Annotated in this window: 55 protein-coding genes, 2 tRNA genes and 1 other RNA gene (1 of these 58 only partly in view); 22 read left to right on the top strand and 36 right to left on the bottom strand. The window is 68.0% G+C overall.

Annotated elements, in window-relative coordinates; genetic code table 11:
* The 3 genes in view from AB8M46_RS35135 to AB8M46_RS35125 are tightly spaced (each overlapping or abutting the next) and all read left to right on the top strand, a layout consistent with a single transcriptional unit that may run on beyond the window.
* Positions 1-512, top strand: the 3' portion of a protein-coding gene (locus AB8M46_RS35135) for an ABC transporter ATP-binding protein (protein ID WP_125735755.1). 406 nt of this gene lie to the left of the window's left edge; 512 of the gene's 918 nt are visible here — the last part of the coding sequence; the start codon falls outside the window, past its left edge; it ends in the stop codon at positions 510-512.
* On the top strand, positions 509-1,549 hold the full coding sequence (locus tag AB8M46_RS35130) for an alpha/beta hydrolase family protein (RefSeq protein WP_394362981.1): 1,041 nt from the start codon (positions 509-511) through the stop codon (positions 1,547-1,549). The genes AB8M46_RS35135 and AB8M46_RS35130 overlap by 4 nt, the downstream gene beginning before the upstream one ends.
* Positions 1,546-2,292, top strand: a complete 747-nt coding sequence (locus AB8M46_RS35125) for an ABC transporter permease (protein ID WP_394362980.1) — start codon at positions 1,546-1,548, stop codon at positions 2,290-2,292. The genes AB8M46_RS35130 and AB8M46_RS35125 overlap by 4 nt, the downstream gene beginning before the upstream one ends.
* A 187-nt stretch (positions 2,293-2,479) precedes the next feature.
* Here the strand turns inward: AB8M46_RS35125 and AB8M46_RS35120 are convergent, their stop codons facing one another.
* A complete protein-coding gene (locus AB8M46_RS35120; RefSeq protein WP_360094021.1) occupies positions 2,480-3,025 on the bottom strand; it encodes a TetR/AcrR family transcriptional regulator in 546 nt (181 codons plus the stop codon).
* A gap of 43 nt (positions 3,026-3,068) precedes the next feature.
* Here AB8M46_RS35120 and AB8M46_RS35115 point away from each other — a divergent pair, with 43 nt between their 5' ends.
* On the top strand, positions 3,069-4,190 hold the full coding sequence (locus AB8M46_RS35115) for an FAD-dependent monooxygenase (protein ID WP_394362979.1): 1,122 nt from the start codon (positions 3,069-3,071) through the stop codon (positions 4,188-4,190).
* On the opposite strand, the gene AB8M46_RS35110 is transcribed toward AB8M46_RS35115, so the two are convergent.
* Both AB8M46_RS35110 and AB8M46_RS35105 read right to left on the bottom strand, forming a co-directional pair.
* Positions 4,135-4,809 (bottom strand): response regulator transcription factor, encoded by a 675-nt coding sequence (locus tag AB8M46_RS35110; RefSeq protein WP_073847963.1) that lies wholly within the window; start codon positions 4,807-4,809, stop codon positions 4,135-4,137. The genes AB8M46_RS35115 and AB8M46_RS35110 overlap by 56 nt on opposite strands.
* Positions 4,784-6,364 (bottom strand): histidine kinase, encoded by a 1,581-nt coding sequence (locus AB8M46_RS35105; protein ID WP_394363112.1) that lies wholly within the window; start codon positions 6,362-6,364, stop codon positions 4,784-4,786. The genes AB8M46_RS35110 and AB8M46_RS35105 overlap by 26 nt, the downstream gene beginning before the upstream one ends.
* Positions 6,365-6,503: 139 nt before the next feature.
* Here AB8M46_RS35105 and AB8M46_RS35100 point away from each other — a divergent pair, with 139 nt between their 5' ends.
* Entirely contained in the window at positions 6,504-6,713 is a 210-nt protein-coding gene (locus AB8M46_RS35100) for a hypothetical protein (protein WP_016331662.1), read from the top strand.
* Positions 6,710-7,468 carry a hypothetical protein gene (locus AB8M46_RS35095; RefSeq protein WP_394362978.1) on the top strand — a complete coding sequence of 253 codons (759 nt, stop codon included), beginning with the start codon at positions 6,710-6,712 and terminating at the stop codon, positions 7,466-7,468. The genes AB8M46_RS35100 and AB8M46_RS35095 overlap by 4 nt, the downstream gene beginning before the upstream one ends.
* A 25-nt stretch (positions 7,469-7,493) precedes the next feature.
* Here AB8M46_RS35095 and hutI read toward each other — a convergent pair whose 3' ends face one another.
* Genes hutI through hutH form a run of 5 tightly spaced genes read right to left on the bottom strand, consistent with a single transcriptional unit; the run spans position 7,494 to position 14,325 of the window.
* Positions 7,494-8,660: an imidazolonepropionase gene (hutI, locus tag AB8M46_RS35090; protein WP_394362977.1), complete on the bottom strand. Its 1,167-nt coding sequence runs from the start codon at positions 8,658-8,660 to the stop codon at positions 7,494-7,496.
* Entirely contained in the window at positions 8,648-9,952 is a 1,305-nt protein-coding gene (locus AB8M46_RS35085; protein WP_394362976.1) for a formimidoylglutamate deiminase, read from the bottom strand. Before AB8M46_RS35085 ends, hutI begins: the two co-directional genes overlap by 13 nt.
* Complete coding sequence (locus tag AB8M46_RS35080; RefSeq protein ID WP_394362975.1) at positions 9,949-11,145, bottom strand: allantoate amidohydrolase; 1,197 nt, start codon at positions 11,143-11,145, stop codon at positions 9,949-9,951. The genes AB8M46_RS35085 and AB8M46_RS35080 overlap by 4 nt, the downstream gene beginning before the upstream one ends.
* A complete protein-coding gene (hutU, locus tag AB8M46_RS35075; RefSeq protein WP_394362974.1) occupies positions 11,142-12,794 on the bottom strand; it encodes a urocanate hydratase in 1,653 nt (550 codons plus the stop codon). The genes AB8M46_RS35080 and hutU overlap by 4 nt, the downstream gene beginning before the upstream one ends.
* Positions 12,795-12,798: 4 nt before the next feature.
* Positions 12,799-14,325, bottom strand: a complete 1,527-nt coding sequence (hutH, locus tag AB8M46_RS35070; protein ID WP_394362973.1) for a histidine ammonia-lyase — start codon at positions 14,323-14,325, stop codon at positions 12,799-12,801.
* Between the two features lie 372 nt (positions 14,326-14,697).
* On the opposite strand from hutH, the gene AB8M46_RS35065 reads away from it, so the two are divergent.
* The gene (locus AB8M46_RS35065) at positions 14,698-15,483 is read left to right on the top strand and encodes an IclR family transcriptional regulator (protein WP_037345972.1); all 786 of its coding nucleotides are present in this window, start codon (positions 14,698-14,700) and stop codon (positions 15,481-15,483) included.
* On the opposite strand, the gene AB8M46_RS35060 is transcribed toward AB8M46_RS35065, so the two are convergent.
* The 4 genes from AB8M46_RS35060 to ssrA all read right to left on the bottom strand — a co-directional run bounded on the left by AB8M46_RS35060 (position 15,471) and on the right by ssrA (position 17,556).
* A complete protein-coding gene (locus tag AB8M46_RS35060) occupies positions 15,471-15,686 on the bottom strand; it encodes a hypothetical protein (RefSeq protein ID WP_037345970.1) in 216 nt (71 codons plus the stop codon). The genes AB8M46_RS35065 and AB8M46_RS35060 overlap by 13 nt on opposite strands.
* Positions 15,687-15,835: 149 nt before the next feature.
* A complete protein-coding gene (locus AB8M46_RS35055) occupies positions 15,836-16,402 on the bottom strand; it encodes an SRPBCC family protein (protein ID WP_378422982.1) in 567 nt (188 codons plus the stop codon).
* Positions 16,399-17,040, bottom strand: coding sequence for a TetR/AcrR family transcriptional regulator (locus AB8M46_RS35050; RefSeq protein WP_378422980.1), 642 nt, complete (start codon positions 17,038-17,040; stop codon positions 16,399-16,401). The genes AB8M46_RS35055 and AB8M46_RS35050 overlap by 4 nt, the downstream gene beginning before the upstream one ends.
* A 143-nt stretch (positions 17,041-17,183) precedes the next feature.
* Positions 17,184-17,556, bottom strand: a transfer-messenger RNA (tmRNA) gene (ssrA, locus tag AB8M46_RS35045).
* A 155-nt stretch (positions 17,557-17,711) separates the two neighbouring features.
* On the opposite strand from ssrA, the gene AB8M46_RS35040 reads away from it, so the two are divergent.
* The 5 genes from AB8M46_RS35040 to AB8M46_RS35020 all read left to right on the top strand — a co-directional run bounded on the left by AB8M46_RS35040 (position 17,712) and on the right by AB8M46_RS35020 (position 21,955).
* Positions 17,712-18,389, top strand: a complete 678-nt coding sequence (locus AB8M46_RS35040) for a sensor domain-containing protein (protein WP_037345966.1) — start codon at positions 17,712-17,714, stop codon at positions 18,387-18,389.
* The gene (locus AB8M46_RS35035) at positions 18,386-19,525 is read left to right on the top strand and encodes a sensor histidine kinase (protein ID WP_394362972.1); all 1,140 of its coding nucleotides are present in this window, start codon (positions 18,386-18,388) and stop codon (positions 19,523-19,525) included. Before AB8M46_RS35040 ends, AB8M46_RS35035 begins: the two co-directional genes overlap by 4 nt.
* Before the next feature lie 52 nt (positions 19,526-19,577).
* Positions 19,578-20,219: a response regulator transcription factor gene (locus tag AB8M46_RS35030; protein WP_038518748.1), complete on the top strand. Its 642-nt coding sequence runs from the start codon at positions 19,578-19,580 to the stop codon at positions 20,217-20,219.
* An 82-nt stretch (positions 20,220-20,301) separates the two neighbouring features.
* Complete coding sequence (locus AB8M46_RS35025) at positions 20,302-20,535, top strand: hypothetical protein (RefSeq protein ID WP_038518749.1); 234 nt, start codon at positions 20,302-20,304, stop codon at positions 20,533-20,535.
* A gap of 94 nt (positions 20,536-20,629) precedes the next feature.
* The gene (locus AB8M46_RS35020; RefSeq protein ID WP_037345957.1) at positions 20,630-21,955 is read left to right on the top strand and encodes an acyltransferase; all 1,326 of its coding nucleotides are present in this window, start codon (positions 20,630-20,632) and stop codon (positions 21,953-21,955) included.
* On the opposite strand, the gene AB8M46_RS35015 is transcribed toward AB8M46_RS35020, so the two are convergent.
* The 8 genes from AB8M46_RS35015 to AB8M46_RS34980 form a co-directional block, all read right to left on the bottom strand.
* Complete coding sequence (locus AB8M46_RS35015) at positions 21,945-22,841, bottom strand: amidohydrolase family protein (protein ID WP_394362971.1); 897 nt, start codon at positions 22,839-22,841, stop codon at positions 21,945-21,947. The two genes, AB8M46_RS35020 and AB8M46_RS35015, sit on opposite strands and share 11 nt — an antisense overlap.
* On the bottom strand, positions 22,838-23,320 hold the full coding sequence (smpB, locus tag AB8M46_RS35010) for an SsrA-binding protein SmpB (protein WP_037345953.1): 483 nt from the start codon (positions 23,318-23,320) through the stop codon (positions 22,838-22,840). Before smpB ends, AB8M46_RS35015 begins: the two co-directional genes overlap by 4 nt.
* Before the next feature lie 52 nt (positions 23,321-23,372).
* Positions 23,373-24,266 (bottom strand): permease-like cell division protein FtsX, encoded by an 894-nt coding sequence (ftsX, locus tag AB8M46_RS35005; protein ID WP_037345952.1) that lies wholly within the window; start codon positions 24,264-24,266, stop codon positions 23,373-23,375.
* Positions 24,267-24,317: 51 nt separating this feature from the next.
* The gene (ftsE, locus tag AB8M46_RS35000) at positions 24,318-25,007 is read right to left on the bottom strand and encodes a cell division ATP-binding protein FtsE (RefSeq protein ID WP_005168409.1); all 690 of its coding nucleotides are present in this window, start codon (positions 25,005-25,007) and stop codon (positions 24,318-24,320) included.
* Between the two features lie 135 nt (positions 25,008-25,142).
* A complete protein-coding gene (gene prfB, locus AB8M46_RS34995; RefSeq protein ID WP_037345950.1) occupies positions 25,143-26,246 on the bottom strand; it encodes a peptide chain release factor 2 in 1,104 nt (367 codons plus the stop codon).
* A 66-nt stretch (positions 26,247-26,312) separates the two neighbouring features.
* The gene (locus tag AB8M46_RS34990; RefSeq protein ID WP_016331641.1) at positions 26,313-26,813 is read right to left on the bottom strand and encodes a PadR family transcriptional regulator; all 501 of its coding nucleotides are present in this window, start codon (positions 26,811-26,813) and stop codon (positions 26,313-26,315) included.
* Between the two features lie 279 nt (positions 26,814-27,092).
* Positions 27,093-27,166 (bottom strand) — tRNA-Met (locus AB8M46_RS34985).
* 83 nt (positions 27,167-27,249) lie between these two features.
* Entirely contained in the window at positions 27,250-27,843 is a 594-nt protein-coding gene (locus tag AB8M46_RS34980; protein ID WP_350592231.1) for a TetR/AcrR family transcriptional regulator C-terminal domain-containing protein, read from the bottom strand.
* A 92-nt stretch (positions 27,844-27,935) separates the two neighbouring features.
* Here AB8M46_RS34980 and AB8M46_RS34975 point away from each other — a divergent pair, with 92 nt between their 5' ends.
* Entirely contained in the window at positions 27,936-29,387 is a 1,452-nt protein-coding gene (locus AB8M46_RS34975; protein ID WP_394362970.1) for an FAD-dependent monooxygenase, read from the top strand.
* A gap of 198 nt (positions 29,388-29,585) precedes the next feature.
* Here the strand turns inward: AB8M46_RS34975 and AB8M46_RS34970 are convergent.
* Together AB8M46_RS34970 and AB8M46_RS34965 are read right to left on the bottom strand one after the other, a co-directional pair.
* Positions 29,586-29,659 (bottom strand) — tRNA-Met (locus AB8M46_RS34970).
* 67 nt (positions 29,660-29,726) lie between these two features.
* On the bottom strand, positions 29,727-32,720 hold the full coding sequence (locus tag AB8M46_RS34965; protein WP_037345941.1) for a UPF0182 family protein: 2,994 nt from the start codon (positions 32,718-32,720) through the stop codon (positions 29,727-29,729).
* Positions 32,721-32,876: 156 nt separating this feature from the next.
* Between AB8M46_RS34965 and AB8M46_RS34960 the strand changes: the two genes are divergently transcribed.
* Positions 32,877-33,425 (top strand): PPA1309 family protein, encoded by a 549-nt coding sequence (locus AB8M46_RS34960; protein ID WP_037345940.1) that lies wholly within the window; start codon positions 32,877-32,879, stop codon positions 33,423-33,425.
* 88 nt (positions 33,426-33,513) lie between these two features.
* Here the strand turns inward: AB8M46_RS34960 and AB8M46_RS34955 are convergent, their stop codons facing one another.
* Positions 33,514-34,518, bottom strand: coding sequence for a PDZ domain-containing protein (locus AB8M46_RS34955; protein ID WP_199755109.1), 1,005 nt, complete (start codon positions 34,516-34,518; stop codon positions 33,514-33,516).
* A gap of 203 nt (positions 34,519-34,721) precedes the next feature.
* On the opposite strand from AB8M46_RS34955, the gene AB8M46_RS34950 reads away from it, so the two are divergent.
* Entirely contained in the window at positions 34,722-36,071 is a 1,350-nt protein-coding gene (locus AB8M46_RS34950) for a zinc-dependent metalloprotease (RefSeq protein ID WP_394362969.1), read from the top strand.
* Between the two features lie 6 nt (positions 36,072-36,077).
* Here AB8M46_RS34950 and AB8M46_RS34945 read toward each other — a convergent pair whose 3' ends face one another.
* On the bottom strand, positions 36,078-36,641 hold the full coding sequence (locus tag AB8M46_RS34945) for a M48 family metallopeptidase (RefSeq protein WP_016331633.1): 564 nt from the start codon (positions 36,639-36,641) through the stop codon (positions 36,078-36,080).
* 163 nt (positions 36,642-36,804) lie between these two features.
* Between AB8M46_RS34945 and AB8M46_RS34940 the strand changes: the two genes are divergently transcribed.
* The 3 genes from AB8M46_RS34940 (at position 36,805) to AB8M46_RS34930 (ending at position 40,311) form a co-directional block, all read left to right on the top strand.
* A complete protein-coding gene (locus tag AB8M46_RS34940; RefSeq protein WP_037345937.1) occupies positions 36,805-37,839 on the top strand; it encodes a hypothetical protein in 1,035 nt (344 codons plus the stop codon).
* A 77-nt stretch (positions 37,840-37,916) separates the two neighbouring features.
* Positions 37,917-39,257 (top strand): ABC1 kinase family protein, encoded by a 1,341-nt coding sequence (locus AB8M46_RS34935; RefSeq protein WP_394362968.1) that lies wholly within the window; start codon positions 37,917-37,919, stop codon positions 39,255-39,257.
* A gap of 142 nt (positions 39,258-39,399) precedes the next feature.
* Positions 39,400-40,311 (top strand): hypothetical protein, encoded by a 912-nt coding sequence (locus AB8M46_RS34930; protein WP_394362967.1) that lies wholly within the window; start codon positions 39,400-39,402, stop codon positions 40,309-40,311.
* Positions 40,312-40,316: 5 nt separating this feature from the next.
* Here AB8M46_RS34930 and AB8M46_RS34925 read toward each other — a convergent pair whose 3' ends face one another.
* The 6 genes from AB8M46_RS34925 to AB8M46_RS34900 form a co-directional block, all read right to left on the bottom strand.
* A complete protein-coding gene (locus tag AB8M46_RS34925; protein WP_394362966.1) occupies positions 40,317-40,496 on the bottom strand; it encodes a hypothetical protein in 180 nt (59 codons plus the stop codon).
* Positions 40,493-41,362 (bottom strand): class I SAM-dependent methyltransferase, encoded by an 870-nt coding sequence (locus tag AB8M46_RS34920; protein ID WP_394362965.1) that lies wholly within the window; start codon positions 41,360-41,362, stop codon positions 40,493-40,495. Before AB8M46_RS34920 ends, AB8M46_RS34925 begins: the two co-directional genes overlap by 4 nt.
* A gap of 106 nt (positions 41,363-41,468) precedes the next feature.
* On the bottom strand, positions 41,469-41,720 hold the full coding sequence (locus AB8M46_RS34915) for a hypothetical protein (RefSeq protein ID WP_125735776.1): 252 nt from the start codon (positions 41,718-41,720) through the stop codon (positions 41,469-41,471).
* Positions 41,717-42,100, bottom strand: a complete 384-nt coding sequence (locus tag AB8M46_RS34910) for a WhiB family transcriptional regulator (RefSeq protein ID WP_394362964.1) — start codon at positions 42,098-42,100, stop codon at positions 41,717-41,719. Before AB8M46_RS34910 ends, AB8M46_RS34915 begins: the two co-directional genes overlap by 4 nt.
* A gap of 167 nt (positions 42,101-42,267) precedes the next feature.
* Entirely contained in the window at positions 42,268-42,534 is a 267-nt protein-coding gene (locus AB8M46_RS34905; RefSeq protein WP_037345925.1) for a hypothetical protein, read from the bottom strand.
* 216 nt (positions 42,535-42,750) lie between these two features.
* Positions 42,751-44,838, bottom strand: coding sequence for an ATP-dependent DNA helicase UvrD2 (locus AB8M46_RS34900; protein WP_037345923.1), 2,088 nt, complete (start codon positions 44,836-44,838; stop codon positions 42,751-42,753).
* A 63-nt stretch (positions 44,839-44,901) separates the two neighbouring features.
* On the opposite strand from AB8M46_RS34900, the gene AB8M46_RS34895 reads away from it, so the two are divergent.
* Together AB8M46_RS34895 and AB8M46_RS34890 are read left to right on the top strand one after the other, a co-directional pair.
* Complete coding sequence (locus AB8M46_RS34895) at positions 44,902-45,630, top strand: DUF4191 domain-containing protein (RefSeq protein WP_016331624.1); 729 nt, start codon at positions 44,902-44,904, stop codon at positions 45,628-45,630.
* Positions 45,631-46,115: 485 nt separating this feature from the next.
* Positions 46,116-46,688, top strand: coding sequence for a hypothetical protein (locus AB8M46_RS34890; RefSeq protein WP_394362963.1), 573 nt, complete (start codon positions 46,116-46,118; stop codon positions 46,686-46,688).
* 62 nt (positions 46,689-46,750) lie between these two features.
* Here AB8M46_RS34890 and AB8M46_RS34885 read toward each other — a convergent pair whose 3' ends face one another.
* The gene (locus AB8M46_RS34885; RefSeq protein WP_394362961.1) at positions 46,751-47,236 is read right to left on the bottom strand and encodes an RDD family protein; all 486 of its coding nucleotides are present in this window, start codon (positions 47,234-47,236) and stop codon (positions 46,751-46,753) included.
* A 172-nt stretch (positions 47,237-47,408) separates the two neighbouring features.
* Here AB8M46_RS34885 and glnA point away from each other — a divergent pair, with 172 nt between their 5' ends.
* Positions 47,409-48,833: a type I glutamate--ammonia ligase gene (gene glnA / locus AB8M46_RS34880; RefSeq protein ID WP_007033879.1), complete on the top strand. Its 1,425-nt coding sequence runs from the start codon at positions 47,409-47,411 to the stop codon at positions 48,831-48,833.
* A 93-nt stretch (positions 48,834-48,926) separates the two neighbouring features.
* On the opposite strand, the gene AB8M46_RS34875 is transcribed toward glnA, so the two are convergent.
* The 5 genes from AB8M46_RS34875 to AB8M46_RS34855 all read right to left on the bottom strand — a co-directional run bounded on the left by AB8M46_RS34875 (position 48,927) and on the right by AB8M46_RS34855 (position 55,109).
* The gene (locus tag AB8M46_RS34875; RefSeq protein WP_043847922.1) at positions 48,927-49,361 is read right to left on the bottom strand and encodes a thioesterase family protein; all 435 of its coding nucleotides are present in this window, start codon (positions 49,359-49,361) and stop codon (positions 48,927-48,929) included.
* Between the two features lie 130 nt (positions 49,362-49,491).
* The gene (locus AB8M46_RS34870; protein WP_394362960.1) at positions 49,492-52,464 is read right to left on the bottom strand and encodes a bifunctional [glutamine synthetase] adenylyltransferase/[glutamine synthetase]-adenylyl-L-tyrosine phosphorylase; all 2,973 of its coding nucleotides are present in this window, start codon (positions 52,462-52,464) and stop codon (positions 49,492-49,494) included.
* A 111-nt stretch (positions 52,465-52,575) separates the two neighbouring features.
* Entirely contained in the window at positions 52,576-53,694 is a 1,119-nt protein-coding gene (locus AB8M46_RS34865) for an inorganic phosphate transporter (protein ID WP_081976004.1), read from the bottom strand.
* Positions 53,695-53,799: 105 nt separating this feature from the next.
* Entirely contained in the window at positions 53,800-54,555 is a 756-nt protein-coding gene (locus AB8M46_RS34860) for a type 1 glutamine amidotransferase (RefSeq protein WP_394362958.1), read from the bottom strand.
* Between the two features lie 89 nt (positions 54,556-54,644).
* Complete coding sequence (locus AB8M46_RS34855) at positions 54,645-55,109, bottom strand: rhodanese-like domain-containing protein (protein ID WP_394362957.1); 465 nt, start codon at positions 55,107-55,109, stop codon at positions 54,645-54,647.
* A 107-nt stretch (positions 55,110-55,216) separates the two neighbouring features.
* Between AB8M46_RS34855 and AB8M46_RS34850 the strand changes: the two genes are divergently transcribed.
* The gene (locus AB8M46_RS34850) at positions 55,217-55,657 is read left to right on the top strand and encodes an Lrp/AsnC family transcriptional regulator (protein WP_394362956.1); all 441 of its coding nucleotides are present in this window, start codon (positions 55,217-55,219) and stop codon (positions 55,655-55,657) included.
* Positions 55,658-55,782: the final 125 nt, after the last annotated feature.

Here is a 55,782-nt window from a genome sequence, read left to right as displayed (position 1 = left end):
TCGGGATCGCCGGCGCCCTGCTGGGTGACCCCGGCGTGCTGATGTTCGACGAGCCGGTGAACGGGCTCGACCCCGACGGCGTCCGCTGGGTGCGGCACCTGATGCGTTCGCTCGCGGAGGAGGGCCGCACGGTGTTCGTGTCGAGCCATCTGATGAGCGAGATGCAGCTGACCGCGGACCGGCTCGTCGTCATCGGCAAGGGGAAGCTCCTCGCCGACGCGCCGGTCGACGAATTCATCGCGGGCAATTCGCGGACCTCGGTCGTGGTGCGGGTGCCCGCCCCCGCCGATCTGCATGTCCTCGAACAGCGCCTGCACGCGCTCGGCGCGACCACGGAAGCCGATCAGGGCGAACTGGTCGTGCACGACCTGCCCATTCATCTCGTCGGTGACGCGGTGCACGAACTCGGGATCCGCGTACACGGGCTGACCGAACGGACCGCCTCGCTCGAACAGGCGTACATGGAACTGACCGCGTCGTCGGTCGAATACGGAACAGGAGTCGCGGCATGAAGTCACTCGTGGTCATGGTGGCGGTGATCGCCGGCCTGCTGGGGGTGCCGGCGGCCGCGTCGGCGGAACCGGCACCGGCGCTGTCGCTGCCCGCGCCGGACGGCCCGTTCCCGATCGGGCTGCGCACGCTGCATCTCACCGATCAGCGGAGAGCCGATCCCTGGGTGCCCGAAAAGCGCCGCGAACTGATGGTCAACGTCTGGTACCCGGCCGTCCCGATCGGCCGTGCGCCGCTGTACATGACCAAGGCCGAGTCGGCGGCCGCGGTCGCCGGGCGGAAGCTCGACCTGCCGCCGGACGCGCTGAGCAAGGTGCGGGTCCACTCACGGGAGAACGCGCCCTCCCTGCCGGGACGGCGTCCGCTGGTGGTGCTTTCGCCGGGTGCGGGCAACAACCGGATCACGTTGACCTCGGTGGCCGAACACCTTGCCGCACAAGGTTTCGTGGTCGCCGGGGTGGACCACGCCTACGAAGCCTGGGCGACGGAATTCCCCGACGGGCTGCGCCAGTGTGTCGCTTGTGGACTGTCGGGTGAACCGTGGCCCTCCGCGATCGCGAACCGTGCCGTGGACACGACGTTCGTCGTCGACACGCTGCTGAAGGACCGGCGCTGGTCGATCGACGCGACGAAGATCGGGATGGCCGGTCACTCCGCCGGTGGTTCGGCGACCGCCGCCGCGATGACCGCCGACCGGCGGATCAAGGCGGGCGTGAACGTCGACGGCCCGTTCTACGGCGACGTCTCGATCGACCGGCCGTTCCTGCTGCTGACCAGCCCGACCGGCGAGAAGTACTTCCGCGCGTCCTGGGACGAGACGTGGCCGCGGCTCACCGGCCCGAAGAGGCAGGACCTGGTCGAGAACAGCGGCCATTCGTCGGTGACCGACGCGGCGATCCTGATCGACCAGCTGGGACTGCGCCCGCAGCTGCCGCCGACCGAGATCGAAAACCAGTACGGCTCGATCGACTCGCGGAAGGCGCTGGAGTTCTTCCGTGCCGAGCTGACCGGCTTCTTCAAGCAGTGGAGCGCACGATGAACACGATCTCTTCGGAATGGACCAAGTTCTGGTCGGTCCGGTCGACCTGGTGGTGCCTGATCAGCGGGATCTTCCTGATGCTCGCCTACTCCGCGGGGATGGGTTTCTCGCTGAGCGACGGCAGCAGCCGTCCGATGGCGGCGCATTCCGTGGTGGCCGGCGCGGCGTTCTACCTGACGCAGTTCGCCGTCGTCGCGCTGGCGACGCTGTTCATCACGAGCGAATACGCCAGCGGCAGCATCCGCTCGACGCTGCAGTGGGTCCCGGTGCGGAACCGGGTCCTGATGGCGAAGTCGGCCGTCCTGCTGCCGGTGCTGTTCGGCTACGGCGTGCTGAACACGCTCGCCGGTGTGGCGGTTTCGGCGCCGCAGATCCCCTCGCCAGACTCCTCTGTGGGCGAAGTGCTCGGGACCGCGGCCGGGATGGGCGCCTACTTCGCGCTGCTGGGCCTGCTCTGCCTCGGGCTGGGGACGGCGCTGCGCTCGACGGCGGGGACGATCGTGACGGTGTTCGTGCTGCTGGTGATGATCCCGATGTTCGCCGGTTCGCTGGGCGCGGAAGACCTCGTGAACTACTTCCCCGGCTTCGCGGGCGTCAACGCGATGGTCACTCCTGGGCAGCGTAATCCGATCTTCGGCGGCATCGCGCCCTACGCGCCTTGGGTCGGCGTCGCGCTCTGTGCGGCTTGGGCTGCGGCCGGGCTTGCGACCGGTTCCACCGTGCTGCGGCGGCGCGACGCCTGACGGGGAGCAAGGGACCTTTGCTACCACCCGCGCCGGCCGCACGTCGCGAAAGCCACTTTCAGGACGTCAGATGTCCCGAAAGTGGCTTTCGCGACTTCTCGCTCCAGGACCGGCGCCCCAGGTGGCAGCAAAGGTCCCTTGCTCTCTTTCCGCAGGTCAGCCCCCAAGTGGTAGCAAAGGTCCCTTGCTACCCCGCCACCCCGAGCCCCGCCAAAACCTCCCGCGCCCCCCGCGTCAGCTCCTCCAGCCCCGGCGGCCGCAGCGACCCCGTCCCAGCCAGCGCGTCGAAGACCGTCCCCTCCAGCCACGCTACGAGCACCCGCGCGTGCCGCTCGGGCTCCGCCGATCCGCACGCCGTGAGCACCTCCGCGCACCGTCGCCGGATCACCAGCCCACCCCGGTCGTAGGCCTCCCGCAGCTCCGGCCGCCGCGTCGCCTCCAGCGCGAACTCGTACCGCGCGAGCATCCGCGTCCGCCCCTTCGTGATCGCCGCGTGCGCGAACCCCGCCACGTACTCGGCCAGCTGCCCGGGCGGCGGGTCGAGGGTGACCTCGTCGAGTTCGACCATGCGCGAGATCGCCAGCTCCAGCAGCGCCGCCCGCGTCCGCGCGTAGTACGAGGTCGAACCCGGCGGCAGCCCGGCGAACCGGTCGACCGCGCGATGCGTCAGCCCCCGCATCCCCTCGGCCGCGATGACCTCGATGGCCGCGTCCCCGATCGTCGCCTTTCGCACTCTACAAGTGTAGTAGTACTCTACAACTGTAGAGGAGGTCGACATGCGCGAAGCGATCGTGATCGGCGGGGGAATCGGCGGACTGAGCGCCGCCATCGGGCTGCACGGCATCGGCTGGGAGGTCACCGTCCTCGAACAGGCACCGGCACTCACCGCCGCCGGCGCGGGCATCTCCCTGTGGCCGAACGCGCTGCGTTCACTCGAGACGCTGGGCGTGCACCTCGGCAAGCTGCGGGAACAAGCGTCCGGCGGTCTCCACGACCGCGACGGCCGCCGCATCACCCGTTGGGATGCCGAGGCGTTCCGCCGTCATCACGGCCGCCCGCTCGCCGCCATCCACCGCGCGGATCTCATCGGCGCGCTCCACGACGCCCTTCCCGAGGGTTGCGTCCGCACCGGCGTCGAGGTCACCCGCCTCGACGACCTCGACGCCGACGTCATCGTCGCCGCGGACGGGATCCACAGCATGGCCCGGCAGCAGCTGTGGCCACGACACCCCGAACCGGTCTACAGCGGCAGCACGGCCTTCCGCGCGGTGACCACCCTCCCTCATCCCACAGAACTCAGCACGAGCTGGGACGACGGCGCCGAGATCGGCGTCATCCCGTTGCACGACGACAGCGTCTACTGGTGGGCGAGTTACGTCGCCGAAGCGGGCGTCCGTCACGAGGATCCGAAGTCGTATCTGCGAGACCGTTTCGGCGGCTGGCACGACCCCATTCCCGAACTCATCGAAGCGACCGCGCCCGAGACGCTGCTCCACCACGATCTCTACCTGTTCGGCACTCCCCTGCCCTCATACGTGAAAGGCCGCGTCGCGCTGCTCGGCGACGCGGCCCACGCGATGCCGCCGTTCCTCGGCCAGGGCGGCTGCCAGGCGATCGAAGACGCCGTCGTCCTCGCCGCCGCGCTCAGCATTACCGAAGACGTCGACGCGGCATTGAAGAGTTACGACGAGCAGCGCCGCCCGCGCAGCCAAGGCGTTGTGAAAGCCTCGGTCCAGGCGGGAAAAGTCGGGCCGCAGCTGCGCAATCCGCTCGCCGTGGCCGTCCGTAACGGCGTGTTCCGGCTGCTCCCCGGCGCGCTCACCGCACGCATCGGCGCCGGCGTCAGCGGCTGGACTCCTCCCGTCCCCCGCCGACCAGCCCCGCCTCATACGCGGTGATCGCGGCCTGCACCCGGTTCCGCGCGCCGAGCCGGTTGAGGATGGTGCTCACGTAGGCCTTCACCGTGCCCTCGACGACGAACAGTTTCGCGGCGATGTCCGCATTGGACAGTCCGGAACCCAGCAGCGCCAATACTTCCTGCTCACGCGGGGTCAGTTTCTCGATCAGCGCCTTCGCCTCTTCGGCTCGGGACACCTGATTGCCGGAGAAGCGCGCGATGACCCGCTGTGCGACCTTCGGCGAAAGGAACGCCGCCCCACCAGCGACCGCGTGGATACCGCCGAGCAGCTCGCGGGGATCGCCGGATTTCAGCAGGAAACCGCTCGCGCCCAGGCCGAGCGCGCGTTCGATGTAGGCGTCCTCGCCGAACGTCGTCAGCATGATCACGCCGACCTCGGGCAGCAGCCGCCGGATCTCCTCGGCCGCCTTGAGCCCGTCCATGACCGGCATCCGGATGTCGAGGAGCACGACGTCCGGCCTGGTCGCGCGGGTCTGCTCGACGGCTGCGCGCCCGTCCTCGGCCTCCGCGACCACCTCGATCCCGGCGTCCGCGGCCAGGATCGCCGACACCCCGGCGCGGATCATCGCCTCGTCATCGGCCAGCACCACCCGGATCATCCGGGTCCCCCTTTTGCTCGTCTTCACTGATCAAGTCCTTCGCCACGAGTTTCCCCTCGGCGAAGCACAGCCTGTAGGCCTCGTAGTTCAAGTTGAACACGCTGCGCTCGGTGCCGTAGTACTCGCATGTCGCCCCCGGCGGCACGGGGGACTCCACCGTGCGCGGTCGCGCGATCCGCTGGCCGCTCGGCAAAAGAGAGGCGATTTCCGCGCGGGTCTGGCCGACGTGGATGCGGGCGTAGTCCCCACCGGGGAGTTCGGAGCCGTACCACTGCACCAGGAACACGGCCCCGCTGATCCCGACCACCACGCCGAAGAGCCCCATCGGCACGACGATCGCCTGGATCAGGCTGCGCCGGACGTCCCGGCGGGCGCGCTCCAGTTCCCTCGCCGACGTCGACTGCCCAACCTCCGCGTCCATCGCCGCCTGGCTCTCGGGCGATTCCTCCGACGGCGCCGCGTCGTGCGGCAAGGTCGCGCTGACCTCGAATCCGCCGTCACGGGGACCTGCCCGCAGAGTTCCGCCGACGAGACGCACCCGTTCGCGCAGGCCGATCAGCCCGCGTTTGCCCGATGCCCTGCCCGGCAGCGGTCCCGCGGGCGGCGCGGAGTTGGTGACCACGACGTCCGTCTGCCCTTCGGACCGCACGACCCGGACCGTGACCGCGGCACCCGGCGCGTGTTTCACCACGTTCGTGACCGATTCCTGGACCACGCGGTACGCGGCCCGGTCGACCATCTGCGGCTCGCCCTCGAGCGGTTCGTCCACTGAGGACTCGATCAGCACGCCCGAAGCCCTGGTCCGGTCGAGCAGTTCGTCGATGCTCTCGTGCACCGGCTCGGTCGGCGCGTCGTCCTCACGCAGGACGCCGATGATCTCGCGCAGCCGTTCGGTCGCCGTCGCGGCGCTCTGCCGCAGCTCGCCCGCGGCCCGCCGCTGTCGTTCGTCGAGTCCGCCCGCGACCTCCAGCGCCGCCGCGCGCACCGCGATCAGGCTCAGCTCGTGGCCCAGCGAATCGTGCATGTCACTGGCGATCCGGGTGCGCTCGCGCAACCGCGCGCGATCGGCGACGAGCCGCTGACGGCTCTCCATCTCCTCGGCGCGACGCCAGCCGTCACGTGCCATGTCCTCACGCTGCCGGACATACCTGCCCAGCAACCACGGCGTCACCCCCGCGAAGACGAGGACGCCGAGCAGCGCACCCCAGGACGCGAAGCCGTCCTTGCTCCACAGCAGCGCGACGGGGACCGCAAGCACCGAAACAGCGGCGAAGAGGCGCAGCATCGGCTTCGCGACCGGCTGCCGATAGCCGGCGAGGTAACCGACCGCGACGAGGACGAAGCCTTCCCAGATCGGCACCCGGCCGCCGAAGCTGCCCATCACCACGAAACTGGCCACCATCGCGATGGCGAGCGAGACGAGCGGATACCGGCGCGCGGTCGCGATCGCGGTGGTGGTCGCGGCCAGCCCGGCGAGCAGCTCCCAGTGCCTCGTGCTGGATCCGGCGTCGATGACCACCCAGCCGCAGAGCCCGAGCCACAAGGCGACGTCCATGACCAGCCGTCGCCCACGCCGTACGGGCTCCTCAGCGTCCTTCACACGACAGGACGCTACAAGCCGCGACGAGCGGTCCGCCATGGACGAAAGTAAAGGTCCCCTGCTTCCCCGGCCCGATGAGGCATGATGATCGACCATGGCCGAGCGCACACTCACCGGTCAGCTAGGCGGTCCTGTCCCGGCAGGCATCGAAGCGCTGGCCGACCACGAGAAACAGGACCTCTCCGACGCGTTGCGGGACGCGCGCCACCGCCAGGCCAAGGCCTTGGCCGAAGCGGGCGAAGAGGGGCTGAAGTACGTACCCGCGCTTCTGCGCGGCGCCGTTCGGAAGGTGGTGGGCCTGTGACCACCGAAAACTTCGCTTCGCAGGCGGAGATCCTCAAACTCGCCCGCGTCCTCGGCACCACCCCGGAACGGCTCTCGTACCTGGAGAACGTCGACGCCGCCGAGCTCCAGGCGTTCCGCGAGCAGGTCACGGACACGCTGTTCGACGCCAACCTCGCCGCCCTGGAGCGGATGGCGATGGCGAGCAAGCTCGTCCCGAGCCCGATTCTCGCGAAGATCGCCGAGAAGGTCTTCGGCCCGCTTCTGTGCGCGCGGATCGCCGGGCTGGTCGACGTCTCCCGGGGCGTCGATGTCGCGAAGCGGCTGAAGCCGCCGTTCCTGGCCGACGTCGCGGCCGAACTGGACCCGCGCCGGGCGAGCGCGATCATCGCGCGGATCCCGCTCGACACCGTGGTCGAGGTGGCCGGTGAGCTGGTGCGCCGCGAGGACTGGATCACCGTCGGCCGGTTCGTCGGTCACCTGCCCGATCCGACGGTGCGCCGGGCGCTGGCCGTCATCGGTGACGAGGCGCTGATCCGGATCGCGTTCGTCCTCGACGACAAGAGCCGGATAGATCACGTCCTCGGGCTGCTTCCCGAAGCCCGGTTCCGCGGTCTCCTGGGCGTCGCGGCCGCCGACGAGGACCTGTGGGCGCCGGTGCTCGATCTGCTCACACACCTGAGCGAGAAGCGGGTCGAGCAGTGGGCCCACCTGCTAGACGAGCTCCCGCCTGCCTTACGCGAACGCGTCCAGGAGACCCTCGGCCAAGCCTCCTGACCCGCGGGGGAGCAAGGGACCTTTGCTACCACTTTGAGGCGAAACCGCTGGTCAGACGCCTTCCGCGCCGCCACACCCCAGCCGTCAACGGCACCCCGGGCCGGTACGCGAGGTGCGTCGTCGAAGGTGCCTCCAGCACGTGAAGGTCGGCACGCGCCCCAGGCCGCACGAAGCCCACGTCGTCACGCCGCAGAGCGCGGGCACCGCCCGCCGTCGCCGACCACACCGCCTCGTCGATCGTCATCCGCATCTGCAGCACCGCGGTCGTCACGCAGAACGCCATCGACGTCGTGTACGAGCTGCCCGGATTCGCGTTGCTGGCCAGCGCCACCGTCGCCCCGGCGTCGAGAAGCCGCCGCGCCGGCGCCAGCGGCTGCCGCGTCGAGAGATCGCACGCCGGCAGCAAGGTCGCGACAGTGTCCGAAGCAGCGAGAGCCTCGACGTCCGCTTCGCTCAGGTAGGTGCAGTGGTCGACACTCGCCGCCCCCAGCTCGACGGCGAGCCGCACACCCGGCCCCTCCCCCAGCTGGTTCCCGTGCACCCGCAGCCCGAGCCCGCGCTCCCGCGCCGCCTTGAGCACCCGTCCGGACTGCGCCTCGTCGAACGCGCCGGTCTCGCAGAACACGTCGGCCCACCGCACGAGCGGCGCCACGGCGTCGAGCATGTCACCGCACACCAGGTCCACATAGGACTCCGCGTCCGCACCCGGCGGCACCAGATGCGCCCCGAGGAATGTGACCTCGTCGGCCACATCGGCCGCGATCCGGGCCGAACGAGCCTCGTCTTCGACGTTGAGCCCGTATCCGGTCTTCGTCTCCAGGCAGGTCGTGCCCTGCCTCGCCGCTTCGTCCACGTGACGCCGCAGGTTCGCCGCCAGCTGCTCGTCGGAAGCTGACCGCGTCGCGTCCACCGTGACCGCGATGCCCCCGGCGCTGTACGCCTTCCCGGCCATCCGCGCCTCGAACTCGGCCGTCCGGTCCCCGGCGAAGACCAAGTGCGTGTGACTGTCCACCCAACCGGGCAGCACCGCACGCCCTTCGACGTCGACCCGCTCATCCGCGTCGGGCGCGTCCGCCGCCGCACCGACCCACGCGATCGCTTCGTCCTCGATGACGACGGCCGCGTCGCGGAGTTTGCCCAGTTCGGCGTCGTTCGTCGTGAGCTCGCCGATTCCCGTGATCAGGACTGCCACAATGCCTCGATCTCCTTGGCCAAGACCGTTTCCGGCCGGTCGATCAGCTGATGCGCGCCGTCGCGGACGATCTCACGCCCGGCGACGACGACGTCCCGTACGTCCGCACCCGAAGCGGCGAAGACCACGCCGGACGGCTCGATCCCCGCGGTCCGCACCGACCCGAGGCCGACCGTGACCAGGTCCGCGCCCGCGCCCGGAGCCAGCGCGCCGACCTCGTCCCAGCCGACGGCGCCGTGATCCGTCGCGGCAGCGAGCAGTTCCTCGGCGGTGAACCGGCCGCGTTTCTCGCTGGCGAGCCGCTCGTTCAGTTCCAGCGCCCTGGTCTCCTCGAACGCGTCGACCACCGCGTTGCTGTCGCTGCCGATCGACAGCCGCACCCCCGCGTCCAGCAGCGTCCGCGCGGGGCCGATGCCGTCGCCGAGATCCCGTTCGGTCGTCGGACAGAAACAGGCGCGACTCCCCGCCTCACCGAGCCACTTGATGTCCCCTGGCGTCAGGTGCGTCGCGTGCACCGCGGTGAGCCGCTCAGTGAGCACACCGTGGTCCCAGAGCAGCCCTGTCGGAGTCCAGTGATAAGCCGCCATGCACTGCTCGTTCTCGGCCCGCTGCTCGGAAAGATGGATGTGCAGCGGACGATCCTCGGGCGTCCCGTTGTCCACTTCGGACAATTCGTCTTCGGGGACGGCGCGTACCGAGTGAATCGCGCCCCCGACCCGGAACGTCCCATCTTCCCGCAATTCGCCGACTCGTTGCGCCCACTTGGTAGCGGTCCCGTCGGAGAACCGCCGCTGCACCTCGTCGGGTTCGACGCCGATCCCGCCCGCGAGGTAGCACGTGTCGAGCAACGTCAGCCGGATGCCGGCGTCCCTGGCGGCCTGCCGCAACGCCTCGCCCATCGCGTTCGGCTCGGCGTAAGGCTTTCCGCCCGGCGCGTGGTGCAGGTAGTGGAACTCGCCGACGCTCGTGTACCCGGCCAGCACCATCTCGGCATAAACCCCGCGCGCCAACCGGTAATACGAGTCCGGATCCAGCCGGGACGCGAGCGAGTACATCCGCTCGCGCCACGTCCAGAAGGTCCCGCGGTCGTGGTGCGTCCGCCCGCGCAACGCACGGTGGAACGCGTGCGAGTGCCCGTTCGCGAAGCCCGGCAAGGTCAGTCCATTCAGGACAGTCCCTTCGTGAGGCGCGTTCGCCGTCACGGAAGCGATCTTGCCGCCGTCGACCTCGATCCGGACGGCGTCGGCGATCCCGTCCGGCAGCCAGGCGCGTTCACACCAATATGTCGTCATGTCGACAGTTTCTCCAGGACGTCCGCGAGCGCGCGGGCACCGTGGTCGACGTCCTCCGCTTCGGAGAACTCCTCCGGGGAATGGCTGATCCCGGTGGGGTTACGCACGTAGAGCATTCCGGACGGGACGAACCCGGCGAGGATCGCCGCGTCGTGTCCGGCGCCGGTCGGCAGTTCCGGCGGCCCGCCCAGCCAGGTGCCCAGATCACGGCGCAGCGCGTCGTCGAAGATCACGTCGTCGGAGTACGACTCCCTGGTGACCTCGACGCGGCACCCTTCCTGTCCGGCCGCCTCTTCCGCCAGTTTCGCGATTTCCGCGACCAGCTCGGGCGTATCCGTGCCCGGCACCCGCGCGTCCAACCACAGGTCCACAGTGGACGCGATTACGTTCGTCCCGCCGGGAACCGGCACGAGCCTGCCGACGGTGGCCCTCGCGTCAGCGGTCGCCTTCGCCAGTTTCCGCACGGCGAGCACGGTCTCCGCCGCCGGGATCATCGGGTCACGACGATCGCCGATCAGCGTCGCACCGGCGTGGTTTCCCTGCCCCTGGAAGGAGAACCGCCACCGTCCGTGCGCGATCACCGTGTTGCCGACGGCGACCGGCGAACCGAGGTCGATCAGCCCGCGCCCCTGCTCCACGTGCAGCTCCAGGAACCGCCCGATCAGCCCGAGCCGCTCGGAGTCCCGGCCGATCCGCTCGGGATCGAGGCCGGATTTCGCCGCCGCTTCGGCGAACGTGACACCGTCCGGGTCACGCAGGCCGCGTGCCTTGTCCGCGTCGATGGTCCCGGTCAGCAGGCGCGAGCCGAGGCACGGCACGCCGAATCGGCCGCCCTCCTCTTCCGCGAACACCACCACCGCGAACGGCTTGGCCGGACGGAATCCCTTGGCCTGCAAGATCTCCACCGCGTCGAGCGCGCTGGCGACACCCAGCGGACCGTCGAAGGCGCCGCCGCCGGGCACCGAGTCGAGATGGCTCCCGGTGACGACCGCGTCCGGACCGGGTGTTCCCCACCAGGCCCAGATGTTGCCGTTGCGGTCGGTCTCGACGCCCAGTCCCAGCCGTCCTGCGCGCTCGACGAACCACGCGCGCAGTTCGGTTTCGGCCGCGTCGAAGGCGTGGCGGGAATAGCCGCCACGCTTCGGGTCGCGGCCGACGTCCGAAATCTCCTCCAGCAGCGAGGACGCGGTCACTCGGCGTCCCGCATCGGCACCCGCACGCCGCGCTCGTCGGCGACGTCGGCGGCGCGGTCGTAGCCCGCGTCGACGTGCCGGATGACGCCCATGCCGGGGTCATTGGTGAGCACGCGCTCGAGTTTCTGTGCCGCCAGCGGGGTTCCGTCGGCCACGCTGACCTGGCCCGCGTGGATGGAGCGGCCCATGCCGACGCCGCCACCGTGATGGATCGACACCCAGCTGGCGCCCGACGAGGTGTTGACCAGCGCGTTCAGCAGCGGCCAGTCGGCGATCGCGTCGGAACCGTCGGCCATGCCCTCGGTCTCGCGGTACGGCGAGGCGACACTGCCCGAGTCGAGGTGGTCGCGGCCGATGACGACCGGCGCCTTCAGCTCGCCGCTGGCGACCATCTCGTTGAACCGCAGGCCCGCGAGGTGCCGCTCGCCGTAGCCGAGCCAGCAGATCCGCGACGGAAGCCCCTGGAAGGCAACGCGTTCCCCGGCGAGCCGGATCCAGCGCGCGAGGGATTCGTTCTCCGGGAACAGTTCCAGCATCGCGCGGTCGGTCGCCGCGATGTCCTCGGGATCGCCGGACAGCGCCGCCCAGCGGAACGGGCCGTTGCCCTCGCAGAACAGCGGGCGGATGTAGGCCGGCACGAATCCCGGGAAGTCGAACGCGCGCTCGCAGCCGCCGAGTTTCGCCTCGCCGCGCAGGGAGTTGCCGTAGTCGAAGACCTCGGCGCCCTTGTCGAGGAAGCCGAGCATCGCGTCGACGTGCTCCGCCATCGACTCGCGGGCGCGTTCGGTGAACTCGTCGGGCTTCTTGTCCGCGTAGTCCTGCCACTCGTCGACGCCGATTCCCTTGGGCAGATAGGAAAGCGGGTCGTGCGCGGAGGTCTGGTCGGTGACGATGTCTACCTCGACGCCACGGCGCAGCAGTTCGGGCAGCACCTCGGCGGCGTTGCCGACGACGCCGACGGACAGCGCGCGCTTCTCCTTCTTGGCGGCTTCCACCCGGCGGATCGCGTCGTCGAGGTCGTCGGCGACCTCGTCGAGGTAGCGGGTCTCGACGCGGCGGTGGGCACGCTGCGGGTCGCACTCGATGACGAGCGCGACACCGTCGTTCATCGTGACCGCGAGCGGCTGCGCGCCGCCCATGCCGCCGAGACCGGCGGTGACGGTGAGCGTGCCCTTGAGGCTGCCCCCGAACCGCTTCTTCGCGACGGCGGCGAAGGTCTCGTACGTGCCCTGCAGGATTCCCTGCGTGCCGATGTAGATCCAGGACCCCGCGGTCATCTGGCCGTACATGGTCAGGCCCTGGGCCTCCAGCCGACGGAACTCCGGCCACGTCGCCCAGTCGCCGACGAGGTTGGAGTTCGCGATGAGCACGCGCGGCGCCCATTCGTGCGTGCGGAACACGCCGACCGGCTTGCCGGACTGGACGAGCAGCGTCTCGTCGGCGTCCAAAGTGGTCAGTTCGCGGGTGATCGCGTCGAAACTGGCCCAGTTGCGGGCGGCCTTGCCGGTGCCGCCGTAGACCACCAGGTCCTCAGGGCGCTCGGCGACCTCGGGGTCGAGGTTGTTGTGGAACATCCGCAGCGCGGCTTCGGTCTGCCAGTTCTTCGCGGTGAGCGTGGTGCCTCGGGCGGCACGGACCGTGCGGGTCATGGGCTCAGACCTCCAGTTGGGCCGCGGCGAGGACGGCACCCGACGCGACGAGTTCTTCGGCGGCGGCGATCTCCGGCGCCAGATGACGGTCGGGGCCGGGGCCCTCGACCTTGGTGCGGACGAGATCCCGGACCCGGCCGGTGACCGGCGACGGGACCAGGGGCGCGCGCATGTCGAGGGCGCGCGCGGCGGTGAGCAGTTCGATGGCGAGGACGGTGTTGAGGCCCTCGACGGCCTTGCGCAGCTTGCGGGCGGCGGACCAGCCCATGGAGACGTGGTCCTCCTGCATGGCGCTGCTCGGGATCGAGTCGACCGACGCCGGCACCGCGAGCCGCTTGAGCTCGCTGACCACGGCCGCCTGCGTGTACTGGGCGATCATGTGGCCGGAATCGACGCCGGCGTCGAACGCGAGGAACGGCGGCAGGCCGTGCGAACGGGCCTTGTCGAGCATGCGGTCCGTGCGGCGCTCGGCGATGCTCGCGACGTCCGCGAGCGGGATGGCGAGGAAGTCGAGCACGTACGCGACCGGGGCGCCGTGGAAGTTGCCGTTGGACTCGACGCGACCGTCGGACAACACGACCGGGTTGTCGACCGCGGACTGGAGCTCACGCCCGGCGACGAGTTCGGCGTGCGTGAGGCTGTCCCGCGCGCCGCCGTGCACCTGGGGCGCGCAGCGAAGCGAGTACGCGTCCTGGACGCGGTTGCAGTCCGGGCCGCGGTGGCTCTCGACGATCTTCGAATCCTGCAGCGCCGTCCACATACGTAGCGCGCTCCTCGCTTGCCCGGGGTGCGGGCGCAGCGCCTGGAGATCGGCCGCGAAGGCGCGGTCGGTGCCGAGGAGCGCTTCGACGCTCATCGCTGCGGTGATGTCGGCGGTATCGAGCAGCTTGCGCAGATCGGCGGCGGCGAGCAGGAGCATGCCGAGCATGCCGTCGGTCCCGTTGGTGAGGGCGAGGCCCTCCTTCTCCGCGAGAACGACCGGCTCGATCCCGGCGTGCTTCAGCGCTACGGCGGCCTGGACGACTTCGCCGTTGTACTCGACTTCGCCCTCCCCCATCAGAGCGAGCGCGACAGCGGCGAGGGGCGCGAGGTCGCCGGAGCAGCCGAGGCTGCCGTACTCGTGAACGAGCGGGGTGATCCCGGCGTTGAGCATGGCCGCAAGCGCTTGCGCGGTCTGCGGACGGATGCCGGTGTACCCGCTGGCGAGGGTGCGGAGGCGCAGCAACATCAGCGCGCGGACGACCTCGGTCTCCACGACCGGCCCCGCGCCGGCCGCGTGCGACCGGATCAGCGACTGCTGGAGCGCGGTGCGGCTCTCGAGCGGGATGTGCCTGGTGGCAAGCGCCCCGAAGCCCGTCGAAACGCCGTACGTCGGCGTCTCGGCGTGCGCGAGGTCGTCGATGTGCTGACGCGTCGCGGCAAGGTTCTTCTCGGCCGCTTCGCTGACCGCGACGGGCGAGTGGTCACGGGCGACCGCGACGACCTGTTCGGGCCGAAGCGGTTCGGACCCGAGAAGTACGGTTTCCGGCATGGCCCCATTGGACAACGCCATGCCCGCTGGTGGGCGGCGCCAACCGGTGGTTGTGTCTGGTATCCAAGACACGCACGGTGGGAGCAAGGGACCTTTGCTACCACGGGTCGCCGCCAGGCAGGGGGCGTGTGGATATAGAGACGTTGAGTGTCCCTATATCCACACACCTCCTACCCCGCGTAGCGACGACTACCGACTGTGTGGATTTTGGTGCGTCGGACGACCCGAAATCCACACAGTCACCGCTCCCACCTGCGAAAAGGGAGCAAGGGACCTTTGCTACCACTCGTCTCGACATTGAGAGAAGTGGTAGCAAAGGTCCCTTGCTCCCCCGCCGCACGCAACAGCCGCACGAACCGAAGGAGGCCGGCCATGGGCGAGAGCAGCGAAGTACCAGCCTTACGCCGCGGCCTCGGCATCCTCCGCGCCCTCGCCGCGCGGCCCGGCCCGGTGTCCGCGGCCGCGATCGCGCGCGAACTCGGCCTCCCGCGCTCGACGACGTATCACCTGCTCGCCGAACTCGAAGCCGCCGGTTTCGTGACGCACCTGCCCGCCGAGCGCCGCTACGGCCTCGGCATCGCCGCGTTCGAACTCGGCTCGGCCTACCTGCGGCACGACCCGCTGGAACGACTAGCGGTCCCGCTGCTGCGCAAACTCGCCGACCGCGTCGGCCACACCGCACATCTCGGCGTGCTGCACGGCAACGAGTCGCTCTACCTGGTCAAAGAACGCCCCACCCGCCCGGAAACCTTGGTGACCGAGGTCGGCGTCCGGCTCCCGGGCCAGCTCACGGCGTCGGGCAGGGCGATCCTGCGGCATCTCCCGTCGCCGCATGTGCGGGCGCTCTTCCCGGCCGCGTCGGCGTTCGTCCTGCGCACCGGTCGCGGCCCGCGCACCCTCGCCGAACTGCGCCGCACGCTGAACGCGGAGGGCAGGCTCGGCTGGGCGGTCGAAGACGGTCACGTCACCGAAGGATTCGCCTCGGTGGCCTGCCCGGTTTTCGACCACGGCGGCCGGCCGATGGCCGCGATCAGCGTGACCCTCCGCCACCTCTGCCCAGGGGCCGGGGGATGCGAGGAGACTTGGCCCGATCTCGCCGAAGAGGTCCGTCTGACCGCGGCCGAATTGACCACCCGGATCGGGGGTCAGGTGCGCTGAGCGTGCTTCTTCTGGACTCCCTCGAGTCCGAGCATCGCCAGCAGTTCCGCGCAGTCGATGGCATCCGAGGCGTGCCCTGCGACGGTTCGAGCTGCTCTGCCGTTCTGCAGGGTGAGGCGGACTTCTTCCTCCGCGCGCACACCTGCCATCCGGCTCTGGTCTTCAGCGGGGTCGGGACGACTGGAATGCCTGGCCCAGGTCATCTGCCACCTTCTTCCGGCCCTCCGGCGACACGGGGTCGTTTCGAAAGAGAGCCATGGTCGGACACACAGCATGACACTTCACCGGAACAAGATCGCCATTGCGGGTGAATCGAGATGAAATCGACCCTGCTTCAGCTACTCTCCGTGATTCAACTGGGGAGAGCCGTCGCCCGCTGAGCCAGCGCCCGGTTCAGCGCCTCGAACTGCGGCAACGTGTCGGCCCGCAGGCTGCTCACCACGAACGGCACCAGCGCACCGGTGAACCGCTCGCTCTGCACCAGCAGGGTTCGGCCGGGGCCGAGCGGACGCAGTTCGAACCGGTGCTCGCCGTCGAAGATCAGTCCGGGCCCGATCCGCCCGAGCCAGCGCAGTTCCCGTTCCGGTGTCACCGCGAGCACGGTCGGGGTGAACGTGGTGTCGCCGGTCTTGTCGCGCAGGACATTGCGCAGGGTGGCTCCCTCCTTGAGCGTGCCACCGTCCGAGGTCACCTCCGCCGAGATGACGAACGGGTTCCACGCCGGATAGGCGCGGAGATCGGTGAGCACCCGCCACACCTTGTCCGCCGGGGCGTCGATCTCGATCGAGGAGGTCAGGTCGACCGGGCGCAGGTTGCTCCAGGTGACATAGCCGGCCAGCACGGCGAGCACGATCCCGCCGACGAGCGCGATCCGGCGACGGCGGGACATCCGGACTCTTGACGAAGACGTGGTGGTCATGACGTGGTCCTTTTCACGGGAAGGGCTGGGGAGATTCCACTGAGCGCGGTACCGACCAACGTGCGCACATACGCCGGTCCGATCGGATTTCCGGTGATCAGCAGCCGGTAATAGAGCGCCCCGGCGAGCTGATCGAACAGCGCCTCCGGGTCGACGTCCTGCGGCAGGTCGCCGCGCTCACGCGCCCGGTGGATGAGGCTGATCGGCAGGGTGTTGCGGCGCGCGAAGAGTTGCCCCACCGCGGCGCCGATGTCCGGATGCCGGGCGGCGGCAGCGGCGATCTCGGCGACCAGCCCGGCGGACCGGTCGCTCGCCTCTTTGGACCTGGCGGCCTTGCGCATCCGGTTCAGTCCGGCGGCGATCTCGGTGAGGTAGCCGACCAGGTCCGCGCGCAGATCGCCGGTGTCGACCACCGGCACCTCGTCCTGCATCTTGGCCACCACCGCCACGATCACGTGGTCTTTGGTCGGCCAACGCCGGTACAGCGTGGTCTTGGCGACCCCGGCCATCGCGGCGACCGTGTCGATGGAGAACCGGTCGTATCCGTTCTCCAGCAACACTTCCAGTGCGGCGTCGAGAATCCGCCCATCGGCCTGCTCGTCCCTCGGCCGCCCCCGGCGCTTCTCCTCGGCTGACATCGCACTCCTTTTCGCTACGGCCGTTTCGTAAATGAACCCTAGCGGTCCCCGAAGTGATTACGCAACTGCTGTAGCGAAACTCGGCTCAGGCCCACATAGAAGAAGCGGCCCCACCCCTGAGGGGTAGGGCCGCTTCGGCGAAACGGTGGAGGTGCCGGGAATTGAACCCGGGTCCTCTGGCGAATCATCAGGGCTTCTCCGTGCGCAGTCCGCTATGTCTCTACTTGGCCCCTTCAGTCACGCGAACAAGCTGAAGTGACGAGCCCAGCCACTGTTTGTTTCCCAATCACACCCCGTAGCCGAGTGTGACGGTAAGCCTCCTAGCTGATGCCGGTGACCGGGTCGGAGGCGACCCCGGACCGACAGAGTTGCTCTACTGCTTAGGCAGCAAGAGCGAACTCGCGCTGGCTCTTAGGCTCGGCGCTTATTGGTTTGCGATGACGCTTACGGTGGTCTCTCGCCTGCACCGGCACGCTTCTCCTGATTCAACGTCCAAAGTCGAAACCGTTCACCCCCTTGGTGGGACACAACCTGTACATCATAACGCGGGCGGCAACCGGGTTAATCCCGCAGGTGGGGCTAGCCCTACCTGGGAGATGCCCGCGAGCACCATGTCAGCGGACGTCCCCGGGCGCGATGCTTGACTCCTCGAACAGGAGAGGAGCACGACCATGAGTTCGCTGGCGGCCGAGCGGGAGCTGAGCAGGTCCGATCCGTCGTTCGGCGGCTCGCTGGTCTACCTGCTGATGAACCTGCCGATGGGCGTACTGGCCTTCGCGCTCCTGACGTCCTTCATCTCGGCGGGCGTCGGCACGGCGGTCGTCTGGATCGGGTTGCCGATCCTCGCCCTGGTGATCCTCACGGTCCGCGGCGCGGCCCGGATGGAGCGCGCCAGGGTGTACGCGCTGCTCGACCGCTACATCGACCTGCCGTACCTCCCGCTGCCCGTCGCCGGCCAGTCCGTGCGCTGGAAGGCGCGCCTGAAGGACGGCTCGACGTGGCGCGACCTCGGCTACTTCTTCCTGCTCTTCCCGCTCGGGATCATCGAGTTCGTCCTGGTCACGGTGTTCTGGTCGACCAGTCTCGGCCTCGCCGGGCTGCCGATCTACTACCGCTTCCTGCCCGGCGGCGAGTACCGCTTCCCGACCTGGGAGAACGCGTGGTTCACCGTCGATTCGACGGTCTCGGCGCTGCCTTGGGCGGCGCTCGGAGTGCTCTGCGTCGCGCTCTCGGTAGCGTTGACGAAGGCGCTGGCCGGGATGCATGCCCGGCTGGCGACGGCGTTGCTCGGGCCGACCTACGCCCAGCGTCGCCGTCTGGAAGATTCTTGGGGCGAGGTTCACGGATGACGATCGACCAGCAGGTACAGCAGGTGGGGATCCCGCGGCCGCGGCCGATGCGAACGATCGCCTACATGTTCGTCAGCTTCTTCTTCCGGCTGCTCCAGTTCATCCTCGTCGTCGTCGGGCTGGCGGTCGGCATCGCGACCGCGGTGGTGTGGATCGGCTTCCCGATCCTGATGGCCACGACCAGCTTCATCCGCTGGTCCGCCGACCGGGAGCGGGGCTGGGCGCGGACGATGCTCGAAACCCCGCTGGAGCCGGTCGAGCGGCTCCCCCTCGAAGGACTTTCGCTGGTCAAGCGCTGGCTGACCCGCCTGACCGACGCGACGACCTGGCGCGACCTCGCCTACCTCATGGCGGCGTTCCCCCTGGCCTGCCTGGAGCTGCCGATCGCGATCGCGTCGGTCGTGCTGCTGCCGATGGCGATCTGGGTGACCCCGTGGGTCGGGTGGCTGCACGGCAACCTGGCGTACTCGCTGCTCGGCCCGAACCGCGCCGCGAAACTGGAGCAGAAGGCCGAGCGCCTGCAGGCGTCGCGGGCTCGCGGTGTCGACGCCGCCGAGGCCGAACGCCGACGCATCGAGCGTGACCTGCACGACGGCGCCCAGCAGCGGCTGGTCGCCGTCGCGATGAGCCTCGGCCGCGCGAAGTCGAAGTTCGACCAGGACCCGAACGCCGTGCGCGAGCTGATCGACGAAGCCCATCTCGACGCCAAGCTCGCGGTGTCGGAACTGCGCGACCTCGCCCGCGGGATCTACCCGGCCGTCCTCGGCGACCGCGGTCTCGACGCCGCCTTGTCCGCGCAGGCCGCGAAATCGCCGATCCACGTCGACGTCGAGGTGGACGTCGAGCCGCGACCGCCTGCCGCGGTCGAGACGACGGCGTACTTCATCGTCGGCGAGACGCTGACCAACATCGCGAAGCACTCGGGCGCTACCGAAGCGGGCGTGAAGGTGTGGCGCACCGAGTCGATGGTCGTCGTCGAGATCACCGACAACGGGCACGGCGGCGCCGAAGTCCGGCCGGGTGGCGGCCTCGCCGGGCTCGCCGACCGCGCGGCCACGATCGACGGCGTGATCACCGTCGTCAGCCCGCCCGGCGGCCCGACGGTGATTCGCGCGGACCTGCCGTGCCAATGGTGACCCGCTCGTGAGTGAATAGGCTCTGCCATTCACTCACGACGCTGGGGGCAGCATGCGGGTTGTCATCGCCGAAGACGCGGTTCTGTTGCGTGCGGGGGTGATCCGACTGCTCGCCGACGAGGACATCGAGACGGTCGCCGCCGTGGACAACGGCGACGACCTGCTGGTCGCGGTCAAGGAGCATCGGCCGGACCTCGCGATCGTCGATGTCCGCATGCCGCCCACCTTCACCGACGAGGGCCTGCGTGCGGCGCTGGGCGCCCGTGAGGCCGTTCCCGGTCTTCCGGTCCTCGTGCTTTCCCAGTACGTCGAAGAGAGCTACGCCGTCGAGCTGCTGTCCGGTGGCGCGGGCGGAGTCGGTTACCTGCTCAAGGAACGCGTCGCCGACGTCGGGGACTTCCTCGACGCGGTCAAGCGGGTCGCCGGCGGCGGCACGGCCATCGATCCGGACGTCATCGCGCAGCTCATGGCTCGGGGCCGCAAGAACCCGCTCGACGCGCTCACCGCCCGCGAGTCCGAGGTGCTGGGGTTGATGGCGCAGGGCCTGTCGAACACCGCGATCGCGAACTCGCTCGTCGTCTCGCACGGCGCGGTCGAGAAGCACATCGGCAACATCTTCTCGAAACTCGGGCTCGAAGCGAGTTCGGTGGAGCACCGCCGGGTCCGCGCGGTGCTCACTTATTTAGGACGCTGAAGTAGCTCTTGGTGGCGAAGCGGTCACTCACCTAACATGGGCAGACTGTTGGTGGGGAAACGAGCCGAGCCGAGGAGGCCCCATGACCGACCGGACCTCCCGCAGCGTCCGCTTCTTCGGCGGGCCGCTCGACGGCCGCGTCCAAGAGCTCGGTGACACGGAGCCGATCGTGGGCACCGTCCTCAAACACGTCCATCTCCACGACGGGCCCAAAATCGAAACCCGGTACGAACTCGGCCGCGCCGAAGACGACTGCTGGGAGTTCCGGCTGTGCGCCGCCCCGCTTCCGGAGCCCGAGACCGACGGCGTGGGGTAGGGAAAACTCCACCTTCCGGGGGCGAAAACCCCGAAGATCGATACGGCGGCCCGCACCACTGTTTTCGCGGCCCCGAAGCACCAGGCTCTTTTCCATGCACACAAGCGGGAAACAGGGCCGCGACAGGTTCCTGGACATCGTCCGAGCGGTCGCGATCCTCGCGGTCGTCGTCCAGCACTGGGGAATGCCGGTGCTCTCCTACGCCGACGGCCATCTCTCGACCGGGAACGCCCTCGCGACGCCCGGCTGGTGGATCATCACCTGGCTCAGCCAGGTCATGCCGCTCGTCTTCTTCGCCGGCGGCGCGGCGAACCTGATCTCGTTGAGCCGGGCGGAAAGTTCCCGTTCCTGGCTCGCGGCGCGCCTCAAGCGGCTGATGATCCCGGTGCTGCCGCTGGTGGCCGTCTGGCTGTTCGTCCCGGACATCCTGCGCGGTATGGGCGTTCCGGAGCAGCCGTTGCAGGTCGGCGGCGCGATCGCCGCCCAGTTGCTGTGGTTCCTCGCCGTGTACGTGCTCACCGTGCTGCTCACCCCGATGCTCGCCGCGGCCCATCGCCGCTGGGGCCTGAAGGTCCCGCTCGTGATGCTCGCCGCCGCCGTGCTCGTGGACGTCGCCCGCTTCAACGACCTCGGCCTGATCGGGTTCGCGAACGCCGTCTTCGTCTGGATGGCCGTGCACCAGCTCGGTTTCCACTACACGCAGGGACGTCTCGGGTCGCTGAGCCGCAACGCCGCGCTGGGCATGTCCGCAGCCGGTTTCGGCATCACCGCGCTGATGGTCGCCTTCGGCCCGTACCCGGCGAGCATGATCGGCATGCCGGGCGCCCCGGTGTCGAACATGAGCCCGCCGACCGTGCTGCTGGCCTTCCTCGCGATCGGCCAGATCGGACTCCTGCTGGCCTTCAAGCCCCAGCTGAACGCCTTGGCCGCCCGGCCGAACCTCGACGCCGCGCTGAAGTGGATCGGCCCGCGGTTCATGAGCGTCTACCTGTGGCACATGCCGGCGCTGATCGTCGTCTCCGGTGTCGCGGTCTACGGCCTCGGTTACGAAACCCCCGAACCGGGTTCCGTGCTGTGGCTGACGATGCTCCCGGCCTGGCTCGGTGCCTGCGGGCTCGTGCTCCTCGGCCTGCTGCGGATGTTCGCCCGCTTCGAGTCGCAGGGTTCCGGCCCCGCGTCGACCGCGCACACACCTCAGCTCGTCGTGGCCGGGCTGGCGATCGCCGGGGGCCTGCTCGGCCTCGCCGCGCACGGTTTCGCCCCGCTGAGCGACGGTCTGGCGCAGGGCCCGGCGCCGTGGGTGGCGCTGGCGACGGGTGGATTCCTGCTGGCGGGCAAGCAGATCCCGGTCTCGGAGCTGGGGACGCGGCTGCTCGGCCGCGCCGTCTCGGTCACCGAGGTGGCCCAGCTCAAACGCTGAGCAGTTTCGCGGGGGTGTCGTGCAGCACCGCCCGCAGGAACGGCTCACCCAGGCGATCGTCGGCGGCCCAGCCGGCGATCGCCTGCAGCTGTGTGGCGTACGAGTACGGGATGTTGGGGAAATCGGTGCCGAGCACGACGCGATCCGGGAACTCTGCCAGCAGGTCCTGCCAGTCCGGCGGAAGCGGATTGCCGCGCAGGGTGAACTCCACCCCGACCATCGTGGTGTCGAGGTACACGCGCGGATACTTCCCGGCCAGCTCGAAGGCGAAGTCGATCTCGGGCATTCCGGCGTGTGCGAGCACCAGCGTCAGGCTGGGATGCCGCACCAGGATCTCTTCGAACAACCGTAGCCCGGTGTAGGCACCCCTCAACGGACCGTGTCCACAGTGGACGACCACGGGAACGCCCGCGTCCGTCAGCGCTCCCCAGACGCCGTCGAGCAGCTCGTCACGCGGGTCATAGGCGCCGACCTGGACGTGCGCCTTGAAACACCGGGCGCCCGCGCGCAGCGCACCGTCCACAACGGACAGCGCACCGGGCTCCGGGTAGAACGTGCCGGTCGGCACCGCCTCCGGGACGCGGTCCGCGAACTCCAGCGCCCATGACGTCAGCCATTCGGCCATACCGGGCTTGTGCGGATACACCAGCGGCGCGAACCTGCGCACGCCGAAGGACCGCAGGGTTTCGACGCGCTCTTCTTCGGTGGTGCGGTAATGCACCGGCCAGGCCATGCCGTAGTGCTCCTCGGCCTGGTCGAAATAGGCCCACACCTTGTCCATGACCGGCTTCGGCAGGAAATGCAGGTGAAGGTCCACGAGCCCGTCGATGCCCAGCGCCGAGAGCCAGCCGGGGATCTCGGCGTCCGACGCGGGCCCGTGGATCAATCAGTGTACCGGCCCTTGAGCGCCCGGCCCATGGCCCGGCTGATGGTGCGCTGCGCGTCCCGCTTGGCGATGTCCTGCCGCTTGTCGTAGGACTTCTTGCCCTTCGCCAGCGCGATCTCGACCTTGACCTTGCCGTCCTTGAAGTACATCGACAGCGGGACCAGCGAAAGACCGCTCTCCTTGGTCTTGCCGATGAGCTTCTCGATCTCCTGGCGGTGCAGCAGCAGTTTCCGGGTGCGCCGCGGCGTGTGGTTCGTCCACGTGCCCTGCACGTACTCCGGGATGTGCACGTTGCGGAGCCAGACCTCGCCGTCGTCCACCGTGGCGAACGCGTCGGCCAGCGATGCCCGTCCTTCACGCAGGCTCTTCACCTCGGTACCGACGAGCACGAGACCGGCTTCGTAGGTGTCGAGGATGGAGTAATCGTGGCGAGCCTTGCGGTTCGACACGATCACCTTGTGTCCACGTTCCTTGGGCATAGCGGCGACTCTACGTGAGTTTCTGTGTTCGGGCAGGTGGTTATCGGGGCGGCTAGTGGCGCACGTACAGGCGCAGCGTCACGTAGCCGGTGATCGCCGAAATGACGATCGAGACGGCGAGCAGGATCGGCGCCACCGGGAACAGCAATTCGAGCATGCCGACCGCAGGGAACACGTCACCGGTGAGCACCAAGTCGAGCAACAGCACCTTGGTGAGCACCAGGAAGACGATACCGATGATGGCACCGACCAGGCCGGCGACCACCGCCTCCAGGAGGAACGGCAGCTGCGTGTACCAGCGGGTCGCACCGACCAGCCGCATGATGCCGACCTCGGTGCGCCGGGTGAACGCCGACACCTGGATCGTGTTGGCGATCAGCAGCAGCGCGGCGATGGCCATGATCAGCGCGGCACCGAAGGCGAGGTTCCGCACCCCGTTGAGCGCGTTGAACACGCGGTCCAGCGCCTTCTGCTGGTCGTCGACCTTGGAGACGCCGGGCTTGCCGGTGTACTCCTGGATGATCGCCTGGCTGCGCTCGGGGTTCTTCAGCTTGACGTGCAGCGACGCGGGCAGCGCCTCCGGACCGGTGAGCGCGAGCAGTTCCGGCTGGCTCTCGAACATCTTCTTGAACCGCTCGTAGGACTGCTCGCGGTTCTCGAAGACGACCGACTCGACGCCTTCGTTGCCCTGCAGTTGCTGACGCAGCGTCTGGCAAGCGGACTGCGAGCAGTTCGGGTCACCCGCGCTGATGTCGTTGACCAGATAGACCGAAACCTCGACGTCGGCGAGGAAGTTGGCCTTCATCTTGTCGATCGTGCCGACGGCCAGCAGGCCGAAGCCGAGCATGGCGAGGGAGACCGCGGTGGTGAGGATCATCGCGATGGTCATCGTGACGTTCCGGCGCAAGCCGGTGACTACCTCGCTGAAGACGAAACTGGCGCGCATCGGGGTTGATGTCCCTTGGAAGTCGTGGGTTACGGAGGAGGGCGGGGCCGGTCAGCGGCCGATGCCGTAGACGCCTCGGGCGTCGTCACGGATGACCTTGCCGAGCTGGAGCTCGACGACCCTTCGCCGCATCGAGTCCACGATCGAATGGTCGTGGGTGGCCATCAGCACCGTCGTGCCGGTGCGGTTGATCCGCTCCAGCAGCAACATGATGTCCTGGCTGGTGTCGGGGTCCAGGTTCCCGGTCGGCTCGTCGGCGAGCAGCACGAGCGGGCGGTTCACGAACGCGCGGGCGATCGCGACGCGCTGCTGCTCACCACCGGAGAGTTCGTTGGGGAGACGGTCGGCCTTGCCGTCGAGGCCGACGAGTTCGAGCACCTCGGGCACGACCTTGCGGATCGTGGGGCGCGGCTTGCCGATGACTTCGAGCGCGAAGGCGACGTTCTCGGCGACGGTCTTGTTCGACAGCAGACGGAAGTCCTGGAAGACGCAGCCGATGGTCTGCCGCAGCCGCGGCACCCGGCGACGGGCGAGCTTGGCGACGTCGAAGTTGGAGACCATGACGCGACCCTTGCTCGGCACCTCTTCGCGCAGCAGGAGACGCAGGAAGGTCGACTTCCCGGATCCCGAGGGACCGATCAGGAAGACGAACTCGCCTTTGTCGATCTCGACCGACACCCGCTCAAGGGCGGGACGGGTCGAGGTCTTGTAGACCTTGGAAACCTCTTCGAGCCGGATCACGGTTCGGCATACTACCCATGCCCGCCGTTAAGCCCGGGTAGCCCGGTACCGGCGGCCAAGCGAGCAAGGGACCTTTGCTATCACTCTCTTTCGGAAAGTGGTAGCAAAGGTCCCTTGCTCTCTCACGCAGGGTTGTTACGCGGCTCCGGACTGCTTGCGCCAGCGGATGCCGGCCTCCAGGAAGCCGTCGATCTCGCCGTCGAGCACGGACGACGGGTTGCCGACCTCGAACTCGGTCCGCAGGTCCTTGACCATCTGGTACGGGTGCAGCACGTAGGAGCGCATCTGGTTGCCCCAGCTGGAGCCACCGTCCTTGAGCGCGTCCATCTCGGCGCGCTCCTCCTCCTTCTTCCGCTGCAGCAGCCGCGCCTGGAGGACCTTCATCGCGGCTGCCTTGTTCTGCAGCTGCGACTTTTCGTTCTGACACGAAACGACCACGCCGGTCGGGATGTGTGTGATCCGCACCGCCGAGTCCGTCGTGTTGACGCTCTGGCCGCCGGGCCCGGACGAGCGGTACACGTCGACGCGGATGTCCTTCTCGGGGATGTCGACGTGGTCGACCTCCTCGACCTCGGGCATCACCTCGACGTGCGCGAAGGAGGTCTGGCGACGGCTCTGGTTGTCGAACGGCGAGATGCGCACCAGCCGGTGCGTGCCCTGCTCGACCGAGAGCGTGCCGTAGACGTACGGGGCGCTCACCTTGAAGGTGGCGGACTTGATACCCGCTTCTTCGGCGTAGGAGATGTCGTAGACGTCCGTCGGGTAGTTGTGGCGTTCCGCCCACCGCAGGTACATCCGGAGCAGCATCTCGGCCCAGTCGGCGGCGTCGACACCGCCCGCTTCGGACCGGATGGTGACCACGGCGTTCCGCGGGTCGTATTCACCCGACAGCAGGGTGCGGACCTCGAGCCCGTCGATGTCCTTGGTGAGCGCCGTGAGCTCGGACTCGGACTCGGCCACACTGGCGGAGTCGCCCTCGGCCTCGGCCAGTTCATAGAGAACGCCCAGGTCGTCGAGCCGCTGCCGCAGCTCGGAAATGCGTCGCAGCTCACTTTGCCGGTGGGACAACTGGCTGGTGACCTTCTGCGCCGCTTCGGGGTCGTCCCAGAGGTTCGGGCTGGATGCCTGTTCCTCCAGCTCGGCCACCTGGGCACGCAGCGCATCCAGGTCCATCACCGACTCGATCTGCGTCAGCTTGCCGGCCAGGTCCTTCAGTGCCGCATCGAACTCATCACTCACGTCGGCCAAGGTTACGGCAAAACCCACGACCGGTTGCGGGGAACCGGCCGTGGGCACCTGTCCGGGTCAGGACTGGGGGATGGAATCCAGCAGTTTCAGTGCGGCTTTGGCCTGCGCCTGAGCGAACTCGGCGACCGCCTTGGCGTACGGGCCGTCGGCGGCCTTGGTGGCGGCCTTGGCCTCGTCGAGCTGCTGCGTGTAGCTCGCGCGGGCCGATTCGAGGAGGGTCGCGCGCTGCTTCACCGTCAACGAACCGGCGTGCACGAGACGGAGGATCAGCGGGCTGCGGAGGTGGTCAGGACCGGCTTCGGAGGACAGCCACGTCTTGAACGCCTTCTTGCCCGCCGCGGTGATGAGGTACTGCTGGCTCGACCGCGGCCCCTGCTTGCCGAGGCGGACGAGGCCCTCCTTCGACAAGGCGGGGAGCTCCCGGTACACCTGGCTGCGAGTCACGCTGAAGAAGGCGCCGAAACGCTCACCCGCCCCCGCGACCAGTTGCCCGCCCGTGGCAGGACCGTCGTGGAGAAGACCGAGCAGTGCGGCGGCTGTTGCATTCAATTCGGACACGTCCTCTACGGTCCCACTTTTCGGAACCTGTGTCCACTGTGGTCAACACATCTGTCCATTGTGGCTAGTGATATGCGCTCATTCGGCCCAACGCACTACGCCTGTCCACAATGGACCGAACACGCTACGCAACCGGCCTTCGCCACGGACAGCGGTACGCGTCCCCCGCCCCGACCAACAACGGGGAGTGATCGCCCCGGAGGGCGCACGGGCGACGGAACCGGAAAACGAAGAAGCGCGGATCTGCGATTTCCGCAGATCCGCGCTTCGTTTTCACAGTAGCGGGGACAGGATTTGAACCTGCGACCTCTGGGTTATGAGCCCAGCGAGCTACCGAGCTGCTCCACCCCGCGTCGTTGTGTTAATAGATTACACGGGGGCGAAACCGGGTTTCAGGCGGGTGCCCTTAACTTCCCAAAGCACCCTTGACCTGCCCTTATGGCGAGACTTTGTCATCCAGCCAGGCGAAGACGCCGTCGAGCACCATGGTCAGCCCGTCACTGAATCTGCCCTCGACGTCCTCGTCGAAGACCCACGCGGTGGGCGTGACGTCGTAGCGCGGGTCCCGCTCGCCCGGAATCGGATAAACGGCCTGTTCTTCGATGGTGAAGCCGACGACGTAGCTGTAAACGGTGAACAACGCTCGTCCAGCCAGGTACGGTTCGAGCCCCGCGTCGACGCGCGCCTGAAGCGGGTTGTCGCCGAGCAAGCCGTCGTCCGTCATGAAGGTCCCGGAGAAGACCTTTGCCCCGTCACGGTAAGCGAGCATCATCCGGCGCATAGCCCGTGACGCCACCTCGAGGGATTCCCGCTCCCCCAGGCCTTCCGGCACCCGGCCCGGCATCGCGTCGGCGTACATCTGCGTCGCCATCTCGTCGAGCAGCTCCTGTTTGTTCTTCACGTGCCAGTACAGCGCCGGCGCTTTGACATCGAGTTCCTGCGCGATCAGGCGGAGCGTCAGCCCGTTGAGCCCGACGTCGTTGAGCAGCCGCAGCCCGGCGCGGACGATGTCCTGCCTGGTCAGACCCACTTCTACCTTCTTCCCAGCGGTAACGCCTTGACAATTTAACGATGTTAAGGGCACTCTGGCCACAGGTCAATTTAACGTTGTTAAGGAGTGGTATGGACAACCTGGGGACGGACGTGGTCGTGGCCGGGGCGGGACCGACCGGGCTGATGCTGGCCAACGAACTCGCGCTCGCCGGCGTCGATGTCGTGGTACTGGAACGGCTTCCCGAGCGCACGGGACTGTCGAAAGCGCTGAACCTGCAACCGCGGACCGCGGAAATACTGGAGCTGCGCGGACTTCTGGACGGCGCCGAAGAGCGTTCGTTCACGACGGTGCAGGACGGACACTTCGCGATGATCCCGGTCGACTACCACTGCTGGGACACTCGATTTCCCTTCCAGATGGGGATTCCACAGGCCCAGGTCGAGGAGTACCTGGAAGAACGGCTTGCCGCGCAAGGGACGAAGGTAGTGCGAGGAGCCGAAGTAATCGATTTCGTTCAGAACAAAGACTCTGTCTCTGTCCGGTACCGAACAGACGGTGGCGAAACCCGGCTGCGTGCGAAGTACCTCGTCGGCTGCGACGGCTCTCGAAGTGTTGTACGCAAAGGACTGAACGTGGACTTTCCCGGTGTGGACGGTCAAGGCTTCGGCGTGGTCGCGGACGTCCTGTTCGACAGAATCCCTGACGGTGCGCAAAAACAGTGGCGAACGATGCGGAACATCGGCGAGCCGACCGGTGCGACCACGTTCAAAGGCTTGATTCCGTTGGGAGAACCGGGTCTCTACCGTTTCGTCTACGGTGACAGGGCCTCGCGCCCCAAGAACATCCGGTCCGCCATCTCGCACGAGGAGGTCCGGCAGGCACTGCTCGACTCGTACGGTGAGACAGCGACGGTGTCGGAAATCCGGTGGGCGTCACAGTTCTCGGACGCCGCGCGACAGGCGGAGCACTACCGCGTCGGACGGGTGCTATTGGCGGGCGACGCTGCGCACATCCATTTCCCGGCAGGCGGCCAGGGGTTGAACCTGGGTGTGCAGGACGCCATGAACCTGGGCTGGAAGCTCGCCGCGAACGTGCGTGGCTGGGCCGGTGACGCCCTGCTGGACACCTACGAGGCCGAACGGCACCCTGTCGGCGCTCAGGTGCTGCACAACGTCGCGGCTCAGCTGGGGCTGACTCCGCGGTCTCACGAGTCTCGCGCGCTTCGCGACCTTTTCGCCGACCTGGTCACGCTGCCTGAGGTGAATCGGCATTTGGGGGGCATGGTCTCCGGTCTCGGGATCCGCTACATGACCTACGGGACGTCGCACCCGGCGCTGGGCTCGCGACTGAATGACCAGGAACTCGACACCGAAGCCGGCCCGATTCGCCCGAGCACGCTCTTTCACGACGGTGGCTTCGTGCTCCTGACGACCACTCCGGCCCACACCGACGCCGCCCGGGCCCAGGCCCGCTCGCCGCGCCTGACCACCCAGCTGGTCACGTCCCTGCCGTGGCCCGCCACCGAAGCCGTCCTGTATCGCCCCGATGGCTACGCCTGCTGGACCGCCCCCACGCGGTAGCAAAGGTCCCCCGCTCCCCCACCTGGTAGCAAAGGTCCCCCGCTACCACCGTCACCCTGGGCACCCCAGGCGACCCACTCACTCCGGGGGTCCAGGGGGCGGAGCCCTCCTGGCGGGGGTCCGGGGGTTCGACCCCCGGGACAAATGCGAAGGAGGCCCGTGTCTGCGCTTTCCGCAGACACGGGCCTCCAACCTCTGTAGCGGGGACAGGATTTGAACCTGCGACCTCTGGGTTATGAGCCCAGCGAGCTACCGAGCTGCTCCACCCCGCGTCGTGACACCTACCTTACGCCTGCGTTTCGAGCAGGCGCAAAGCAGGTGCCCTTTAGGTAAGCGACGTCACCCTCCGGGTTGGCCGGAGGTCGGGGGCGCACCGGACGCCGGCGGGTTGGCCTTGGCCGACTCGTAGGCCTTCGAAGCGGCTTCGAGTGCGGCCAGGGCGGCACCCTGGTCGGCGTAGTTGCCGGATTGCTGGGCGGCGCGGAACTTGACCCAGGCGTCGTGCATGTCGCCCGCGGCCTTGTCGAGCGCCGGGTTGCCGGTGGCAGGCGGCTGCGGCGTCGTGGTGCCCGGAGGCGGGGTGGTCGTTCCGGGTGTGCCTCCGGTCTGCGGCGGCGTGACCCCGGAACCCGTGCCCGGCCCGAAGACCTGATCCAGGGCTTCGTTGAGCGTCGGCGCGAAACCGATCTTGGTGCCGTAGGAGACCAGGACCCGGGCCAGCTGCGGATAGCTCAGCTGGTTCCGCTGCCGGATGTAGACCGGTTCCACGTAGAGGAAGCCGTTCGCGACCGGCAGGGTGATCAGGTTTCCGTACGTGACGGTGACGTTCGGGTTGTTGAACAGGGTCCGGTCCTGCGCGACCCGCGGGTCACTTTGGAATCTGTTCTGGACCTGGACGGGACCGTCCACCTGGGTCGATCCGCTGGCGCCTGTCGGCAGTCTCAGGACGCGCATCTTCCCGTAGTCCTCGGGATCCGAGGACACCGACATCCAGGCCGCCAGGTACTGCCGCTGGAGACCGGTCAGTGAACTGGTGAGCTGGAATCGCGATTTGTTGTCTCCCGGCGCGGTGGCCAGGACGTAGTAGCCGGGCTGGTTCGCGACACCGGAAGCGGACGCGTTCACGCCGCCTTCCTGCGTCGGGTCCTGCGGAACGCTCCAGAAGGCCTGCTGCGCGTAGAACTCCGCCGGGTTGTTCACGTGGTACTTCGAGAGGAGTTCCCGCTGCACCTTGAAGAGGTCTTCGGGGTAGCGGAAGTGAGACCGCAGGTCCGGCGAGATCTCGCTGCTCGGCTTGACCAGGCCGGGGAAGACGTTCTTCCAGGCGTTCAGCACCGGCTCGTTGTCCTCGACCCCGTACAGGGTCACGGTGCCGTCGAACGCGTCGACGGTGGCCTTGACCGAGTTGCGGATGTAGTTGAGCGAGGAGTTCGCCTGGCGGGTGGTGCCGCTGAGCGAGTCGTTGGTCGCCTGGCCGAGCTGGGTCTGCTGGGCGTACGGGAAGTTGTTCATCGTGGTGTAGCCGTCGACGATCCAGATGATCTTGCCGTTGACGACCGCCGGATACGGGTCACCGTCGAGGGTCAGCCACGGGGCGACCTTGGCGACACGATCCCGAGGCTCACGGTTGAACATGATCTTGGATCCGTCGCCGATGGCGTCGGAGAAGAGGATGTTCCGCTCGCCGTATTCGGCGGCGAAGACGAGCCGGTTGAACCAGTTGTCGATCGGCACGCCGCCGGAGCCCTTGTAGATGTAGCCGCGGTCGACGGCGGTGTCGTACTCGCCGGGCGCCTGTCCCGCCTTGCCGCCGACGATCGCGTACGCGGCGTCGGTCGCCAGCTCGCCGTAGTAGATGCGCGGCTCGTCCACCTTGATGCCCGGCTTGTTCGGGTCGGTCGAACCGGCGCCCGTCGGGTTCTGGGTGTCGCTGGTGGTGGCGATCGGGTAACCGCCGTCGGAGTTGGCGTCCTTCAGCGCGCGGTCGATCGTGTTGGCCGGCGCGGCGACGAAGCCGTTTCCGTGCGTGTAGACGAGGTGCTTGTTGATCCAGTTCGTCTGGTTGCCGGTCAGGCCCTCGGTCTTGATCTCCTTGGCCGCGACGATGTAGTCCTGCGTGACCCCGTTGAGGGTGTAGCGGTCGATGTCCAGCTTCGACGGGAAGCCGTAGAAGTTCTCACGGCCGACGCGCTGGGTGAAGGTGTCGCTGAGGATGTTCGGGTCGAGGAGCCGGATGTTCGGGACGGTCCCCTTGTCCGCCTTGATCTCCGCGGAGGTCGCCTCGGACTTTCCGGTGTAGTCCTTGTACTCGACGTTGGTCAGCCCGAACGCCTGGCGGGTCGCGTCCATGTTGCGCTGGATCGACGCGGACTCCTTCTCGTTCGCGTTGGGGCGCACCGAGAACTGGTCGAGCACGGCGGGCCACGCGACGCCGACGAGCACGTTCGACAGGATCAGCAGCACCAGCGCGATCGCGGGAAGCTGCAGGTTGCGCAGGAACGCGCCGGCGAAGAAGGCGACGGCACAGATCACCGAGATGCACAGAAGGATCAGCTTCGCGGGCAGGACCGCGTTCAGGTCGGTGTAGGTCGCACCGACGAAGAGCGGCGCCCCCCTGTCGGAGAGCAGCAGGTTGTAGCGATCGAAGAAGTACTCGACCGCCTTCAGCAGCACGAAGATGCCGATGGTGATCGCGAGCTGGGCACGGGTCGGGCCGGCGAGCTGGCCGCCCTTACCCGCGAGCCGGATGCCACCGAAGATGTAATGGGAGATCAACGCGCCGAAGAACGCGATGACGACGGAGATGAACAGCCAGCCCAGGAGCCAGTTGTAGAACGGCAGGTCGAAGGCGTAGAAGCCGACGTCGTTGCCGAATTCGGGATCGGTCTGCCCGAAGCGCGTGCCGTTCAGGAACAGCTGTACGACCTGCCAGTCGCCCTGCGCGGACGCGCCGGCGATGAGCCCGGTGAGCACCGGGATGCCGATACCGAAAAGCCGGATCCGGCCGACGATCGCCGACCGATAGCGCGCGAGCGGGTCGTCGTTGCCGGAAATCGGCACGAAGACGGGCCTCGACCGGTACGCGATCATCAAACTGATCGCGAGCGAGCCTCCCACCAGGAGCCCGACGGCGAAGAACAAGACGACACGGGTGATCAACACCGTGCTGAAGACCGTCCGGGCGCCGACCTCGCCGAACCACAACCAGTCGACGTAGGTGTCCAGCAGTCTCGCGCCCAGCAGCAGGGCCAGGATGACTACGGCGGCGATGATGAGCAGGATCCGGCTGCGCCGGGACAGCTTCGGCAGGCTCACGGGGGGCCGAGTGGCCACTGCACACGCTCCTGGTTTGGTGAACTTTTCGCAGGGGCGCGCGTACCGCGTGCGGCCCCTGATGCTCTAACTCTACGGATGCCGTCGGAAGTTCCCGGAACCCGCCCAAACCGGACTCGGGACGCCGCCGTCCCGGCCGCCTGGAACGATGTGGCAATGGCACCGAGTGAGCAGCAGGGCGTGGCCGGCCTGGCCCGCGAAGTCGAGGAGTTCGTCGCCTCCGGAGGATGGGATCAGCCGCCGCAGTTGTTCGCGCTGGTCCCGACCGCGGCGCTGCTGGACGAGCAGCCCGAACTGGCCGGACAGCTCGATCCGTCGGCCCCGCTGACGCCGGTCGCGCAGGAGTCGCTACCGGATGGTGACCTGGGTGAGGCGCTCGCTCAGATCGCGTGGCCCGATCTGGTCCTGGGCTGCGCGCTCGCGCAGGAGATCATCGTGCTGCCGCCGGACGCCGAAGCCGAGCTTCCCGTCGTGCCCGAGACCGATGCCGAACGCCTGCGTCAGGCGGCCGCCGACCACCCGCGCCGGACCGAGGCCCGGCTCGTCGCGGCCGTCCTGCGGGATGGCGCCGGAGCCTGCGTCATGCGGCTTCGCGGCGCGGGGAAGGCCGAAGAGCCCGGCGACGTCCCTGTCGACGAGATCATCGAGAACCCGGAGCTGGCGCCCAACCTGCTGGAAGCCCTGAAGGCAACCCTGCTCCCCTGACCAGCGAAAAGAGAGCAAGGGACCTTTGCTACCACCCGGCCCGAAACGCACACCGGGCGATAGCAAAGGTCCCTTGCTCCCCCGGCGGTCAGCAGGAGGCGGTGGGCCGTCCCGCCTTGAGGTTCTCGAGCTGAGTGATCGCCTCGTCCAGCGTCGAAACCTTGATCAGGTTCAGGCCATCGGGCGCGGCGGTCTTCGCCTCGGCGCAGTTGTGCGCGGGCACGAGGAAGTCGGTCGCGCCGGCCTCGCGGGCGCCGACCACCTTGAACGAGATGCCGCCGATCGCGCCGACGACGCCCTTCTCCGAGATCTCGCCCGTTCCGGCGATGTGCCTGCCACCGGCGAGGTCGCCGGGCTCCATCTTGTCGACGATCGCGAGCGCGAACATCAGGCCCGCCGACGGGCCGCCGACGTCTTGCAGCGAGATCTTCACGTCGAAGGGAACGTCCGCGCGGTCCACCGCGGTCAGGCCCATGAAGCCTTCCGGCCCGTCGGGCCGCTGCGCGAGCGTGAGCGGCACAGTGCGTTCGGCCTGCCCATCGGATTTGAAAGTGATCTGGACCGTCTGTCCGGGCTTCGTGCCGTTCAGAGCGGCCCGCACGTCGGTCGCTTCCTTGACCGTCGCCCCGTTGACCACCAGCAGCCGGTCCCCCGGGGCGAGCACCTTGTCCGCGGGGCTGCCGGAGACGATCGTTTTCGCGAGCACCTTCACCGGGAACTTGCGCCGCAGCGCGGCGACCTGGGCGGCGGTCTGCGAGTCCTGCAGCTGCTGGATGTTCTCCTGGCGGACCTGCTCGTTGGTCTCGCCGGGCTTGAAGTACTCCTCGCGCGGCGCCAGCGCGTACCGGCCGCTCGCCCAGAGCCCGAGCGCGTTGAACAGCGTGATGCCGCCATCGCGCAGGGAGACCGTCGTCATCCGCAGCTCGCCGGATGTCTGGAAGATCTCGTGCCCGTTGACCTGGATCACGGACTGCCCGGCGGCGTCCTTGCCGAGCGTGTCATAGGTCGGGCCGGGACTGATCGCCACGTACGGCACCGGGATGAAGAACCCGACCAGCGCGAAGGCGACGAACAGCGCACCGCTGACCAGCAGCGTCCAGCCGCGCCGGGTCAGCCGCCGTTCGGAGCGGTCCTGGTCACCCGCGAAGCCCGAACGGCTCCGCGCTCCTGTGGTCTCCTCCGAGGGCTCTGTCACGCGTGACAGCGTACGGTGACTGTGTTCGCTTCTCGGTGAAGGCCACGCTCATCACTCCACTTGACGAGCTGTGAATCCCGGGACCCGCGTACGGTGGTGCCATGAGCAAACCCCCGTTCGGCTTCGGACCGCCCGATCCCGACAAACGAGGCGAGAACGAGCCGTCGGATTCCGGCGGCCAGCCCTCCGGCGCCGAGGCCTTCAATCAGCTCGGTCAGATGCTCAGCCAGCTGGGCCAGATGCTCAGCCAGGCCGGCAGCTCGACCGGGCCGGTCAACTACGACCTGGCGAAACAGATCGCGTTGCAGAACCTCAGCAGCAGCGGCAGCGGAGACGTCAAGCTCGGCTTCTCGTCGTCCAGTGGCGGTGACTCGAGCACGGCCGTCCGTGACGCCGCCCACCTGGCCGAGCTGTGGCTCGACGCCGCGACGATCCTGCCCGCCGGAGCCACCTCGACCGTCGCATGGTCCGCGCGCACCTGGGTCGAGAAGACCCTGCCGACCTGGCAGCGCCTCTGCGACCCCGTCGCCCAGCAGGTTTCGGGTGCGTGGGTCCAGGCCCTGCCCGAAGAGGCCAAGCAGGCCGCAGGTCCTCTGCTCTCGATGATGGGGCAGATGGGCGGGATGGCCTTCGGCTCCCAGCTCGGCAACGCCTTGGCTCAGTTGGCTTCCGAAGTGCTCACCTCCACAGAGGTCGGCCTTCCGCTGGGCCCAGCGGCCACTTCCGCGCTGTTGCCTGCCAACATCGAGAAGTTCACCGAGGGCCTGGAGCTGCCGACCAGCGAGGTGCTGGTCTTCATCGCCGCACGCGAGGCCGCCCACCAGCGGCTATTCGCCCACGTGCCCTGGCTGCGGCAGCGGCTGCTGGCCACGGTCGAGGAGTTCGCGAACGGCATCTCCGTCGACACGTCGGCGCTCGAACAGCTCGCCGGCCGGATCGACCCGTCGAACCCGGCCAGCATCGAAGAGGCCATGTCCTCCGGCCTGCTCGAGCCGCAGACCTCGCCCGAGCAGAAGGCGGCGCTGAACCGCCTGGAAACCCTGCTCGCACTGGTCGAAGGCTGGGTCGACGTCGTGGTCGCCGAGGCCATCGGCGACCGGCTGCCGGGCGCGGACGCGCTCCGGGAGACGCTGCGCCGCCGCCGGGCCACCGGCGGGCCCGCCGAGCAGACCTTCGCCACCTTGGTCGGGCTCGAGCTCCGCCCCAGGCGGATGCGGGCGGCTTCCTCGTTGTGGAAGCTCGTCGGCGACCAGCACGGCATCGAGAAGCGGGACGGCCTCTGGTCCCACCCCGACCTGATGCCGACCGCCGAAGACCTCGACGAGCCGCTCGACTTCTCCGAACGCCTCGGCGATGGCGAGTCGACGCTCGAAGGCATCGACCCGATCGCCGAGATCGAACGCGCCGAGCGCGAGAAGAACAAGCCCAAGGGCGACGAAGACGAGAACTGAGGCACGTCAGTCCTCCGCCGCGATGCCCCAACCGGCGGCGGAGGACAGGCCCTCCAGGTAGCCGATGGCGCGTTCGGTCTTGGGATAACGGCGAACAAGCTCCCAGAACGCCGCGTTGTGCCCTGGTTCCTTCAAGTGCGCGAGTTCGTGCACGAGGACGTAGTCCAGCACCCATCCCGGCACCCGGCGCAGACGATCGCTGACCCTGATCGTCGCGTCGACCGGCGTGCAGGACGCCCACCTCGTCCTCATCGGCGGCACCCAGCGAACGCTCGCGGGTATCGCCTTCCCGTCCAGATACTTCGCCGAGAGCACGGCGCAGCGCGCCAGCAGCGCCTCGTCGGAGGCCTTCGGCGGCGCGGCCTGCCGCGGGCCCTTGCGCAGCAGCTTGCGCTGCATCTCGGCAACCCAGTGCTTCTCCTCGGCCCGGGTCATCCGGGCAGGGATCAGCACGACGAGGGTGTCCTCGTCCCAGTACGCGGTGACGGTCCGGTGACGGCGTTGGCTACGCCGTACCTCGACCTTGTGTTCGGGAGTGTCCGACGGATTCGTCGTGTCCCGGCCCCTCAACGAGGGCGTCCGTGCTTCGACCACTCGACCACGGTAAGGCCAGTCACCGACAACTCCGAGAGCCGAAAGGTCACAGCCTCCAGTTGTCCACAACGGGGCCAACCTGTGGATAACTCGCGTTCTTTCGGGCGGCGAGGCGGCGGGCGGGTGCGATCCTGCGATCATGAACCTGCGCGAACCTGATCTGCGATCGATCATCCTTCCCGCCTTCCCCGCCCTGCTTCCCGGCCTGGATGTGCTGGAACGCGGGAACGGCGAGATCCAGATCGGCCTCGACCCCGCCCACGCCGTGGTCGTCGCCGGCGTCGCCACCGAGGTGGCCACGGCACTGCGCGACCTGGACGGAAACCGGGCCGCGGACGAAATCGTGCTCGCGCAGAGCGAACACGACGAACAGCTGCGGGACCTGATGACCGACCTGACGGCCCGAGGGCTCGTGACCGACGCGGGGCGATCCGACGGGTATCCGAGACCGAGAACGGAAACAGGGCTCTGGTCGCTACGAGCCCGCCATCATCAGGCGGCCATGACCGCACGCCGCAAGCGCACCGCGGTGGCGATCCACGGCGACGGCAGGCTGGCCGCGGCCCTCGCCGTCCTGCTCGCCAAAGGCGGCGTCGGGCATATCGACGTCCGGGCTTCGGGCGTCGTCGGTGAGGGCGACCTCGGCTCGGGTTACACCGAAGCCGAGATCGGCATGCCACGCCGGGACGCACTGGCCCAGGTGGTGCACCGTGCGGGCACGGACATCGCGACCACCAGGCTCTACTCGGATCGCCACCCGGAACTCGTCCTGCTCACCGACGCCGTCGTACCGGCTCCCGAGCTGGTCGAAGGACTCGTCCGAGACGGGATCAATCACCTGCCGGTACGCGTCCGGGACGGGATCGGCATCGTCGGACCGCTCGTGGTGCCCGGACGCAGCAGTTGCCTGCGCTGCGCCGATCTCCACCGTGCCGGCCGTGACGACTCCTGGCCGAGGGTGGCGAGCCAGCTCGCGGGCCGGGTGCAACAGCCGGACCTCGGCGCCGTCCACGCGTGCGCCGCGCTGGCCGCCGCGCAAGCCCTCCGGCTTCTGTCCCCCGGCGACCAGGCTCCGCCCGCCTGGAACGCGACACTGGAGATCGACTTCTTCGACGGCACGATCCGGCACCGCGACTGGCCGCCGCACACCGGATGCGGATGCGGCGCCCGGTGATACGGCGAGCGATGTAGCCCACACCCACTCCCTCAACAGGCTGCGCGGGCGCGGTGAATCAAGGCAGAATCGCGAAGGTGACCGACTCCCGCAACGCCGAGGACCGTGACGCCGCCATCCCCCGGAACGGGGCCGCGCGAACGGCGAAGCTGGCCAGTATCCCCCTCGGCATAGCGGGACGGGCCGTCGGCGGCTGGGGCAGGCGGCTGACCGGGCAAAGCGCCGAAGAGGTCAACGCGACGCTGTCGGCCAAGGCGGCGGAGCAGCTTTTCGAGGTTCTCGGCACGCTCAAGGGCGGCGCGATGAAGTTCGGCCAGGCGCTGAGCGTCTTCGAGGCCGCGGTGCCGGACGAGATGGCGAAGCCCTATCGCGAGGCCCTGACGAAGCTTCAGGCGGCCGCGCCGCCAATGCCCACCCGGCAGACCCATCGGGTCCTCGCCGAGCAGCTGGGGCGCACTTGGCGGCAGCGCTTCGCCGCCTTCGACGACGAGCCAGCCGCGTCCGCGAGCATCGGCCAGGTCCACCGTGCGACCTGGCACGACGGTCGCGAAGTCGCCGTCAAGGTGCAGTACCCGGGAGCCGACGACGCCTTGCGGAGCGACCTTCGGCAACTCCAGCGTTTCAGCAGGTTGTTCCAGGCCTTCGTGCCGGGAACCGAGGTGAAACCGCTCCTGGCGGAACTCGCCGAACGGATGAACGAAGAGCTCGATTACCAGGCGGAAGCCCAGAACCAGCGCGATTTCGTGAAGGCGTTCGAAGGCGTCCCCGGGTTCCTGATCCCCCGCGTGGTCGCTAGTGCGCCGAAGGTCGTCGTCACGGAGTGGGCCACCGGCATTCCGCTTTCGAAGATCATCGCCAGCGGTGACAAGGAGACGCGGGACCGCGCCGGCCGCCTGCTCACCGAGTTCCACTACTCGTCCCCTGAACGAGCCCGGCTCCTGCATTCGGACCCCCATCCCGGCAACTTCATGCTGACCGCCGACGGCAGGCTGTGCGTGATCGACTTCGGCGGGGTGTCCCGGCTGCCCGAAGGGATTCCGCAGCATCTGGGCGAGATGACCCGGCTGGCGCTCGACGGCGAGTCCACGAAACTGATGCGGCTGCTCAGGGAGTCCGGCTTCATCCGGGCCGACGCGGACCTTCGGGCCGACGACGTACTCGCCTACCTCGCCCCGTTCACCGAACCGCTGGCAGGCGACACGTTCCACTTCACCCGCCGCTGGATGCAGCGACAGGCGGGCCGGGTCGGCGACACCCGCGGCCGGGATTTCCGGATCGGCCGCTCCCTCAACCTCCCGCCCGAGTACCTGATGATCCACCGCGTGACCGCCGGATCGACCGGCATCCTCTGCCAGCTCGACGCCGAGATCCCCGCCCGCGCGATCGTCGAACGCTGGCAGCCGGGCTTCGCGGCCTGAGAAGTTATCCACAGGGAACGGTGCGACTGAGCGGAAAACAGGCTCGCCCGGGCGAGTTGTCCACAAGTTCGGGGAAGTGGTTCCACCCGGTCGGCCCAGCGGCCATCCTCGATTCATGACCACTACACGAAGCGCCCGACTCATGGCGCTCAGTAACACCAGCGAGTCAGGGATCATCACCAGCCGCGAGCTGCGCAAGGCGGGCGTCACCGCGCGCTACGCCGCGAAGCTCTGTGGCCCGGGCGGCCCCTGGCGAAGGCTGATGCCGGGTGTGATCCTTTTGCGCGACACCGCGCCCACCCGGCTTCAACTGCTACAAGCCGCTGTCGCGCGGTTCGGGCCGGACGTGGTGGTGACGGGAGCCGACGCCCTACGCGCACGAGGCGTCGACTGCCCGGTCACTCGAGAGGTCCATCTCCTTGTCCCCGACTACCGGCGCATGCCGGCGGAGCCCGGCATGCTGCCGCGAAGAACAACGCGGATGCCGCCGCCGACCTTGATCGACGGTGTTCCGTTCGCCCCGCCCGCCAGGGCCGCGCTCGATCTGGCCCGGCTGGAGCTCGACCCCTCGCGAATAGACGAGTTGATCGCGCTACCGCTGTATTGGGGCCTGTGCACGCTCGAAGAACTCAACGAGGAGCTCGATTCCGGCAACCGACGGGGCTCAGCCGCGGTGCGGGCGGCCCTGCGGCGTGTCGATCCCGAAGAGACGTACGCGCATGGGCTGGCGAAGAAGGTCCTCAGCGGCTGCCCGCTGCCCTCGCCGTCCTGGAACACGACGCTCTGCGACCGACGAGGGCGACCCATCGGTACCGCCGACGCCTGGTGGGACGACATAGGCATGGCATGGCAGTTCCGCGCCCCGAAACAGGGCGCCGCCAATTTCCATCCGCTGGCGCTGACCGCGACCGGGATCGTGCTGGTCCGCTGCACCATCGACCAGCTGAAGAAGGTTCCGATGGAAGTCGCGGCCGAGCTCGTCAGGGCGTTCGCCGAAGCGGCGCGGACACCGAGGCCGAAGGTTCGCACGATCGGCCGGATCGACGCCGCCTGAGTGATTCACCAGTACTCGTCCGGCAGCTTTCCCTCGATGTCGCGGGCGTGGCGGCGAGCGCAGGCGGGGCACATCCAGCGCACGACGTTCTTTTCGCGAGTGGAAACCCAGGCGAGCGTCTGTGCCGGCTCCTCGTCGACGCCGCGAATCCGGCCGCACAATGAGCAGCCGACCGCGTCGTTCACGATCGCCGTCCGCAATGGATCGTCTTCGCCCCTTGCAGGAACAGGTCCTGGCGTGCACCGAGGAAGGCGGGGTTCGCCGGATCCACCAACGCGGCCACGGTCTCGTGGTCGTCATCGGCGAGGCGATCATTCGCCACCTCGTTCAGCCAGGTCAGCCGCTCGATGATGAACTCGCGCAGCAGTTCCGGTCCGGGCGCCGGATGGTGGATGAGCACGCCGAAGGAATCGACGTCGGCGAGACCGGCCCGCTGCAGCGCGATGTTCCAGCCGTAGGGCATGGGAACGGAGTCGGGGATCCCTGCCCGCATCTCGGCGAACCACTCACCGCGCGCGGCGAGCAGACGCTCCTCCAGCCCGGGCCGCCCGATGCCGAGATCCCAGGGGAGACAGTTGAAGTCCAAGCCGCCTTCGGAGATGGCGACCAAGCCGCCGGCGCGGGCCAAGCGGGCGAGGGTATCGATGGCCGCTTGCTGATCGGGCAGGTGATGGACCACGCGGGAGGCCCAGACCAGATCGGCGGGCGGAAGCTTGGCGGCCAGCCCGCCGTCGGCCACGTCGGCGTGGATCGTCTCGACCGTGGCCTTGTCGCCTGCGGCCGCGCGGACGACGCGATGCGCTTCGGCGAGCAGCTGCTCGGTCGCGTCGACCAGCACGATCTTGGCACCGGCGGAAGCGAGCTCCTCAGCGAAGAGCACGCTCATCCCGCCCGCGCCGCAGCCGACGTCGAGGATGGTCGGGCCATCCGGCATGCCCTTCAGCAGCCGTCGAGCCGCCTCCCGCATCGGCTCGGCGTCGAGCGCCTCGGCCATGCGAAGCGATCGAAGCCGATCAGCCCAGTCGATGTCGTCGTGCGTGTGTACGGCCATTCCCCCAGTGAACACCAAGCCGCCTCGCCCCACGCCCCAAAAGGGAGCGGGGGACCTTTGCTACCACCGTGCGGTGGTAGCAAAGGTCCCCCGCTCCCCCGAGTGGTCAGGCCTGAAGGCGCTCAGCTCGCCGGGTCGCCCAACGGGCGACCTTGGTCCACCTGCGTGCGGCGCGTGGGCCGCTTCGAGCCCGCTGAGCGCGGACTCCCTCCTCGAGGTCTCGTATTCGGGCCCTGGACAGTTCTTCATAAAGCAACATTTCGCTGGTCTCCTCGACCTTGATCTCGTTCAGTTCGGCCGGCGCGTGGATTCCCGTCCGCGCCTCGTAATCCCTGGTGGTGATGAGTTCGACGGTCATGCCGCAGCGCTCCGCTCGACCTTGCGCGCGACCGGGCGAGCCTCGGCGGCGGGCTCGACGACCGGGTTCTTCCGGGGGCGGCCACGGGGCCGCTTCCGCGCGACGACAACGCCACGCTCGAAGATCTCGCCACCCCAGACGCCCCACGGCTCACGCCGGGAAAGGGCACCCGTGAGGCAAGCGGAACGGACCGGGCAGTCCGCGCAGAACGCCTTCGCCCGCTCGAGCTCTGCCGGCGACTCGGCGAACCAAAGGTCCGCGTCGCCCGAACGGCAGGGAAGCATCGACTCAGGCGAGTCGATGGCGTCGAGCAGGTCTACGACGCCGGCGTCGGCGAAAGGCAGAGCCTCCCCCGGCGCGAAAGCTATGGCCGATGACATAAGTGCACTCCTCTGTCCCGTAACGGATTTCGTACTCACGGTGGAACTGGACAACGCTGAACCCCAATTAGGTTGTGCAGCCAACTTGTTTGTGCAGCAAAAACACGAAGGCCGCGGATCCGGTAACCCGGTTCCGCGGCCTTCGTGAGCCTCTGGTCCTGACTAGGTCAGGAACTTCGCTCCCGTATGGACAACGGAACACGGAACTGCTTGATGACCGGCAGATCGACGCCACCGTTCTCGTACGCCCCACCGAAGGCGGCAGCGTGCGAGAAGGTCTTTTCAGCGGCGATCCGGCCGAGGTCGAAACGCTGGGTGCCGCGGGCGGCGAGGATGCTCACAGGCACAACGGTGCCCTGGCGCTGAGCCTGCGGGACTTCCGCGACGCAGGACAGACGGGTGCCAGGGTTCGTGAGCATCATGTTGATCGTCATTTCACCGGCACCACCTTTCTCTGTCGCGCGCGAACCGCCCTGCGGTCTACGCTGTGTTGTAGATGTTCTTCCCCAGTCCGGGCTCTTCCCGCCCGGTACCTGCAGGTTATTGCCCCCGGCCGCACCGGGGCAACTTATTTTCCAGAAAATCCGTCGAAGTTGCGAAGATCGGCTCTGAGCAGCGGGTTCGCCGCGTGGATCATGCCTGGAACGCGGTCAAGACCCCACCGAGGCCCGCACGACGTCGAGAACCTCCGCCCCGAAGCGTTCGAGCTTCGTCGCGCCGATTCCGGAGATGGCGCACAACGCCGTGTCGTCGGTCGGCCGCTGCTCGGCGATGGCGACCAGCGTCGCGTCCGTGAAAACGACGAAGGCCGGCACCTTGAGTTCGCGCGAGCGTTCCCCACGCCAGGACTTCAGCTTCTCGAGCAGTTGCTCGTCCACGTTGGACGGGCAACGCGAGCAACGGCCCAGTTTGATGTCGAGCGTCTCCGGCAACGGCCCGCCGCACACCCGGCACCGGGCCTTGTTGCCGGACTGCTTCGGCTGCTGCGAGCGGGCCACCCGCGCCGCCGGATGGTCTTCGGGGATGAGGCCGTAGAGGAAGCGGCTGCGTCGCCGATTGCGGCGGTTTCCCGACGTCCTGGCCAAAGCCCACGAGAGCGAGAGGTGCTCTCGCGCCCGAGTGACGCCGACGTAGAAGAGACGGCGCTCTTCCTCGATGGCCGCGTCGTCGCCGTCGGCATGGAGGATCGGCATGGTCCCTTCGGCGAGCCCCACGAGGAACACAGCGTCCCATTCGAGACCCTTCGCCGCGTGAAGCGAGGCCAGGGTGATGCCCTCCACCGTCGGTGGATGCTGCGCTGTCGCCCGCTGCTCGAGCTCCGCGACGAAACGCGGCAGATCCGCGTCGTCGACAGTGGAAGCCAGCTCCTCGGCCAGCTCGACGATCGAGAGAAGCGCGTCCCACCGCTCTTTCGCCGCGCCTCCGGCGGGAGGCTGGTCCGTGAGCCCTACCTTCGCGAGCACGGAGCGGACCCGGGTCACCAGCTCGCCGGTGTCGGCGTCGGTCGACGCCATCCGCAACGCGGACATCGCCTGCCGGACCTCCGCCCTCGCGAAGAACCGCTCGCCGCCACGAACCAGGTACGGGATGCCCAGCTCGGCCAGCGCCTGCTCGTAAGCCTCCGACTGGGCGTTGACGCGGTAGAGCACCGCGATCTCGCTCGCCGTCACTCCACTGTCGAGCAGATCGCGGATCCTGCGGGCGACGGCCGCGGCCTCGGCGGTCTCGTCGTCATACTCAGCGAACCGCGGGGCCGGCCCGGAAGGACGCTGGCCGATCAGTTTCAGCCTCGAGCCCGCAGGACGGCCGCGCGCGGCACCGATCACTTGGTTGGCGAGAGCCACGACCTCTGGAGTCGAGCGGTAGTCCCGCTCGAGCCGCACGACCGTCGCCTCGGGAAACCTCCGGGTGAACTCCAGCAGCGGCCGGGGGGAAGCACCACCGAACGAATAGATGGTCTGGTTGGCGTCGCCGACGACGGTCAGGTCGTCGCGGCCGCCGAGCCAGGCGTCGAGCAACCGCTGCTGCAGCGGAGTGACGTCCTGGTACTCGTCGACGACGAAGCAGCGGTAGCGCTCGCGGAACTCCTGGGCGACCACCGTGTGCTCCTCGAGGACCGCGGTGGTGTGCAGGAGCAGGTCGTCGAAGTCGAGCACCTGGGCGGCGTTCTTGACCTTCTCGTAGTTGCGGTAGACCTCCGCGACCTGCGACGCCGGCGCCGGTGTGTCCCGCTGCGTACGCGCTGCGACCGCCGGATAGTCGTCCGGTGATACCAAAGAGGCCTTGCTCCACTCGATCTCACTGGCAAGGTCGCGCAGGAGCTCCGTCTCGGTGCCGAGCCCCGCCTTGTTGGCGGCTTGGCTGATGTAGCGGAACTTGTTCTCGAGGAGCTCCCACGGCCGGTCACCGACCACCTGCGGCCAGAAATAGCGAAGCTGGCGGCGGGCGGCGGCGTGGAAGGTGAGCGCCTGGGCGGCGTCGACACCCAGCCCCCGAAGACGCGTGCGCATCTCACCCGCCGCACGAGTCGTGAAGGTGACCGCGAGAACCTGACCAGCGGCGACGTGTCCGGAACGGACCAGGTGGGCGATGCGGTGCGTGATCGTCCGCGTCTTGCCGGTCCCCGCGCCCGCGAGGACACAGACCGGCCCCCTCGGGGCGCAGGCGGCGGCGCGCTGCTCGGGATCGAGCCCATCGAGCAGGCCTGGACGACTCTTCGGGGACGATGCGCTAACCACGCCCCGATCCTCGCAGAGGGCCCGACGGGATCGGCGCAGGGCACGCGGCCGTATCCTGGTCACATGGCGGGAAAGCAGGACAAGGAAGCAGCGAAGCTGGCCAAGAAGGAGAAGCGCGCCGCGAGCAAGGCTCGCCGCGGGCAGATCTTCGAGGCCTTCAAGATGCAGCGCAAGGAAGACAAGGCGCTCATCCCCTGGATGGTCGGATCGCTCCTGGTCATCACCGGCGTCGTGTTCGGCATCGGGTTCATCTTCGACGTCCACTGGGTCGTGCTGCCGCTGGGCATTCTGCTCGGCGCGCTCGCCGCTGTGATCATCTTCGGCAGGCGGGTTCAGAAGACCGTGTACTCGAAGGCCGACGGACAGCCCGGCGCCGCGGCCTGGGCACTCGAGAACATGCGGGGCCGCTGGAAAGTGACGCCGACCGTCGCGGCCACGACCCAGCTCGACGCCGTGCACCGGGTGCTCGGCGGGCCGGGTGTCGTGCTCGTCGCCGAGGGGGCGCCGCACCGCGTGAAGTCCCTGCTCGCGCAGGAGAAGAAGCGCGTGTCCCGCCTTATCGGTGAAACCCCGATCTACAACGTGATCATCGGGAACGAAGAGCAGCAGGTGCCGCTGAAGAAGCTCCAGGGCTACTTGATGAAGCTTCCGCGCAACCTCAAGCCCGCCCAGGTCGACGCGCTGGAAGCGAAGCTGGCCGCGCTCGGCAGCCGTGGTGCCGCCATGCCCAAGGGCCCGATGCCCGCCGGTGCGAAGATGCGCAACGTCCAGCGCACCATCCGCCGCCGCTGACCAAACGAGTATCAGGGGTCCTTTGCTACCGCTAGGTGGTAGCAAAGGACCCCTGATCCGTCTTGGGGCGAAAAACTGTCGGTGGGTGGTCGCATGATCACTGTGTGGACCGAACTTCGAACGCCCGCCGGAAAGTGCTGGCAGCGATGTTCCCGGACGGCGTGGCCGCCCGGGCGAAACTTGTCGCCCTGGGGTACTCACACTCCTCGATCTCTCGGTATTGCCGAGAAGGCGGGCCGTGGAGGCGTCCAATACCCGGCGTCATCCTCCTGACCAACGCCACACCGACCAAGCACCAGCTCTTGAAGGTCGCACTGACTCACGCTGGCCCTGAGGCGATGCTCACCGGCGTGCAAGCCGCCAGGTTGTACGGAGTGCGAAGACTTCCGCCGGAAAGACGTGCGCACACCTTGATCCCTCACCGGAGCAAGGTCGCCACCTGGGGATTCGCCGTCGTAGAACGAACGATCCACCTGCCGGAACCAGTGGAGATCGACGGCCTGCCCGTCGCCCCGCTCGCCCGGGCCCTGATCGACGCGGCGCGACGTATGGACGAACTCAACTCGGTGCGGGCCATGATCCACGATGCTGTCCATCGCGGGCTCTGCACGCCTGAGGAACTTCGAGACGAGCTTGCCCAGGCCAGCACGATCGGCTCCGCGCTCCCCCGAATCGTCGTCAACGCCCTCCAAGATGGGGTCGACTCCGCCGTCGAGCAGTGGTTGGAGTCCGTCCTCGAGCGCAGCGGCTTGCCCCGGCCCACGCGGAGCGCGGAGTTGCGGACTTCGGACGGGGCGGTGGTCGGAGTCGCCGACGCCTGGTGGTCGCAGGTCGGCGTCGCATTGCAGATCCGCCATGCCGAGGTCACTCTCGAACCGGACAAGTTGCCCACGATGCCGGCACTGGTCGCCCCAGGTCTCATCGTCGTCCAGGCAAGCCCGGCACAGCTGCGCGACGAGCCGCTAGTGGTTATCCAGGACCTGCGTGCGGCACACCGCCGCGCTCGGCAACGACCGCCTCCAAACCTCGGGAGCGTTCCCGCAGCACCGGCTGCCTGACCACGGCGATCCGGCAGCGGCACCTCCCGGCGAGAGCAAAGGTCCCTTGCTCCGCTCCGAGGTCAGCGCATGCGGATGACGACGGTCCCGGTCAGCCGGTCGAGCCAGCTTCGGCCGTCGATGTTGCGGATCGCGGCCGGAATGACCAGAAAGGTCAGCGCCGCGCGCACGACCGCGCGCCACACGCCGACCATTTGCGCGCCGTCGAGCCTGGCGACGCGGATACCGACCACTGCCATACCAGGCGTGAAGCCGAAGAAGGCCGCGGGGATGACCGTGATCGCCGCCCAGACGCCGACCGACCAGAGATTGAAGGTCTGCATGACGGCCGGATCCTGAAGACTGGGAGTCACGAAAAGGGTCGTGACGAGTGAGGCGAGCACCAAGTCGATGATCAGCCCGAGCAGACGTGCGCCGCCGCCCGCTACCGAGCCGACACCCGATTGGGGCAAGCCGAGTCGCTCGCCACGCCACCGCTGCGTACCCTCGCCACCGGCAGTCGTCTCGTCACCGGCTCCGGGCAGCCATTCTCCGGTCCATCTCGCCACCCATCCAGGGTATGCCGGTGGCGCCGGCCACATTCGCCCTGGTCGACTACCCGATATCGCCGCCCCGTTAACACCGGCGAAACATACGGGTGACGGTCGGGCAACACCGCGCTCTTAGCGTGAGCCGAAGAGAGTACTGCCGCCGGCAACGAACGAGAAGGAGTCACCGAGGGTGCCCACTACTCCAGACGACATTCAGCGCCTTATCGCCGACGAGAACGTAGAGGTCGTCGACGTCAGGTTCTGCGACCTGCCCGGCGTTATGCAGCACTTCACCGTTCCGGCGAAGGCGTTCAACGAAGAAGCCTACGAAGAAGGCCTGGCCTTCGACGGCTCCTCGGTGCGTGGTTTCCAGTCGATCCACGAATCCGACATGCTGCTCCTCCCGGACCCCGAGACCGCGCGTATCGACCCGTTCCGCAAGGCGAAGACGCTCTCGCTGAACTTCTTCGTGCACGACCCGTTCACCCGTGAGGCGTACAGCCGCGACCCGCGCAACATCGCGCGCAAGGCCGAGCAGTACATCTCCGAGTACGGCGTCGCCGACAACGTGTTCTTCGGCCCGGAGGCCGAGTTCTACATCTTCGACTCGATCCGGTTCGACTCGGCCGAGCACGCCTCGTTCCACGAGATCGACTCCGTCGAAGGCTGGTGGAACACCGGCGCCGACGTGCCGGGCGGTAACCAGGGCTACAAGACGAAGTTCAAGGGCGGCTACTTCCCGGTCCCGCCGGTCGACCACTTCGCCGACCTGCGCGACGAGATCGTCCGCAACCTGCAGGGCTCCGGTTTCGAGATCGAGCGCGCTCACCACGAGGTGGGCACCGCCGGCCAGACCGAGATCAACTACAAGTTCAACACGCTGCTGCACGCTGCGGATGACCTGCAGCTGTTCAAGTACATCGTGAAGAACACCGTGTTCGCCGCCGGCAAGACCGCGACCTTCATGCCGAAGCCGCTCGCCGGTGACAACGGCTCGGGCATGCACTGCCACCAGTCGCTGTGGAAGGACGGCACGCCGCTGTTCCACGACGAATCGGGGTACGCGGGCCTGTCCGACACCGCCCGCCACTACATCGGCGGCCTGCTCAAGCACGCGCCGAGCCTGCTGGCCTTCACCAACCCGACCGTCAACTCGTACCACCGGCTCGTGCCGGGCTTCGAGGCGCCGGTCAGCCTGGTGTACTCGCAGCGGAACCGGTCGGCTTGTGTCCGGATCCCGATCACGGGCAACAACCCGAAGGCCAAGCGCGCCGAGTTCCGGTGCCCGGACTCGTCCGGTAACCCGTACCTCGCGTTCTCGGCGATGATGATGGCCGGTCTCGACGGCATCAAGAACAAGATCGAGCCGCCGGAGCCCATCGACAAGGACCTCTACGAGCTTCCGCCGGAGGAGGCTCAGAACGTCAAGCTCGTCCCCGGCGACCTCGGCGCGGTTCTCGACACGCTGGAAGCGGACCACGACTACCTGCTCGAGGGTGGCGTGTTCACCCCCGACGTGATCGAGACGTGGATCTCCTACAAGCGCGAGAACGAGATCGACCCGCTGCGGCTGCGCCCGCACCCGTACGAGTTCTCGCTGTACTACGACGTGTGATCGTGCGGTAGGCAACACCAAGAGCACGCCGGTGGTGAGGTGCGGAAGCGCCCTCACCACCGGCGTTTCTTATTCCGGTCTTTCGCGGTACGGCTACTCCGAAGTGGAAAGAACCTTCAGATCGACGCCTGCCCGCTCGATGCGGCCACGCGGATCGTCCACCAGTTTGCGGCGCTCGAGATCCATCAGCCCCAGCGTGCACGTGATCTCCGCGGAGAGCGTGCCGTCGATCTTGTAGATGTTCGAGTCCATGTGGAAGGTCTTGCCGGTGCCGAACTTGGCGTCGCAGGTCACATCGACGACATCGCCCGCACGGAGCTCGCGCCGGAACACGATATGGGACTCGAGCAGTACGAAGGCAAGGTTCGCGTCGCGCATACCGGAGTTGAGGCCGCCGGCGAGCTCCATCAGCTCGAGTCTGGAGACCTCGCCGTAGGAGTGGTAGACGGCGTGGTTGAGATGGCCAAGGGTGTCCAGCTCGTAATGACGCACCTTGATCCGGGTGCGAAATGGCTCGCGCACAGTCACCGGTCCACTGTAAGCGCCACTCACCGTCCGCGAGCCCGAGTGTGAGCAAGGGACCTTTGCTGTCACCTCGTCCGTCCAGCGCGGGGCGGTAGCAAAGGTCCCTTGCTCCCTTACCGCAGGTCAGAGCGGGTCAGCCCTGGTAGAAGAGCGTCTCGACGACCGCATGAGCACGTCGCGTCGTCCGCCGATAGGCGTCGAGGAACTCGCCTGGATCGTCATCGGCCGAGTAACCGAGCACGCGCGCGACCGCGGCCAGGTCTCGACCGGAGCTGGGGATCTCGTCGACGGCCTTACCTCGGACCAGCATCCCGGCATTGCGGACACGCGTCGCCAAAAGCCAGGCTTCGGTCAAGGACTCGATCTCGGCGGGCTCGGCGAGCCCCGCCTCAGCCGCCGCTTTCAGAGCCTCGATCGTCGAGGTGGTGCGAAGCCCCGCGACTTCATGCCCGTGACGCAGCTGCATGAGCTGCACAGTCCACTCCACATCGGCGAGCCCTCCGCGGCCGAGCTTCGTGTGCCGTGTCGGATCGGCACCCTTGGGCATCCGCTCCGTCTCCACCCGGGCCTTGATCCGCCTGATCTCCCGCACCCGAACCGCGTCGAGGCCTTGTTGCGGGTACCGAATGGGGTCGATCATCTCGATGAACCGATCGCCAAGGTCCTCGTCACCGGCGATGAACCGGGCTCGGAGCAGCGCTTGCGATTCCCAGACCTCTGCCCAACGACCGTAGTAGCTGCGGTAAGACTCGAGAGTCCGCACCAACGGGCCACTCCGTCCTTCCGGACGGAGATCGGCGTCGACGACCAGAGCTGGGTCGGGGCTCGGGGCACCGAGGATCTTGCGCACCGTCTCGGCGACCGAAGAAGCGAACTTCGCTGCTTCGGAGTCCGACACCCCTTCGGCCGGCTCGCACACGAAAAGAACGTCCGCGTCTGATCCGTAGCCGAGTTCGGCCCCACCCAGGCGCCCCATACCGATGACAGCGATCTTCGCGGGAGTCTGGCCGAGCTCGGCCTGACGCTGGCGGAAAGCAGCGGCCAAAGCACCTTGAAGCACGGCGACCCACACACTCGACAGCGCGGCGCAGACCGCTGGGACGTCCAGCAACCCCAGCAGATCTGCCGACGCGATTCGCAGCATCTCGTGCCGTCGAAGCGATCTCGCGGCCGCGACCGCGGCATTCAAACCCGGCTGCCGCCGAACTGCGGCTCGCAGCGAGGTAGCCACCTCTGCCGGGGTACGCCCGGCCAGCCGTGCGGGATCACCGAGCAGTTGCAGGACTTCGGGCGCTCTCGCCAGTAGGTCAGGCACCAGTCGCGAAGTACCCAGAAGAAAAGCGAGCCGCTCGACGACTGCGCCCTCGTCCCGGAGAACCCTGAGGTACCAAGGCGTTGCCTCAAGCGCTTCGGAGACCTTCCGATAAGACAGCAGCCCGCGGTCAGGGTCCGGAGTGTCGGCGAGGAGGTCCAGCAAAACCGGCAGCAGAGCCTGCTGGATGGCCGCCCGGCGCGACATTCCCGCGGTCAACGCCTTGATGTGCTGCAGGGCACCGTCCGGAGCGGCATAGCCGAGCGCGGCAAGACGACTCTCGGCCTGTTTCGTGGTCAGCCGGAGCGCTTCGGTCGGCACGTTCGCGACAGATTGCAGCAGAGGCCGGTAGAAGAGCTTTTCGTGAAGCCGTCGGATGCTCTGCAGGTGGCGGCGGAATTCCGCCACCAGGACGTCCCCTTCACTCTTGCCCCGAGCCGGCCGCACACCACTCGCTCGCGCGATCGTTCGCAGCTCGCTGACATCCGAAGCAGCGGGGAACAGGTGCGTGCGCCGGAGCCTGCGAAGCTGAAGCCGGTGTTCGATGGTCCGGAGAAACTCGTACGACGATGCCAGCTCCGCGGCATCCTTCCGGCCGACGTAGCCGCCGTCACCCAGGGCGGCGAGTGCGTCCATCGTGGACGGAGAACGCAGCTCCGCGTCGATCCGGCCGTGGACCAGTTGCAGCAACTGCACCGCGAACTCGACGTCCCGGAGACCTCCGCGCCCCAGCTTCAGCTCTCGTTCGGCGTGCGCGGAAGGCACATGACCTTCGACCCGGCGCCGCATCTTCTGGACCTCGGGGACGAAATTCTCGCGATCGGCCGCTGCCCACACCTTCGGCGCGACCATCTCCGCGTACTGACGCCCGAGCTCGGCGTCGCCTGCCACCGGGCGCGCTTTGAGCAAGGCCTGGAACTCCCAGGTCTTGGCCCACTTCTGGTAGTAAGCGGCATGTCCGTCGAGGGTCCGGACCAAGGCGCCCGCCTTGCCCTCCGGACGCAGCGCCGCGTCGACCTCGAAACAGGCCTTACCGACCACGCGCATCATCGTGCTGGCCAACCGCGTGGAGACCGACAGATCTCCATCGCCGACGAAGATGACGTCCACGTCGCTCACATAGTTCAGCTCTCGACCACCGCATTTGCCCATCGCGATCACGGCGAGCAGGCCTTCGGCGCTGGCACCCACCTCGGACTCCGCGACAAGCAGCCCTACTGTCAGCGCGGCCTCCGCCAGCGTGGTGAGCTGGGCTCCGATCTCGGCATAAGGGGGCTGGCGAAGGCCAGGCTCGACCAGATGACCGAGGTCGGCCGCTGCGATGCCGAGGAGCAGCTCGCGGTAGCCGACGCGAAGAGCCTGCTCCGCTTCAAGCCCTGTGAGCATTCCACCTTCCGGCCGTAGGTGGCCGAGAAGACTGCTCACGTATTGATCCGGCTCAGTGCTCTTCTGCCCCACAAGGGTCTTCCAGCAGCCCGTGTTCGAGACCATGAAGTCCGCGAGTGCGCTCGAGGTGCCCAAGACACCGAGCATCCGGCCGCGGAACGTGCGATTGGTGCGCAGCGCCTGGTCGAGCCCGTTCCAGGCGGCCGGGTCGATTTCCCTGATCCGGTCCAGGCCGCTCAGTGCGAGATCGGGGTCCGCGGCGCGGGAAAGGGCGGACAACACGTCGGCGGCGGAGCCGTCCGGGCCGGATTCGGTCCACCAACCGGCAGCACGCAGCTGCCCGTCGGCACGGGGATCGGTGAAGCCGTATCTCGCCACGGAAGCGGTCGGCCTGGCGCGCTCAACCATCGGCTTCCACCGTAGTCGTCCTTCCGCCCAGGGCCAGACGGACGCGCACGGGAGCAAGGGACCTTTGCTACCACCTCGGCTCGCGCGGCAGCAAAGGTCCCTTGCTCCCTACTAAGCGGCGATCTTGCCGACTTCCTGTTCAGGGATGGGCGGGGCGGGGCTGGTGAAGCTGCTGGCGTTGACGGGGCTCCGCCGCGAAAGGAGGTAGATCCCAATGCCGATCGCGAGGCCCGCGACGCCTACGGCGATCGTCCCCACCGTGCCGGTCGAGGTCACGAGGCCGGCACCGGCGCCGACGATGGCGGCCGCCGGAAGTGTGAACAGCCATGCGACCACCATGCGACCGGCCGTGCGCCAGCGAACCGGTGACTCATTCCTCCCCACTCCGGAGCCGACGATGCCTCCGGAGCAGACGTGAGTCGTCGAAAGCGGAAAGCCGAAGTTGGTCGAGGCGAGAATGACGGCCGCCGAACTGGTCTGCGCGGCGAAGCCCTGCGGGCCATCGATGTCCGTCAGGCCTTTACCCAGCGTGAAGGTGATGCGCCAGCCGCCCAGATATGTGCCGAGCGCGAGCGCCAACGCCGCACTGACGATCACCCAGAGCGGCGGCCCTGCCCCGGCGGGAAGGGTGCCGGCGGTGATCATCGTCAGGGTGATGACACCCATGGTCTTCTGCGCATCGTTCGTGCCGTGGGCGAGTGACACCAGCGAAGCCGAGATGATCTGGCCGACTCTGAAGCCGGCGGTGCGGCCGCGGCGAACGAAGATCCGATAGACGAAGTACGTCACGATCATCGCGACGAGTCCGGCCAAGACAGGCGACAGCGCCGCCGGGACGAGGACCTTCTCGACGATCTTTCCGAAGTGGACGGAGTCCGTTCCGGCGGACACCCACGTGGCGCCGATCAGACCGCCGAACAGCGCGTGGGACGAGCTGGACGGTAGTCCGACGAACCAGGTGACCAGGTTCCACACGATCGCCCCGACCAGGCCGCCGAAAACGATCGCAGGTCCGATCTTGGTGTCGTCGACCAGTCCATTCGAGATGGTCTTTGCCACTTCGACCGACAGGAAGGCGCCGACCAGGTTCAGGACCGCGGAGATCGTCACCGCGACCTTGGGACGCAACGCCCCGGTGGCGATCGACGTCGCCATCGAGTTGGCCGTGTCATGGAACCCGTTTGTGAAATCGAAAATTAGGGCCGTGACGACGACGAGCACGACCAACACTGAGGGCTCCACCCCGACCTCCGAACCCTTCGAAACTCCCTTCGCAAGGTACCTGACAGGTAGACCCGAGTGTTAACAACCCATACGTATTTGAGACATAAGTCGTTAAGCCATCGGCAAAGTACGTTGACGGTCCGCAGCCGGAGCGAGGTCACCGGACACCAGTCGGACGAAGCGCTGGGCGAACGGCCGCCAGGTTTCGGTGATATCGGCATGCACCCGAGCCAGATTTTCCGGGGTCAGTACGTCCGGCCGGGTGAGTTCCGCCATTTCCGGTGCCTGCCGTGCCCAGTCGAGGACCACATCGGGCGTCGTCTCGATGTGGAACTGGACACCGTAGGCACAACGGTCGAATCGGAAAGCCTGGTAGGGATACCGCGGCGAGGAGGCGAGAAGCTCGGCTCCAGCGGGCAGCCGGGTGATCGCGTCGTTGTGGAACTGCAGGACGTCCTGCATGAGCGGCAGATCCGCGAACAGCGGGTCGGTCCAGGCAGCGTCCTTCTTGGACACAAGCCCCGGGCCGACCTCGGGTCCTTGATCGCCCGTGGCGACGCTGCCGCCCAGCGCCACCGCCAGGAGTTGGCTGCCGAGGCAGATCGCTAGCGTCGGGATCCGCGCGCCGGCGGCCTTCGAAAGAAGCTTCCGCACGTCCGCGAGCCACGGATGGGCTTCGTCGTCGTTGGCGCCCATCCCGCCGCCAAGGCATACGACACCGGCGTATCCGTCAAGATCGGTGGGGAGACTCTGATCGGGCAGCAACCGGATGTCGAGCTCGGCACCTGCCTCGGTGAGCCAGTCGCCGAGGGGGCCGATCGGATCTGATTCATCCGGCTGGATGACGAGCAACTTGGGAGCGGTCACCTCCCCAGCCTACGACCGCACCGACAGCAGGGGACCTTTGCTACCACGCGAGGAGGCGGCGGTAGCAAAGGTCCCTTGCTCCTCAGCGGTCAGCAGGCGCAGCGCGGGGCGGGTGCGGAGGTGTGTGCGGAGGTGTGTGCGGAAGGCAGAGTGTCTCGCTCAACGGGATAGCCGGCCGCTTGCCAGGCGGTGATACCGCCGGAGAGGCGTTTGACTTTGAAGCCGAGCTCCGCGAGTTTCAGAGCTCCTTTGGTCGCGGCGTTGCAGTGGATGCTCTCGCAGTAGCAGATGTAGACGAGTTCGCGGTCCAGCCCGCTGACCGACTCCGCTGTCATGTCCCGGTAAGGGAGATTGATCGCGCCGGGGATACGAGCGGACGCGAAGGCCTCGGAGGCTCTGGTCTCGACGACCACGTATCCCTGCTGGGCGCCGGCAGTGAGATCTCGGACCAGGTCGTCCGGGTCGACCTCGAGATCGAGTTCGGCGCGAAGGTGCGCGGCGGCGGTCGCGCTGTCCAGAGCCGGAAACGTCAGTGCGCGGGGTTCGGTCGTCATGGCTCAATCTTCGTGGTCAGTGATCATCCGCGACATCGGAGAATCCAGGTCTCGGCGGCGGCTAGCCTGGAGATCCCTGGCAGGTATGACGATCGACCTGGAGTTCTGTGAACCTCGATGATCTCGACTGGCAACTGCTCGAACTGCTCCAGTCCGACGGCCGGTTGACCTATTCGGAGCTCGGCCGGCGGGTGTCGCTGTCCGCGCCCGCGGTGACCGAGCGGGTTCGTCGGCTCGAGGAGAAGGGGATCATCACCGGGTACTCGGCGAGTGTCGACCTGACGAAGCTCGGGCTTCCGATTGAAGCGATGGTCCGGGCGAAGGTACGCAGCCTGGACACGGCACGCTTCCGCGAAACCATCCTCGCGTTGCCGCAGGTGCTCGACGCCGACCACGTCACGGGTGACGAGTGCTGGTTGGTGCGGGTCGCCTGCCGGAACACGGCGGAGCTGGAGGAACTCGTAGAGCGGATGCAGCGCTATGGCGAGACGACCACTTCGCTGGTCTTCTCGTCGCCTGTACGCCGGCGCGCGGTCCGCCGGGGATAGCTGCTGAGCGAGCCGCGGGGAGCAAGGGACCTTTGCTACCACTCGGCGAGGGCAGACACGAAAAAAGGGCTTGGGCCCCGGGAGAACTCGTGGTTCTCGACCGGGGCCCAAGCCCTATCTTCAAT

It is taken from the genome of Amycolatopsis sp. SB7-3 (assembly GCF_041021335.1).
In the GTDB taxonomy this organism is placed as follows: Bacteria; Actinomycetota; Actinomycetes; order Mycobacteriales; family Pseudonocardiaceae; genus Amycolatopsis; species Amycolatopsis japonica.
This window is presented reverse-complemented; position numbering and strand designations above follow the sequence as displayed.

Coding starts and splice junctions, on each gene's coding strand:
- AB8M46_RS35130 (WP_394362981.1), top strand. CDS start 509: ATGAAGTCACTCGTGGTCATGGTGGCGGTGATCGCCGGCCTGCTGGGG.
- AB8M46_RS35125 (WP_394362980.1), top strand. CDS start 1,546: ATGAACACGATCTCTTCGGAATGGACCAAGTTCTGGTCGGTCCGGTCG.
- AB8M46_RS35115 (WP_394362979.1), top strand. CDS start 3,069: ATGCGCGAAGCGATCGTGATCGGCGGGGGAATCGGCGGACTGAGCGCC.
- AB8M46_RS35110 (WP_073847963.1), bottom strand. CDS start 4,809: ATGATCCGGGTGGTGCTGGCCGATGACGAGGCGATGATCCGCGCCGGG.
- AB8M46_RS35105 (WP_394363112.1), bottom strand. CDS start 6,364: ATGGACGTCGCCTTGTGGCTCGGGCTCTGCGGCTGGGTGGTCATCGAC.
- AB8M46_RS35100 (WP_016331662.1), top strand. CDS start 6,504: ATGGCCGAGCGCACACTCACCGGTCAGCTAGGCGGTCCTGTCCCGGCA.
- AB8M46_RS35085 (WP_394362976.1), bottom strand. CDS start 9,952: ATGACGACATATTGGTGTGAACGCGCCTGGCTGCCGGACGGGATCGCC.
- hutU (WP_394362974.1), bottom strand. CDS start 12,794: ATGACCCGCACGGTCCGTGCCGCCCGAGGCACCACGCTCACCGCGAAG.
- hutH (WP_394362973.1), bottom strand. CDS start 14,325: ATGCCGGAAACCGTACTTCTCGGGTCCGAACCGCTTCGGCCCGAACAG.
- AB8M46_RS35065 (WP_037345972.1), top strand. CDS start 14,698: ATGGGCGAGAGCAGCGAAGTACCAGCCTTACGCCGCGGCCTCGGCATC.
- AB8M46_RS35060 (WP_037345970.1), bottom strand. CDS start 15,686: ATGACCTGGGCCAGGCATTCCAGTCGTCCCGACCCCGCTGAAGACCAG.
- AB8M46_RS35055 (WP_378422982.1), bottom strand. CDS start 16,402: ATGACCACCACGTCTTCGTCAAGAGTCCGGATGTCCCGCCGTCGCCGG.
- AB8M46_RS35050 (WP_378422980.1), bottom strand. CDS start 17,040: ATGTCAGCCGAGGAGAAGCGCCGGGGGCGGCCGAGGGACGAGCAGGCC.
- AB8M46_RS35040 (WP_037345966.1), top strand. CDS start 17,712: ATGAGTTCGCTGGCGGCCGAGCGGGAGCTGAGCAGGTCCGATCCGTCG.
- AB8M46_RS35035 (WP_394362972.1), top strand. CDS start 18,386: ATGACGATCGACCAGCAGGTACAGCAGGTGGGGATCCCGCGGCCGCGG.
- AB8M46_RS35030 (WP_038518748.1), top strand. CDS start 19,578: ATGCGGGTTGTCATCGCCGAAGACGCGGTTCTGTTGCGTGCGGGGGTG.
- AB8M46_RS35025 (WP_038518749.1), top strand. CDS start 20,302: ATGACCGACCGGACCTCCCGCAGCGTCCGCTTCTTCGGCGGGCCGCTC.
- AB8M46_RS35020 (WP_037345957.1), top strand. CDS start 20,630: ATGCACACAAGCGGGAAACAGGGCCGCGACAGGTTCCTGGACATCGTC.
- smpB (WP_037345953.1), bottom strand. CDS start 23,320: ATGCCCAAGGAACGTGGACACAAGGTGATCGTGTCGAACCGCAAGGCT.
- ftsX (WP_037345952.1), bottom strand. CDS start 24,266: ATGCGCGCCAGTTTCGTCTTCAGCGAGGTAGTCACCGGCTTGCGCCGG.
- AB8M46_RS34975 (WP_394362970.1), top strand. CDS start 27,936: ATGGACAACCTGGGGACGGACGTGGTCGTGGCCGGGGCGGGACCGACC.
- AB8M46_RS34960 (WP_037345940.1), top strand. CDS start 32,877: ATGGCACCGAGTGAGCAGCAGGGCGTGGCCGGCCTGGCCCGCGAAGTC.
- AB8M46_RS34950 (WP_394362969.1), top strand. CDS start 34,722: ATGAGCAAACCCCCGTTCGGCTTCGGACCGCCCGATCCCGACAAACGA.
- AB8M46_RS34940 (WP_037345937.1), top strand. CDS start 36,805: ATGAACCTGCGCGAACCTGATCTGCGATCGATCATCCTTCCCGCCTTC.
- AB8M46_RS34930 (WP_394362967.1), top strand. CDS start 39,400: ATGGCGCTCAGTAACACCAGCGAGTCAGGGATCATCACCAGCCGCGAG.
- AB8M46_RS34920 (WP_394362965.1), bottom strand. CDS start 41,362: ATGGCCGTACACACGCACGACGACATCGACTGGGCTGATCGGCTTCGA.
- AB8M46_RS34915 (WP_125735776.1), bottom strand. CDS start 41,720: ATGACCGTCGAACTCATCACCACCAGGGATTACGAGGCGCGGACGGGA.
- AB8M46_RS34910 (WP_394362964.1), bottom strand. CDS start 42,100: ATGTCATCGGCCATAGCTTTCGCGCCGGGGGAGGCTCTGCCTTTCGCC.
- AB8M46_RS34905 (WP_037345925.1), bottom strand. CDS start 42,534: ATGACGATCAACATGATGCTCACGAACCCTGGCACCCGTCTGTCCTGC.
- AB8M46_RS34895 (WP_016331624.1), top strand. CDS start 44,902: ATGGCGGGAAAGCAGGACAAGGAAGCAGCGAAGCTGGCCAAGAAGGAG.
- AB8M46_RS34870 (WP_394362960.1), bottom strand. CDS start 52,464: ATGGTTGAGCGCGCCAGGCCGACCGCTTCCGTGGCGAGATACGGCTTC.
- AB8M46_RS34855 (WP_394362957.1), bottom strand. CDS start 55,109: ATGACGACCGAACCCCGCGCACTGACGTTTCCGGCTCTGGACAGCGCG.